Origin of the sequence: Microlunatus capsulatus (genome assembly GCF_017876495.1) — a bacterium.
Classification (GTDB): Bacteria; Actinomycetota; Actinomycetes; order Propionibacteriales; family Propionibacteriaceae; genus Microlunatus; species Microlunatus capsulatus.
Genome location: NZ_JAGIOB010000001.1, coordinates 4367381 through 4409943, shown reverse-complemented (window position 1 = coordinate 4409943; position 42563 = coordinate 4367381). Strand labels below are relative to the sequence as shown.

At 74.0% G+C, this 42563-nt stretch carries 48 protein-coding genes and 4 tRNA genes; 27 read left to right on the top strand and 25 right to left on the bottom strand.

Features of this window, described 5'->3' with window-relative positions; translation table 11 throughout:
- Positions 1 to 236, top strand: a 236-nt coding sequence (locus JOF54_RS20555) for a ferritin-like domain-containing protein (RefSeq protein WP_210059245.1), incomplete at its 5' end; no start/stop codon positions are given.
- A gap of 109 nt (positions 237 to 345) precedes the next feature.
- On the top strand, positions 346 to 1581 hold the full coding sequence (locus JOF54_RS20550; protein ID WP_210059244.1) for an Nramp family divalent metal transporter: 1236 nt from the start codon (positions 346 to 348) through the stop codon (positions 1579 to 1581).
- Positions 1582 to 1702: 121 nt separating this feature from the next.
- Here the strand turns inward: JOF54_RS20550 and JOF54_RS20545 are convergent, their stop codons facing one another.
- Together JOF54_RS20545 and JOF54_RS20540 are read right to left on the bottom strand one after the other, a co-directional pair.
- A complete protein-coding gene (locus JOF54_RS20545; RefSeq protein ID WP_210059243.1) occupies positions 1703 to 2101 on the bottom strand; it encodes a hypothetical protein in 399 nt (132 codons plus the stop codon).
- A 69-nt stretch (positions 2102 to 2170) separates the two neighbouring features.
- Positions 2171 to 3208: a LacI family DNA-binding transcriptional regulator gene (locus tag JOF54_RS20540; RefSeq protein ID WP_210059242.1), complete on the bottom strand. Its 1038-nt coding sequence runs from the start codon at positions 3206 to 3208 to the stop codon at positions 2171 to 2173.
- Between the two features lie 406 nt (positions 3209 to 3614).
- Between JOF54_RS20540 and JOF54_RS20535 the strand changes: the two genes are divergently transcribed.
- From JOF54_RS20535 to JOF54_RS20520, 4 genes are all read left to right on the top strand, one after another.
- Entirely contained in the window at positions 3615 to 4946 is a 1332-nt protein-coding gene (locus JOF54_RS20535; protein WP_210059241.1) for an ABC transporter substrate-binding protein, read from the top strand.
- A gap of 91 nt (positions 4947 to 5037) precedes the next feature.
- Entirely contained in the window at positions 5038 to 6030 is a 993-nt protein-coding gene (locus tag JOF54_RS20530; RefSeq protein WP_210059240.1) for a carbohydrate ABC transporter permease, read from the top strand.
- On the top strand, positions 6027 to 6917 hold the full coding sequence (locus JOF54_RS20525; RefSeq protein WP_210059239.1) for a carbohydrate ABC transporter permease: 891 nt from the start codon (positions 6027 to 6029) through the stop codon (positions 6915 to 6917). Before JOF54_RS20530 ends, JOF54_RS20525 begins: the two co-directional genes overlap by 4 nt.
- Before the next feature lie 212 nt (positions 6918 to 7129).
- Positions 7130 to 7630 carry a nuclear transport factor 2 family protein gene (locus JOF54_RS20520; RefSeq protein WP_210059238.1) on the top strand — a complete coding sequence of 167 codons (501 nt, stop codon included), beginning with the start codon at positions 7130 to 7132 and terminating at the stop codon, positions 7628 to 7630.
- 63 nt (positions 7631 to 7693) lie between these two features.
- Here the strand turns inward: JOF54_RS20520 and JOF54_RS20515 are convergent, their stop codons facing one another.
- Together JOF54_RS20515 and JOF54_RS20510 are read right to left on the bottom strand one after the other, a co-directional pair.
- Positions 7694 to 8326 (bottom strand): hypothetical protein, encoded by a 633-nt coding sequence (locus JOF54_RS20515; RefSeq protein ID WP_307804444.1) that lies wholly within the window; start codon positions 8324 to 8326, stop codon positions 7694 to 7696.
- Between the two features lie 57 nt (positions 8327 to 8383).
- Entirely contained in the window at positions 8384 to 9337 is a 954-nt protein-coding gene (locus tag JOF54_RS20510) for a ketopantoate reductase family protein (RefSeq protein ID WP_210059237.1), read from the bottom strand.
- 90 nt (positions 9338 to 9427) lie between these two features.
- On the opposite strand from JOF54_RS20510, the gene JOF54_RS20505 reads away from it, so the two are divergent.
- The 4 genes from JOF54_RS20505 (at position 9428) to JOF54_RS20490 (ending at position 11997) form a co-directional block, all read left to right on the top strand.
- On the top strand, positions 9428 to 9988 hold the full coding sequence (locus JOF54_RS20505; protein WP_210059236.1) for a TetR/AcrR family transcriptional regulator: 561 nt from the start codon (positions 9428 to 9430) through the stop codon (positions 9986 to 9988).
- Between the two features lie 146 nt (positions 9989 to 10134).
- Positions 10135 to 10392, top strand: a complete 258-nt coding sequence (locus JOF54_RS20500; protein ID WP_210059235.1) for a helix-turn-helix transcriptional regulator — start codon at positions 10135 to 10137, stop codon at positions 10390 to 10392.
- Positions 10392 to 10913 (top strand): hypothetical protein, encoded by a 522-nt coding sequence (locus JOF54_RS20495; RefSeq protein WP_210059234.1) that lies wholly within the window; start codon positions 10392 to 10394, stop codon positions 10911 to 10913. The genes JOF54_RS20500 and JOF54_RS20495 overlap by 1 nt, the downstream gene beginning before the upstream one ends.
- 94 nt (positions 10914 to 11007) lie before the next feature.
- Positions 11008 to 11997, top strand: a complete 990-nt coding sequence (locus JOF54_RS20490; RefSeq protein ID WP_210059233.1) for a phosphotransferase — start codon at positions 11008 to 11010, stop codon at positions 11995 to 11997.
- Positions 11998 to 12010: 13 nt separating this feature from the next.
- On the opposite strand, the gene JOF54_RS20485 is transcribed toward JOF54_RS20490, so the two are convergent.
- Positions 12011 to 12883, bottom strand: coding sequence for an AraC family transcriptional regulator (locus JOF54_RS20485; protein ID WP_210059232.1), 873 nt, complete (start codon positions 12881 to 12883; stop codon positions 12011 to 12013).
- A 36-nt stretch (positions 12884 to 12919) separates the two neighbouring features.
- Between JOF54_RS20485 and JOF54_RS20480 the strand changes: the two genes are divergently transcribed.
- Positions 12920 to 13486, top strand: a complete 567-nt coding sequence (locus JOF54_RS20480) for a TIGR03086 family metal-binding protein (RefSeq protein ID WP_210059231.1) — start codon at positions 12920 to 12922, stop codon at positions 13484 to 13486.
- Between the two features lie 19 nt (positions 13487 to 13505).
- Here the strand turns inward: JOF54_RS20480 and JOF54_RS20475 are convergent, their stop codons facing one another.
- The 3 genes from JOF54_RS20475 to JOF54_RS20465 all read right to left on the bottom strand — a co-directional run bounded on the left by JOF54_RS20475 (position 13506) and on the right by JOF54_RS20465 (position 15445).
- Entirely contained in the window at positions 13506 to 13856 is a 351-nt protein-coding gene (locus tag JOF54_RS20475; protein ID WP_210059230.1) for a VOC family protein, read from the bottom strand.
- A 58-nt stretch (positions 13857 to 13914) separates the two neighbouring features.
- Positions 13915 to 15060, bottom strand: a complete 1146-nt coding sequence (locus JOF54_RS20470) for an AAA family ATPase (protein WP_210059229.1) — start codon at positions 15058 to 15060, stop codon at positions 13915 to 13917.
- 91 nt (positions 15061 to 15151) lie between these two features.
- Complete coding sequence (locus tag JOF54_RS20465) at positions 15152 to 15445, bottom strand: hypothetical protein (RefSeq protein ID WP_210059228.1); 294 nt, start codon at positions 15443 to 15445, stop codon at positions 15152 to 15154.
- A gap of 173 nt (positions 15446 to 15618) precedes the next feature.
- Between JOF54_RS20465 and JOF54_RS20460 the strand changes: the two genes are divergently transcribed.
- Positions 15619 to 15966, top strand: coding sequence for a hypothetical protein (locus JOF54_RS20460; protein WP_210059227.1), 348 nt, complete (start codon positions 15619 to 15621; stop codon positions 15964 to 15966).
- 43 nt (positions 15967 to 16009) lie between these two features.
- The gene (locus JOF54_RS20455; RefSeq protein ID WP_210059226.1) at positions 16010 to 16792 is read left to right on the top strand and encodes an MOSC domain-containing protein; all 783 of its coding nucleotides are present in this window, start codon (positions 16010 to 16012) and stop codon (positions 16790 to 16792) included.
- Between the two features lie 151 nt (positions 16793 to 16943).
- Here JOF54_RS20455 and JOF54_RS20450 read toward each other — a convergent pair.
- Together JOF54_RS20450 and JOF54_RS20445 are read right to left on the bottom strand one after the other, a co-directional pair.
- Positions 16944 to 17015 (bottom strand) — tRNA-Val (locus JOF54_RS20450).
- 67 nt (positions 17016 to 17082) lie between these two features.
- Complete coding sequence (locus JOF54_RS20445) at positions 17083 to 17943, bottom strand: aminotransferase class IV (protein ID WP_210059225.1); 861 nt, start codon at positions 17941 to 17943, stop codon at positions 17083 to 17085.
- Between the two features lie 109 nt (positions 17944 to 18052).
- Here JOF54_RS20445 and JOF54_RS20440 point away from each other — a divergent pair.
- The 4 genes from JOF54_RS20440 to JOF54_RS21330 all read left to right on the top strand — a co-directional run bounded on the left by JOF54_RS20440 (position 18053) and on the right by JOF54_RS21330 (position 18713).
- A tRNA-Gly gene (locus JOF54_RS20440) sits at positions 18053 to 18124 on the top strand.
- Between the two features lie 41 nt (positions 18125 to 18165).
- Positions 18166 to 18236, top strand: a tRNA-Cys gene (locus JOF54_RS20435).
- A 5-nt stretch (positions 18237 to 18241) separates the two neighbouring features.
- Positions 18242 to 18316, top strand: a tRNA-Val gene (locus tag JOF54_RS20430).
- 10 nt (positions 18317 to 18326) lie between these two features.
- The gene (locus tag JOF54_RS21330) at positions 18327 to 18713 is read left to right on the top strand and encodes a ferritin-like domain-containing protein (protein ID WP_245358237.1); all 387 of its coding nucleotides are present in this window, start codon (positions 18327 to 18329) and stop codon (positions 18711 to 18713) included.
- Positions 18714 to 18766: 53 nt separating this feature from the next.
- Here JOF54_RS21330 and JOF54_RS20420 read toward each other — a convergent pair whose 3' ends face one another.
- Positions 18767 to 19228 (bottom strand): hypothetical protein, encoded by a 462-nt coding sequence (locus tag JOF54_RS20420; protein ID WP_210059766.1) that lies wholly within the window; start codon positions 19226 to 19228, stop codon positions 18767 to 18769.
- Positions 19229 to 19391: 163 nt separating this feature from the next.
- On the opposite strand from JOF54_RS20420, the gene JOF54_RS20415 reads away from it, so the two are divergent.
- Positions 19392 to 20063 (top strand): response regulator transcription factor, encoded by a 672-nt coding sequence (locus JOF54_RS20415; protein ID WP_307804441.1) that lies wholly within the window; start codon positions 19392 to 19394, stop codon positions 20061 to 20063.
- The gene (locus JOF54_RS20410; protein ID WP_307804440.1) at positions 20060 to 21439 is read left to right on the top strand and encodes a sensor histidine kinase; all 1380 of its coding nucleotides are present in this window, start codon (positions 20060 to 20062) and stop codon (positions 21437 to 21439) included. Before JOF54_RS20415 ends, JOF54_RS20410 begins: the two co-directional genes overlap by 4 nt.
- Before the next feature lie 123 nt (positions 21440 to 21562).
- On the opposite strand, the gene JOF54_RS20405 is transcribed toward JOF54_RS20410, so the two are convergent.
- Genes JOF54_RS20405 through JOF54_RS20385 form a run of 5 tightly spaced genes read right to left on the bottom strand, consistent with a single transcriptional unit; the run spans position 21563 to position 25424 of the window.
- Positions 21563 to 22165 (bottom strand): hypothetical protein, encoded by a 603-nt coding sequence (locus tag JOF54_RS20405; RefSeq protein WP_210059223.1) that lies wholly within the window; start codon positions 22163 to 22165, stop codon positions 21563 to 21565.
- A complete protein-coding gene (locus tag JOF54_RS20400) occupies positions 22162 to 22806 on the bottom strand; it encodes a molybdopterin-dependent oxidoreductase (protein WP_210059222.1) in 645 nt (214 codons plus the stop codon). The genes JOF54_RS20405 and JOF54_RS20400 overlap by 4 nt, the downstream gene beginning before the upstream one ends.
- Positions 22806 to 23384, bottom strand: coding sequence for a cytochrome b/b6 domain-containing protein (locus JOF54_RS20395; protein ID WP_210059221.1), 579 nt, complete (start codon positions 23382 to 23384; stop codon positions 22806 to 22808). The genes JOF54_RS20400 and JOF54_RS20395 overlap by 1 nt, the downstream gene beginning before the upstream one ends.
- 46 nt (positions 23385 to 23430) lie before the next feature.
- Positions 23431 to 24780: a DUF2064 domain-containing protein gene (locus JOF54_RS20390; protein ID WP_210059220.1), complete on the bottom strand. Its 1350-nt coding sequence runs from the start codon at positions 24778 to 24780 to the stop codon at positions 23431 to 23433.
- Positions 24777 to 25424: a glycosyltransferase family 2 protein gene (locus JOF54_RS20385; protein ID WP_210059219.1), complete on the bottom strand. Its 648-nt coding sequence runs from the start codon at positions 25422 to 25424 to the stop codon at positions 24777 to 24779. Before JOF54_RS20385 ends, JOF54_RS20390 begins: the two co-directional genes overlap by 4 nt.
- Before the next feature lie 122 nt (positions 25425 to 25546).
- Between JOF54_RS20385 and JOF54_RS20380 the strand changes: the two genes are divergently transcribed.
- The 3 genes from JOF54_RS20380 (at position 25547) to JOF54_RS20370 (ending at position 28871) form a co-directional block, all read left to right on the top strand.
- Entirely contained in the window at positions 25547 to 26248 is a 702-nt protein-coding gene (locus JOF54_RS20380) for a response regulator transcription factor (protein WP_210059218.1), read from the top strand.
- Positions 26248 to 27459, top strand: a complete 1212-nt coding sequence (locus tag JOF54_RS20375; protein WP_210059217.1) for a sensor histidine kinase — start codon at positions 26248 to 26250, stop codon at positions 27457 to 27459. Before JOF54_RS20380 ends, JOF54_RS20375 begins: the two co-directional genes overlap by 1 nt.
- Before the next feature lie 89 nt (positions 27460 to 27548).
- Entirely contained in the window at positions 27549 to 28871 is a 1323-nt protein-coding gene (locus JOF54_RS20370; RefSeq protein ID WP_210059216.1) for a hypothetical protein, read from the top strand.
- A gap of 22 nt (positions 28872 to 28893) precedes the next feature.
- Here JOF54_RS20370 and JOF54_RS20365 read toward each other — a convergent pair whose 3' ends face one another.
- Positions 28894 to 29955, bottom strand: coding sequence for an NAD-dependent epimerase/dehydratase family protein (locus JOF54_RS20365; RefSeq protein ID WP_210059215.1), 1062 nt, complete (start codon positions 29953 to 29955; stop codon positions 28894 to 28896).
- A 147-nt stretch (positions 29956 to 30102) separates the two neighbouring features.
- Between JOF54_RS20365 and JOF54_RS20360 the strand changes: the two genes are divergently transcribed.
- The 3 genes from JOF54_RS20360 to JOF54_RS20350 all read left to right on the top strand — a co-directional run bounded on the left by JOF54_RS20360 (position 30103) and on the right by JOF54_RS20350 (position 34107).
- The gene (locus tag JOF54_RS20360) at positions 30103 to 30933 is read left to right on the top strand and encodes an S-methyl-5'-thioadenosine phosphorylase (protein ID WP_210059214.1); all 831 of its coding nucleotides are present in this window, start codon (positions 30103 to 30105) and stop codon (positions 30931 to 30933) included.
- Positions 30934 to 31133: 200 nt separating this feature from the next.
- Positions 31134 to 32486 (top strand): DUF2254 domain-containing protein, encoded by a 1353-nt coding sequence (locus JOF54_RS20355; protein WP_210059213.1) that lies wholly within the window; start codon positions 31134 to 31136, stop codon positions 32484 to 32486.
- A gap of 730 nt (positions 32487 to 33216) precedes the next feature.
- Complete coding sequence (locus tag JOF54_RS20350; protein WP_210059212.1) at positions 33217 to 34107, top strand: aminoglycoside phosphotransferase family protein; 891 nt, start codon at positions 33217 to 33219, stop codon at positions 34105 to 34107.
- Between the two features lie 39 nt (positions 34108 to 34146).
- Here JOF54_RS20350 and JOF54_RS20345 read toward each other — a convergent pair whose 3' ends face one another.
- The 3 genes from JOF54_RS20345 to JOF54_RS20335 all read right to left on the bottom strand — a co-directional run bounded on the left by JOF54_RS20345 (position 34147) and on the right by JOF54_RS20335 (position 37236).
- Positions 34147 to 34986: an ABC transporter permease gene (locus JOF54_RS20345; protein ID WP_210059211.1), complete on the bottom strand. Its 840-nt coding sequence runs from the start codon at positions 34984 to 34986 to the stop codon at positions 34147 to 34149.
- Complete coding sequence (locus JOF54_RS20340) at positions 34983 to 35909, bottom strand: ABC transporter ATP-binding protein (protein WP_210059210.1); 927 nt, start codon at positions 35907 to 35909, stop codon at positions 34983 to 34985. The genes JOF54_RS20345 and JOF54_RS20340 overlap by 4 nt, the downstream gene beginning before the upstream one ends.
- 106 nt (positions 35910 to 36015) lie before the next feature.
- On the bottom strand, positions 36016 to 37236 hold the full coding sequence (locus JOF54_RS20335) for a multidrug effflux MFS transporter (protein ID WP_210059209.1): 1221 nt from the start codon (positions 37234 to 37236) through the stop codon (positions 36016 to 36018).
- 117 nt (positions 37237 to 37353) lie between these two features.
- Here JOF54_RS20335 and JOF54_RS20330 point away from each other — a divergent pair, with 117 nt between their 5' ends.
- Positions 37354 to 38283: an NAD-dependent epimerase/dehydratase family protein gene (locus JOF54_RS20330; RefSeq protein ID WP_210059208.1), complete on the top strand. Its 930-nt coding sequence runs from the start codon at positions 37354 to 37356 to the stop codon at positions 38281 to 38283.
- A 116-nt stretch (positions 38284 to 38399) separates the two neighbouring features.
- Here the strand turns inward: JOF54_RS20330 and JOF54_RS20325 are convergent, their stop codons facing one another.
- Positions 38400 to 38699: a DUF1707 SHOCT-like domain-containing protein gene (locus JOF54_RS20325; protein ID WP_210059207.1), complete on the bottom strand. Its 300-nt coding sequence runs from the start codon at positions 38697 to 38699 to the stop codon at positions 38400 to 38402.
- A 94-nt stretch (positions 38700 to 38793) separates the two neighbouring features.
- On the opposite strand from JOF54_RS20325, the gene JOF54_RS20320 reads away from it, so the two are divergent.
- On the top strand, positions 38794 to 39684 hold the full coding sequence (locus tag JOF54_RS20320; RefSeq protein WP_210059206.1) for a hypothetical protein: 891 nt from the start codon (positions 38794 to 38796) through the stop codon (positions 39682 to 39684).
- 31 nt (positions 39685 to 39715) lie between these two features.
- On the opposite strand, the gene JOF54_RS20315 is transcribed toward JOF54_RS20320, so the two are convergent.
- The 4 genes from JOF54_RS20315 to JOF54_RS20300 form a co-directional block, all read right to left on the bottom strand.
- A complete protein-coding gene (locus tag JOF54_RS20315; protein ID WP_210059205.1) occupies positions 39716 to 40075 on the bottom strand; it encodes a hypothetical protein in 360 nt (119 codons plus the stop codon).
- Between the two features lie 78 nt (positions 40076 to 40153).
- On the bottom strand, positions 40154 to 40606 hold the full coding sequence (locus tag JOF54_RS20310; RefSeq protein WP_210059204.1) for a hypothetical protein: 453 nt from the start codon (positions 40604 to 40606) through the stop codon (positions 40154 to 40156).
- A 107-nt stretch (positions 40607 to 40713) separates the two neighbouring features.
- Positions 40714 to 41769: a Gfo/Idh/MocA family oxidoreductase gene (locus JOF54_RS20305; RefSeq protein ID WP_210059203.1), complete on the bottom strand. Its 1056-nt coding sequence runs from the start codon at positions 41767 to 41769 to the stop codon at positions 40714 to 40716.
- Positions 41766 to 42542, bottom strand: a complete 777-nt coding sequence (locus JOF54_RS20300; protein WP_210059202.1) for an AraC family transcriptional regulator — start codon at positions 42540 to 42542, stop codon at positions 41766 to 41768. Before JOF54_RS20300 ends, JOF54_RS20305 begins: the two co-directional genes overlap by 4 nt.
- Positions 42543 to 42563 lie beyond the last annotated feature (21 nt).

Here is a 42563-nt window from a genome sequence, read left to right as displayed (position 1 = left end):
ACCTGGGGGTGTCGGCCTACCTGGGCGCCGCCCCGAGCCTGCTCAAGGAGAAGGGTCTGCTGACCGCGGCCGCGAGCATCTTCGGGGTCGAGGCCCGGCACGCGGCGATCCTCGGGGTGCTCGGCAAGAAGGAGGCCGAGGGCGGGGTCTACAAGGGCGCGTTCGAGAAGCCCGCGACCCGCGCCTCGGTGCTCAAGGCCGCGAGCCCGTTCCTGGTCAAGGCCCAGACCCTCTGAGCCCGGCCCGGGTCGACCTGACCCCGACCCGGGCCACCACGACCACGAGGCCCCGGCACCTGCGTGCCGGGGCCTCCGTCCGCCCGACGACGGCCAGGAGACCCTGACGATGACGCTGCTGACGAGGCCGCCGCGGCCCGACGCGGGCACCCTGCTCAACCGCACCAAACTCCTCGGACCCGCGTTCGTCGCCGCCGTCGCCTACGTCGACCCCGGCAACGTCGCCACCAACACCACCGCCGGAGCCACCTACCAGTACCTCCTCCTCTGGGTCCTCGTCGGCGCCACCCTGATGGCCGGACTCATCCAGTACCTCTCCGCCAAGGTCGGCTGGCTCACCGGCCAGTCCCTCCCCGCCCTCGTCGGCCAGCGCACCCGACGCCGCACCCGCCTCGCCTACTGGGCCCAGGCCGAGCTCGTCGCCGTCGCCACCGACATCGCCGAAGTCGTCGGCGGCGCCCTGGCCCTCCAGCTCCTCTTCGACCTGCCCCTGGTCGCCGGCGCCGTGGTCACCGTCAGCGTGTCCACCGCCCTGCTCTACGTCCAGCGCCACGGCCAACCCAGCTTCGAGAAGGTCATCACCGCCCTGCTGGCCGTCGTCACCGTCGGGTTCCTCGCCGGCCTCGTCGTCGACCCCCCCGACCCCGCTCAGGCTGCGGCCGGGCTGGTGCCGCGGCTCGCGGGGACCGACTCCGCCCTGCTCGCCGTCGGGATGCTCGGCGCCACCGTCATGCCGCACGCCGTCTACCTCCACTCCGCCCTCGTCCGCGACCGCCACGGCCGCGCCGACCCCGGCAACGCCCGCGGAGTCCTCGGCGCCGTCAAAGCCGACGTCATCCTCGCCATGGTCGTCGCCGGCAGCGTCAACATCGGCATGCTCCTCCTCTCCGGCAGCTCACTGTTCGGGCTCCAGCTGGACGGGCTCACCGAGGTCCACACCGCGATCAGCACCGGCCTCGGCCCGGTCGTCGCGATCCTGTTCGCGCTCGCCCTGCTCGCCTCCGGGCTGGCCTCCACCTCCGTCGGCGGCTACGCCGGCACCGTCATCATGGACGGGCTGCTGCACCGGCGGATCCCGCTGCTCTGGCGCCGGTTGGCCACCGCCATCCCCGCCCTGGTCCTCCTCGGTGCCGGTGCGGACCCCACCCGGCTGCTGATCCTGTCCCAGGTCGTCCTCTCCTTCGGGATCCCCTTCGCCCTCATCCCGCTCGTGAGGATCGCCCGCGACCCCAAGCTCATGGCCCTCGTCCCCACCCGCCCGGCCACCATCGCCATCACCTGGACCGTCGTCGCCGCCATCGTCGCCCTCAACGCCCTCCTCCTCGTCCTCCTCATCACCGGCTGAGGCGGCACCCAGGGGTCGCTTCTGGGCCGAGTTGTCAGAACTCAGTTGACCCAGGGGTCAACCAGCTTCTGACAACTCGGCAGAAGGCGAACCTCAGGAGCGGCCTCGGCAGGACGCTGGCTCAGCCGGCGAGGACGGTGGTCACGGGCAGGGCGGCGAAGACGGCCCGCGCGGTGTCCACCAGGGCCGCCAGCTGACCCTCGACCGCGTGGTGGACGAGGTCGACGTCGGCCTGGTCGCAGAGGATGACGGCGCAGCGGCTGCCCAGCTGGTCGACGGCGGCCCACCAGCCGTCGGGGGCCGTGGGGTTCCGGTCGTCCAGCAGGGGGCGGCCGTCCAGCACGAGCCGGAGCCGGTCGGAGTCGATGACCACCTCCCCCGCCGGGTCGAGCGGCGGCGGGTCGCCGAACAGGGCCCAGCCCCGCTCGAGCAGCTGCGGCAGCAGCACCGTCAGCTCGTCGGTGGTGGCCATCAGCGCGGGGACGGGGTTCGGACCGGGGATCAGCGTCTTGGCGTACACCCCGACCACGGTAGGCGCAGCCACCGGGCGCCGCGGTCCACCCCGGCCGGCTCCGCGAGCGCGCCCCCGCTACCGGGCCGGACCCGCGCCCGTGCGTCCCGGGGGTGGCGCGGTCGAGGACCGGACGACGAGCTCGGTGGCCAGCTCCACCTGGCGGCCGTGCGGCTCGCCGTCCTCGATCATCCCCAGCAACATCGACGCCGCCGTCCGACCCATCTCGGTCAGGGGCTGGCGCACCGTGGTGAGCGGGGGCGAGAACCACCGGGCCATCGGCAGGTCGTCGAAGCCGACGAGGCTCAGGTCGTCGGGGATGCGCCGACCGGTGAGCCGCGCCGCCTCGGCCACCCCGAAGGCCTGCTCGTCGCTGCCGGCGAAGATCGCCGTCGGCGGGTCGGGCAGCGCGAACAGCTCCTGGGCCGCCTGATGGCCGCCCCGGTGGTGGAACCGGCCGTGCCGGATCAGCTCCGGGTCCAGGCGGACGCCCGCCGAGGCCAGCGCCGCGCTGTACCCGGAGATGCGGGCGCGGGTGCACAGCATCGCGGCCGGCCCCCCGATGGCGGCGATCCGCCGGTGGCCCAGGCCGAGCAGGTGCTGCGTCGCCGCGAGCCCCCCGGCCCAGTTCGTCGCGCCGACCGTGCTGACCTCCGGGCTCGCCAGCTCCGCGGCCGGGTCGATGAGGACGTAGGGCACCCGGGCGCGGGCCAGCTCGCGCTGGTCCGCCGGGGTCAGCTGCGACGTGACGATGATGGCCCCCGACCGGTCGTTCGGGGCGAACCGGCCGGACCACCCCCGACCGTCCGGCGTGTCCGGAGCCGAGGTGACCACGACGTCGACCGGGCAGGAGACGACCCCCCGCATGATCTCGACCGAGTAGGGGCTGTCGAGGGCGGTGAAGACGAGCTCGATGAAGCGGCGGTGGGTGGCGTCGCGGTGCACCGGCGACCGACGGGGCGGGACGTACTCGTACTCGTCCAGGAGCTCCTGGACCCGCAACCGGGTCGCGGCCGCGACGTCGCGGCGGTCGTTCAGCACCTTGGACACGGTGGCCAGCGACACCCCGGCGGCGACGGCGACCGTCTCCAGCGTGGGCCGGCCATCCTTGGTCATCGTCCGCTCCTTCGCGGGTCGCGCCCCGGTCGAGGCAGGACGAGTGGCACCAGCGGTGCCAGCCGGTGGTCGAAACTTTTTGCTTCCCCTCGAACGCTCTGAGGGGAGGTGAGCCCAAGAGAACCTGCTCCTGTAGGACCTGTCAAGTGTGCGGACGCCGCTGTTGACGGAGACCGGGTCGACCTCTACTGTCCTCGCAGGACAGCGTTTCGCGTTTCGTTCGAAACTATCGAATCGCCGTCCGGCGGGCGCTCCAGCCCGCTCGACCCGGGTCCTCGTGGCGTCCGACGGGCCGGTCCCCCGGGACCGGGCCGGTCAGGTCGCGCAGCCCCGGCTCGAGCAGCCGTGCGCCCCCGCTCCCACTGGTCAGCGTCGACCCCCGCTCGCGGGGCTCAAGGAGGTTCGTATGTCCATCTTCGGCAACGGGAGGGCTGCGGGCGCCGCAGCAGCGGGGCTCGTCGCGGCTTCACTCCTGCTCAGCGCGTGCTCCGGCGGCGGTGACGCTCCGGAGGCCGGGTCCCCGGCCAGCAAGCTCGCCGCCCCGGACGAGAGCAAGCCCGTCACCATCAACGTCGACTCCTTCGGCGGCATCTTCGCGAACTTCGAGAAGGCCGGCCTGCTGGACGACTACAAGAAGCTGCACCCCAACGTCACCGTCAAGTACTCCGAGGTCCAGCAGGAGAGCGACTACTGGACCGCGCTCACCACCAAGCTGAACTCGGGCTCGGGCCTGGCGGACATCCAGGCCCTCGAGATCAGCCGGGCGGCCCTGGTCACCCAGCAGCAGCAGGACAAGTGGCTGGACATCCGCACCACCGCCGTGGGCGACACCAACAAGTACCCGCCGGCGAAGCAGGGCGCCATCACCACCGAGGACGGGGCCGTGCTCGGCTGGGGCACCGACGCCGGCCCGATGGCCATCTGCTACCGCAGCGACAAGCTGGAGGAGGCCGGCCTGCCGTCGACCTCCGACGAGCTGGCGAAGGTCATCACCGACTGGGACTCCTACGAGGAGACCGGCCGGAAGTACGTGGCCGCCACCCAGGAGCCGTGGATGGACTCCGCCGGGGGCTACTACCGGCTGCTGACCTCGGTCCAGCCCGAGCGCAACTACAACGCCGAGGGCGAGGCCACCTACACGACCAACGGCACCGCGCGCCCGTCGTTCGACCGTGCGGCCAAGGTCGGCGCCGAGGGTCTGACCGCGAAGCTCGAGCAGTTCTCCCAGCCGTGGAACACGGCGATGAACACCGGCGACTTCGCCACCATCGCCTGCCCCGCCTGGATGCTCGGCTACATCAAGCAGCAGGCCGGTGACCAGAACTCCGGCAACTGGGGGGTCCTGCCCCTGCCGCAGGGTCTGGGCGGGAACTGGGGCGGGTCCTACCTGTCCATCCCGAAGGACAGCCCCAACGCGGCCGCCGCCGCCCAGCTGGCCCAGTTCCTGACCAGCGCCGAGTCCGAGACCAAGGAGTTCCAGGCCGGTCTGGCGTTCCCGTCCAACAGCGAGTCGCTGGACCAGATCGCCGACGTCAAGGACCCGTACTTCAACGGCGCCCCGATCGGGCAGATCTTCAGCGACGGCTTCCGCGCCGCTCCCGACCAGCCGCTCGGCGTCGACGACGGCACGATCGACAACACGATCGGGAAGGCGCTGACCTCCGTGGAGAGCAACAACGTCCCGCCGGCCGAGGCCTGGGACACCGCCATGAAGACCCTCGAGGACCAGATCGGCTGACGACCAGCCGCTGACCGGTGCCCCCGACCCCGCCGGGTCGGGGGCACCGGTCAGGTCACCCACCCGACACCACAGGAACCGGAGTCACGACATGGCCGTCGACACCCCGACCCACGCCCGCACCGGGCCCGCGTCAGCGCCGGCCCGCCCGGCCCGTCGCAAGCCGGCCGGGGAGCGGTCCACCCCCTACGCCTTCATCGCACCCTTCTTCATCCTGTTCGGCGCCTTCGGGCTCTTCCCGCTGCTGTACACGGTGTGGCTCAGCTTCTACGAGTACCGCCTGGCCGGCGGCGAGCCCAAGTTCATCGGCCTGGACAACTACGTCTGGCTGTTCGGGAGCGAGTCGTTCTACAACTCGTTGTGGAAGACCTTCACCATCGGTCTCCTCTCCACCGTCCCGCAGCTGATCATGGCCCTCGGCCTGGCCCACCTGCTGAACTACAACATGCGGGTCCGCAACTTCTTCCGGATCTCGATGATCATGCCGTACGCGACGTCGCTGGTCGCGGCGACGCTGGTCTTCGCCTCGATCTTCTCCAACACCTCGGGCGGGCTGGCCAACGTCGTGCTGAACGCGCTCGGGATGGAGCCCATCGCCTGGACCGCCGGCAACTGGACGGCCCAGATCGCCATCGCGGTCATCGTCACCTGGCACTGGACGGGCTACAACGCGCTGATCTACCTCGCCGGCATGCAGTCCATCGGCAAGGAGCTCTACGAGTCCGCCGCCATCGACGGCGCCAGCCGCTTCTCCCAGTTCGTGCACGTCACGCTGCCGGGGCTGCGTCCGACCATCCTGTTCACCATCGTGCTGTCCACGATCGGGGCCACCCAGCTGTTCACGGAGCCCTTCCTGTTCGGCAACGGCGCCGGTGGCGGCGCGCTGGGCCAGTACCAGGTGGTGGCCATGTACATGTACGAGATGGCCTTCGACATCGGCCGCCTCGGCCGGGCGTCGGCGATCGCGGTGGTGGTGCTGGCGCTGGTCGTCCTGCTGGTGCTCCTCAACACCGGGCTGGCGCAGCTGCGCACCCGCGAGCGCCCCACCCCCAAGACCAGGACGACGACCGGAGACCTCCGATGACCACGATCGACGCCCCGCGCGAGGCAGCCGTCAGCGCCGCACCGGTCCCCGCGAAGCGCGGCCGGGGTCACGCCGGTGAGAAGGCCGGGGTCGGCACCTACATCGTGCTGACCCTGACGGCGGCGCTGTTCCTGTTCCCCTTCTACTTCTCCCTCGTGGCCGGCTCCCACCCGCCGGCCGACCTCTACGACGGGTCGCCGCCGCTGCTCCCCGGGCCGGGGCTGTTCAAGAACATGGGGCTGGCGCTGGCCCAGGCCGACCTCTTCCAGGCGCTGGGGCGCTCGCTCGTCGTCGCGCTGGTGGTCACCGCGGCCACCGTCTTCTTCTGCACGATGGCGGGCTTCGCCTTCGCGAAGCTGAAGTTCCGCGGACGGAACGCGCTGTTCGGGATCACCCTGGCGACGCTGACCATCCCCCCGACGCTCGGGATCGTCCCGCTGTACGTCGTGATGAGCAAGCTCGGGCTGGTCAACAACCTGGCGTCGGTGATCCTGCCGGCGGCGGTGACCGCGTTCGGGGTGTTCTTCATGCGCCAGTTCCTCACGCAGGCGCTGCCGGACGAGCTCGTGGAGGCGGCCGAGGTCGACGGGGCCAGCCTGACCCGCACGCTGTTCGAGATCGTGTTCCCGATCGCGCGCCCGGGCATGGCCGTGCTGGGGATCCTGTCGTTCATGGCCTCCTGGAATGACTTCCTCTGGCCGTTCATCGTCGTCCGCAACACCCCGACCATCCAGGTGGCGGTGGCGAGCATCCAGGCCGGCTACACCCCCGACATCTCGGTGATCCTCGCCGGGACCGTCATCGCGACCGTGCCGCTGATCATCGTGACCGCGGTCTTCGGCAAGCAGATCGTCAACGGCATCACCGCGGGAGCCGTCAAGGGCTGAGCAGCCCGCTCCCCGCCGCACGGGCCGTCACCAGCACCTGGTGGCGGCCCGTGCGCGTCGTCCCCCCGGGGCCGGCGGCCCTCGTGCCGCGACGTGCGCCCCGCCTCCCCAGATGACGGCGCACCTGCGGTACGACAGTGGACCGCACCACCGGGTGCGGCGCAGCACCCGCTGCCACCCCGACGACACGACCGCACACAGGAGACGAACCCATGGATGACCTCGCGAGCCGCGTCCGCCGACTCGAGGACCGGGCCGACATCAGCGAGGTGGTCATCCGCTACTGCCTCACCGTCGACCGCAAGGACTGGACCGCCTTCGGCCAGTGCTTCACCGACCGCGTGCTCACCGGCTACCAGGGCGGGAAGCCCACGGGCTCCACCAGCAGGGCCGAGCTCGTCGACGTCATCGCCGAGGCGCTGGACGGCTTCGACCTCACCCAGCACCTCAGCACCAACCACGTGATCACCTTCGACGCCGACGAGCCGGACCGCGCGGTCTGCACCTCGGCCATGTACGCCCAGCACCAGCTCGTCGGCTCCCCGAACGGGGAGGACTACCTGCTCCGCGCGATCTACACGAACCACCTGCGCCGCACCGACCGGGGCTGGCGCATCGAGGGAATCTGGACCGAGCGCCGCTGGGAGGACGGGAACCTCACCGCGGTCCAGGAGGCGATCCAGCGCACCCGGTCGCAGCGGGCCGCGAGCTGAGGTCAGGCCCGGTCCAGGGTCCGAGGTCGGCAGCGGCGGCCCCTGCCCGGCTGCCGTGGCGGGCTACAGCACCTCGAGCCACGGGTGCCCCGGGTGCGCCCGGTCGAGGGCCTCGCGCAGCCACCGCCGAGGACCGGGCTCCAGCAGGGGCGCGGCCGCGACGAAGTCCGCCTCGTCCTTCGGCCGGGGTGCGTTCGCCTTGTGCAGCAGCTGCACCTCCGGCCGGAGGTAGGGGACGCCGTCGAGGGTCCAGACGATCTCCTCGACCGGCAGGCTGGTGCGCTCGTCCCTCTTGAACACCCAGCGGTCCTCGACGACGTCCATCAGGATCACGTCGTACTCCCAGGGATCGCCCCCGCTGCGACGCGCCCAGACGTTCTCGCAGCTCGCCGCGAGGGAGTCCCGGTCGACGTCCCCCGGGAGCAGGACCCGCAGGTTCTCCTGGTCGGCGGACCAGAGGTCGAGGACGCCGGCCAGGTGCCGGCGCAGGAGGGGCAGCTCGTGGCGCGGGATGCTGGGGTCGACGTCGCCGTGCGGCCGGCTGACCCCGGTGAACGCCTGCAGCGCCCAGCCCCCGGCGACCCACCACCGACCCGGGTAGCCCGCGAACAGCCGCGCGGCGTCCTGGGGCGTCCGCGGGGTCCACGGCCCGTAGATCCGGACCAGCTCGTCGTGGGACAGCTCGCTGACCGGCACCCGCGCACGTTACCGCGTGGGCCGCTCGCGGGCCCGCCGAGGCGTCGGCGCGTGCCCTCAGCCGGCCGGCTGCGCGGCGAAGTAGGGCTCGGCCGCCTCGAGCCGCGGGACGGGCACCCCTAGCCGGCGCGCCTCGGCGAGCGTGTCGCGGCAGACCGCGCGGAGCTCCTCGGGGTTGGCGTGCGCCTCCATGACGGTGCGCATCGGGGGGAAGTGGCCGAAGAGCCAGGCCAGCGCCGGCGCGGTCAGCCAGGCCGGCGCCGTGTAGGGCAGCAGCTCCGAGCGGTGCCGCCGCAGGTCCACGCCGCGGGCCTCGGCGAGGGGCAGGAGCTCGCGGATGGCGAGGACCGCCTCGCGCACGTCCCGCCGTCGGCCCGCCAGCCCGGTCAGCGAGCCCAGCCGCAGGCTCTGGCTGTGCAGGCCCGCGTTCTGGAGGAAGTGGAGCGTCAGCCACCCCCGGACGTCGGTGGTCTCCCGGATCCTGAACCCGGCCCCGCGGAACACGGCCCGGACGGCACGCTCGCGCTCGGTCGGCGGTCCGCCGAGGGTGCCGAAGAAGAGGACGGGCAGCAGGGCGGCCCGCAGCACGCCGTCGTCCCCGAACCCGCCACCGGCGCCCGGGAAGCCCCACGCCACCTGACCGGCGGGCAGAGCCTCGACGGCGACCGACGGCTCGACCAGCAGGTTGTTGAAGACGAGCACGGTGGCGTCGCCCGCCCGCGGGCCCAGGAAGGAGAGGGCCTCGGCGACGCCGTAGTGCTGCACGCTCACCACGACGAGGTCGAAGCCGTGGTCGGGCTCCAGCGACTCCCGGTAGCGGACCGGCCACGTCTCGACGACGCGCTGCCCGCGCACCCGGCGCCGCGCGTCGAGCAGCTCGAGGTCGACCGTCGGCCCGTACACGGCCGCCCGACCGGGCCGCACGAAGAACTCGACCTCGTGGCCGGCCCGCTCCAGGGCCCACCCGTACGCCGTGGCGATCACGCCGCGGCCGAACATCAGGATCTTCACGTCCCCACCTCGCTGTCAGCCCTACAATCGGAGACTGTTTCCAGTTCGACGATATGGAGACGACTTCCGGTTGTCAAAGGAGGACCACGGATGACCACCCCCAAGCCGCTCCGTGCGGACGCGCAGCGCAACCGCGACGCCCTGCTCGCCACGGCGCGGGAGCTGTTCGCCGACGGCCGCTTCGACCTGAGGTTCGACGACTTCGCCCGGTTGGCCGGCGTGGGCACCGGCACGCTCTACCGCCACTTCCCCACCCGCGCGGCCCTCGCCGAGGCCGTCTACCGCGAGGAGCTCACGGCCCTGTGCGACCGCGGCCGCACGCTCCTGGCCACCCTCCCCGCGGTGGAGGCGCTGGCCGAGTTCCTCCGCGGCCTGGTCGACCACCTGCACCGCCACCAGGGCCTGGCCCGCACGCTCGCGACCCTGATGACGGCGCAGCCGGACACGCTCGCCGAGGGCGGCCGGGAGCTGGAGCAGGTGATCACCGACCTGCTGGGCGCCGGCGTCGAGGACGGGACCGTGCGCGACAACGTGAGTGCCGGCGCCGTCCTCGTGGTGGTCCAGGGGATCTGCGCCGCCTGCGGCCACCCGGCGTCGAGGGACGACGCCGAGGGCGCCGTCACCCTCGTGCTCGACGGCCTGCGCCCCTGAGGGCACGTGGTCATGATCATGGTCTCGGCGCGGCCGCGACCATGATCATCCCCTGCACCGACCAGCACTGGTCGACGCGGTCGTCCGGCCCGTCGGGTGTCTACGTTACTTGACACCCGTGTCTGGTCTACTGGACACTGGTGGTCATGGGACGACGGTCGGCGCAGGGTCGGAGCAACGCGGTCCGGGCGTGCCGGACCGCCCTGGGCCTGACCCAGGCCGAGCTGGCCGGGGCCGCCGGGGTGACGCGGCAGACCGTCGTGGCCGTCGAGGCCGGCGACTACGCGCCGTCGGTGTACCTGGCTCTCGCGCTGGCCGAGCGCCTGGGACGGAGCGTCGAAGAGCTGTTCGGGCAGGGAGCGGCCGCAAGGGTTGCGGCCGGCGCAGACGAGGAGGACATCTGATGGTGGACCACGGGCACGGAGCCGACGTCGCGGACGTGCGGGACGGGTGGTTCGTCCGCGCGGCCGGGCGGATCGGCGACCTCGGCAGCCCCTTCTACGACGAGGAGCACCAGCGCGACGTCTGGAACGAGGCCAGCGCCGTCGGCTTCCAGCTGCTGCTCTGGCTGCTCCCGGTCGCCGCGGTCGTCTCGATGTGGGTCGGCGGGGCGACCGCCCTCCCCTACGCCCTGGTCATGTTCTTCGCCTCGGGGCTGACGTCCTGGGTGGTGATCACCTTCGCCGCGGCGCGCGGGGTGGACATGGGAGCCGCCGAGGGCATCACGGTGCTGCGCTGGCGCCTGCTGGCCTACCTGGTGCTCGTCGCCGCCTTCTGCGCCGGCGTGGTGCGCGCGATGCCCGAGGGCTCCTCCGGCCGGGGCACGGCCTGGGGACTGCTCGCCGGCAGCGTCCTCGGGATCGCCGCCGTCGCCTGGAGCCACCGCCGCTCGCGTCGGCCCGAGAGGCCGTCCGCCTCCTCCTAGCGGACCGCTGGAGGGGCTCCGACGGGCGCCCCCGGCGCCAGGTCGCCCCCGGTCGCCTTGCCCTCCCCGTCCGGAGCGGCGCAGACTCCCCCTCGTGCCGTCGGAGCCGAGCAGTCCGGGCGACCAGCCCGCCGGGCCGTCCCACCCCCGCCCCGACCTCGGGGACCTGCCGGGTGAGGTCCTCGCCGACGTGGCCCGCGCGGTGGGGACCCGCGTCACCCCGCTCCTCCGTCTGCCCGGCGGGGCCAACGGAGGGACGGTACGGGTCCGGTTGGCCGGCGGGACCGAGGCCGCGCTGAAGACCGCGCCCCGGACGCACGCCGGCCAGCTGGACGAGACGCTGCGGGCCCGGCGGGTGGTCGAGCACATGCGGGGCCACGGCTACCCCACGCCGGCCTGGCTCGGGACGGGGGCGACGGCTGCACACGTGTGGCACCTGGTGGACCTCGTCGACGCGCCCCCCGCGACCGCGCTGACGCCGTCGCTCGTGGAGCAGCTGATGGCCGTCGTCGAGCTCCAGGCGGGCCAGGCCACCGAGCCCTACGACCACTGGTCCTACGCCTGGCGGGTCGCCACCGGTCGGAGCGCGTCGGGCACCGGGCCGGAGGTCGTCGAGACGCCCGAGCAGTCGCGGCTCCGCCGGTCGGTGTCCCGGCTGTCGGGGCACTCCCCCGTCGTGTCCGCTCTCGTCGAGCAGCTGCGGCTCCTGTGCGCCCACGTCCCGGCACCGCCGCCGGGGCCGGACATGGTCCACGCCGACCTCGCGACCCCCGGCAACGTCCTGGTCCGCGACGGGGCGGTCGTGGCGGTCGTCGACCTGGGGAACGCCGGGAGCGGCACGCGGGCGGTCGACCTCACCACCCTGCTCTGGTCCTGCTACGGCGACCCGGAGCTGGACGGGGTCCGGCGGCGCCTGTGGACGACGGTCCTCGCGCTGGTCGGCGGGGAGGCGGCGGCGGTGCTGCTGGCGTCGCACGTCCTCCTGATGCTCGAGCTGCCGCTCCGGCTCGGGCAGCCGGCGGCCGTCCCGGCCGTGGTGGAGCGCGCGCGCCGGGCGCTCGACGAGCTGCACGCGCTCCGCTGAGCGGTGCGGCCCGCTATCGGGACCGCTCCTCGGCGGCCCGACGGGCGGCCCGGTGCTCGCCGGCGAACCGGCCCGGGGTGGTGCCGGTGACCCGCGAGAAGTCCCGGACGAAGTGGGCCTGGTCCGCGTAGCCCAGCAGGGCCGCCGTCTCCGCCAGGGTGCTCCCGGTGTCCGCGCGCAGCCGCGCGGCGGCCTCGTGGAGGCGTCGTCGCTGGATCAGCCACTTCGGGGTGAGGCCGAGCCGACGGCTCACCAGCCGCTGCAGAGCCCGCTCGGACAGGCCGGTCTCGGCGGCCAGCTGCGCTGTCCGCACCAGGTCGGGCCGCTCCTCGACCAGGGCGACCAGCCGGTTGACGAGCTCACCCTCCGCGTCCAGCGGCAGGAGGGGACGCAGCACCTCCTCGAACGCCGCCAGCGCGCCCGCGTGCGACCGGACGTCGAGCGGAGCGTCCCGCATCGCCGCGCGGACCCGCTCGGTCAGCCCTGCCCCGGCCGGGCCGAGGACCTCGGTCACGTCGACGTGCCGGTCGGTGAAGCCGGCCATGGAGCCGCCCGCGACCAGCGCACCGGTCGCCGGGGTGCACAGGACGCCGACGGCCCACCCGTCCCCCTCGAGGACGGTCTCCGACAACCCGGTCGAGACGCCGTAGAACCGGGCGTAGCCGGCCGTGACCACGAGCAGCGACACGGGGTGCTGCAGCACGCGCTGCACTGACCGCTGGCCGGGGGGAAGCGACCAGACCGGCACCCAGAACCAGCGGACGAGCCCCGCCAGCGCCTCCGGGGCCGGGTAGCGGTGCATGACGTGCGAGTCGTCACCCGGTACGCGCAGGTGGGCACGCTCGACGTCCTCCTGCGCGGGTCGGCCGGTGCTGTCGGGTTTCATCAAGACCCAGGGTGCCGCACGGGGCAGGGTGGGCACGTGAACCCGACCGCCGTCGCCTACGACGCCGCCCTCCGCCCCCTGACCGCCGTCCTGCAGGCCGTCCCCCACGACGCCTGGGACCGCCCCTCGCCGTGCGCGGACTGGACCGCCCGCCAGGTGGTCGCCCACCTCGTCGACACCCAGCGCGACCTGCTCACCAGGCACGGCCACGACCTGGGTCCGGCACCCGACCTCGCTGACCCCGCCGTCGGTCTCCAGCAGCACGCGGAGCGGGTGCTCGCCCTCGTGTCGCGCCCGGACGTCAGCGACGTCGCCTACGACGGCTTCTTCGGCCCCACCACGGTCGGGGCGACCCTCGTCCAGTTCTACGTCTGGGACATGGTCGTCCACCGCTGGGACGTCGCCCGCGCCACCGGCGGGGACGAGGCGCTCAGCGCCGACGAGCTGGACCGCGTCGAGGCGGGCGCCGACAGCTTCGGCGACGCCCTCCACATGGACGGCATCTGCGGACCCGCGCTGCCGACGGCTCCGGGCGCGGACCGGCAGGTCCAGCTGCTGGCCCGGCTCGGGCGCGATGCCTCGGCCGCGGCCGTCCGGGGCTGACCCGCCGGGCTCGCCGGCCTCAGCGCTGCTCGACCAGGGTGACCTGGTTGCCGTCGGGGTCGGTGAGGGTGGCGACCCGGGCGACGACCGTGCCCTCGTCGGCGTCCACGACGAGCCCGCGGCCCCGCAGCCCGACGAGCGCTGCCGCCATGTCCGGCACGACCACCGTGACCAGGCCGCCGCCGGCGCGCCCGGCGTCCTCGACGACCTGCAGGACGCCGCCGTCCCACCGCCACTGGGCCAGGACCGGCATGGGCCGCTCGTCCGCGGGGCGTCCGAGCAGCGCCTCGTAGAACACCTCCGACCTCGCGAGGTCGGACGACGGGACGGCGGCGAGCACGGCGGACACGGGGAGCTGGGGATCAGTCACGCCAGGACCGACCGTCCGGGTGCCCCGAACTCACCGGGCCCCGGCCGACCGGTCGCGGTCAGCGGTTCCCCCAGGTCCAGGGCGGTGCGTCCAGGAGCCCCGCCCCCGCGACCCGCGTCTCGCCGTCCTGCTTCTCCAGCCGGAGGGTCGTGGTGCCGGCACCGGCGTCCAGCAGGTCGGCGAGCCGGGCGTCGTGGGTGACGACGACGACCTGGGTCCGGGCGGCCGCGCGGGTGATGAGCCGCGCCAGGGCGGGCAGCAGGTCGGGGTGCAGGCTGGTCTCCGGCTCGTTGCAGACGACCAGCTCGCCCGGACGGGGGCTCAGCAGGGCCGCCACCCACAGCAGGTAGCGCAGGGTCCCGTCGGACAGCTCAGCGGTCCGCAGCGGCCGCAGCAGCCCGGGCTGGTGGAGGGTGAGGTCGAAACGGCCGCCCTCGGAGACGACCTGGAGCCGGCTGCCGGGGAACGCGTCGTCGACGCAGGCGTCGAGCTCCTCGGCCACGCCGATCTCCGCGATGGTCTGCAGGGCGGCGGCCAGGTCGCTGCCGTCGTCGGCGAGGGCGAGGGTGCGGGTGCCGATCTGCACGGTACGGGCGGGGGCGGCGGCGTCGGTGCGGAAGGTGTCGTAGAACCGCCAGCTGCGGACCTGGTCGCGGACGGCCAGCACCTCGGGCGTCCGGGCCGGGTCGCCGGCCACGGCCAGCGCCGACTCGAAGCTCGCGAGGTCGGTGACCAGCGGCTCGAACCCCCCCGAGTCCCCCCGCACCTGCACGGCGGGGCCGTGGCGCTGGAGCAGGGTCGCGGCCGGGCGCAGCACGGGCCCGGCCCAGACCAGCTCCCGCTTGACCTCCGGGTCGAGCGTGAACGCCGACTGCCCCGGATCACCGCTCGGCAGCCCCAGGTCGGCGAGGTAGCCGAAGCCGTCGCTGGCGTACCCGACCCGAACGCTCACCGGACCCCGACGCCGGCCCCCGGCACCGCTCGTCGATCCCCCCGGCCCCGCCCACAGCACGGACGGCAGACCACCCTCCCGGGCCAGCGAGCTGACCACCCCGCCCCGGGCGCAGTCCGCGAGCAGCCGCAGCGAGCGGTACAACGACGACTTCCCCGCGCCGTTCGCGCCGGTCACCACGGTCAGCCGTCCCAGAGCCACGTGCAGCTCACGCAGGGATCGGTATCCGGCCACGGCGAGGGTCGAGATCACACCGCATCCTCGCAGCCACCTCCGACACCGGGGGTCGTCACCTCGGCGACGACGCCCGGGTCACCTGGCCCCCGTCACGACCCGGTGGCTCCTAGAGCCACCAGCGCAGGAGCGCGAGGGTGCCGCCGAGCATCAGGGCGACCAGGCAGAGGACGCCGACGGTCGCCAGGGTCCGCCCGGCCAGCTTCTCGAGGACGGTGGCCTCGGAGGGCACGTGGGGTCCGTCGCCGCAGTCGTCGTCGTAGGGGTTCGACCGGTCACCCCGCTGCACCGGCTCCTGCCCGTCGAGGGTGAGGAGGATGTCGTGGGCGAGGAGGGCGGCGTCCCCGAACTGGTGGCTGCACAGGTCGCGCACGCGGGCCACCCGGTCGTCCAGCTCGGTCATGGGCGCGAGTCTGGCAGCCGGGCGCCGTCCTGTCCGGTGGTTTGCGCCACGACCCGATCCCGACCACCAGGAGGGACGCGGCGGTGGGCCGTGGCCGGCGGACCCCGACGGGGACTACCGTCACGATCCGCGGGGGACCCCTCCCCCGCGCTGGCCCGACACGGAGGAACTCGATGATCAAGAGATGGGCTGTGGCGCTCACCGGAGCGCTGGTGCTCGGCACCGCGGCGACCGCGCTGACCGGCGGTCCGGCCGAGGCCGCCAGCACCCAGAACATCTGCAGCAGCAAGAACTCGACCACGGACGTGTACGTCTACTCCCAGAAGCTGGACGAGTACTTCTCGCTCGACTCCCGGGAGTGCGTCCGGCTGGGCAAGGGCGACGCGCTCATCTACATGCTCAGCTCCTACCGGGTCGGCTACGGCGGGGACTACTCCGGGTGCCGGCTGAACTCGGGCTTCACCCCCTGGACGAAGGCCGACCGGGTCTACTTCCGCACCTATCCCGGCGACAACTGCTGAGCGTGGAAGCCTTCCTCGACCGCCCGAGGGCCGGGGGCGGTCGATGAGGGTCGCCTCCACCGGCCTGACGCCGGTGAAGGGGACGCGCCACCAGGGGCTCGACGCGGTGGACCTGCGGGGCGAGGGTCCCGTCGGCGACCGGCTCTTCGCCCTGGTGGACCCCGGACGCCGCCAGGTCCTGCGGACGGTCGGGCACGCCTCGTTGCTGCAGGTCGCCGTGACCTGGGACGAGCCGGTCCTGAGCGCCACCGTCGCCGGAGAGGTGGCCAGCGGCGTCCCCGAACGGACCGGGGAGACCCTGGACGTCGACTACTGGGGACGACGCGTGCGGGTCGACGTCGTCGGCGGGCCGTGGGCCGCGCTCTTCTCCCGGCACCTCGGCCAGGCCGTCGTCCTCGCCCGGGCCCGGCCGGGCGACGTCGTGTACGGCGACCAGGTGTCCGTGGTCACCACCGCGTCGCTGACCGCCCTGCGCGGGACCGACCGCGAGACGTCGGACGCACGCTCGCTCGACCTCGCCGACAGCGCCCGCTTCCGCTCGACCTTCGTCCTCGACACCACGGGGAGCCCGCACGACCGGCCGGGCGCGGAGGACGACTGGGTCGGCCGGGAGCTGACGCTCGGCGAGGCCCGGGTCCGGTTGAGCGCCCCGGTCGTGCGCTGCGCCGTCGTCGAGCTGCACCCGGTCGACGGGCACCGCGACCTCCGGCTGCTCGACGCGCTCCCCCGCGACTCCCAGGGCCGGCCGGTGTTCGGCCTCCAGGGTCAGGTGGTGCGGCCGGGACGGGTGCACCGCGGGTCGGAGGCCCGCATCAGCGACGGGTGAGGGTGCACGCGTCCGTCAGCGGTCATCCTGGGACCTGCCGGATGTCGGCACCAGGATCTGAGGGTGTGGTCAGCGTGCGGCGAGGGGGCCGGCTGCGGCTCGAGAGCCGCCTGGTGGGGCCGTGACACGGCTCGGACCAGGAGTGCGAGGGTGGGCGATACTGGGTTCGAACCAGTGACCTCTTCGGTGTGAACGAAGCGCGCTACCACTGCGCCAATCGCCCCTCGGGCCCCTTGCGAGGCGTCGGCAACCTTAGCCCACGCGAGGCCCGGGTGCCGAATCGGCCCGCCTCAGGGCTCCAGGTCGGCGGCCGAGCGCTCCGCGAAGGTGCGCGCGACGGCGTCGGTCACGGGGTGGTCGCCGAACGTGGTGTCGTCCCAGCGGTGCACCGGCTGCACGTCGCGCAGCGAGGAGGTCAGGAAGACCTCGTCGGCGCCGAGCGCCTCCTCGAGGGTCAGGTCCCGCTCCTCGACGTCGGTCCACTCCAGCACCAGGTCGCGGGTGATGCCGGCCAGCGCGCCGGCCGCCAGCGGCGGGGTGACGACCCGGCCGTCGAGGACGACGAAGACGTTGGAGCCGGTCCCCTCGCAGAGGTGGCCGGCGGTGTTGAGCATCAGCCCCTCGCTGGCGCCGCGCTCGGTGGCGTGGGCCAGGACCCGGACGTTCTCGGCGTAGGACGTCGACTTCACCCCGGCCAGGGCCCCGTGCTCGTTGCGGGTCCAGGGCGCGGTGACGACGACCGTCGACGGAGCGGGCGCCTCGGCCGCGTCGAGGGCGACGACGAGGGTCTGCGGCCCGTAGGCGGCGCCGGAGCCGAGCGGCCCGCGGCCGGCGGTGTAGGTGATCCGGATCTTGCCCAGCTCGACCTGCTGGCCCTCCAGCAGCTGCGCCACGGCGTCGCGGATGACGCCGTGGTCGGCCGGCGGAAGACCGAGCGAGGCGGCGGAGCGGTCCAGCCGCTCGAGGTGGCGGCGGAGGGCGAACGGACCGGCGGCGGTGACCTTGAGGGCCTCGAACACCCCGTCCCCGACGACGAGCCCGTGGTCGGTCACCGCCACCACGGCCTGCTCCGGGTCGTCGTGCAGACGACCGCCCGCCCACACCCGGAGCGGGGTCGTGCGGAGGGGCTGGTCGGTGGTCGCGGACGCCATGGCCTCACCCTAGTGCGACCCGCCGGACGGCCCCGGTTTGGACTCCGGGACCTGCCTCGGCTAATGTTTCATCTCGCGCCGGGGACCAGGAAACGAAGCCCCGGAGCACGCGGACGTGGCGCAGTGGTAGCGCATCACCTTGCCAAGGTGAGGGTCGCGGGTTCGAATCCCGTCGTCCGCTCGGAGTACATCTCGCCAGTCCCCTGGGGGGAAGTTCCCCGCGGTGGAGTGGCCGAGAGGCGAGGCAACGGACTGCAAATCCGTGTACACGGGTTCAAATCCCGTCTCCACCTCGCACGGGCGATTGGCGCAGCGGTAGCGCGCTTCCCTGACACGGAAGAGGTCACTGGTTCGATCCCAGTGTCGCCCACCAGCACCACCCCTTGTCACAGGGCTCTCTGGAGTCCTCGGCAAGGGTTTTCCTGTTCTCGGGGGGGCGTGACCCCAACGCTCCCGCTGGCGTCGCGAGGCGGTGCAGCGAGGCTCTGGGAGAGCCCGTCAGGGTCGAGCGTGCAGCGTCATCCACCTTCGATGACCTGGGGGTGTCGGCCTACCTGGGCGCCGCCCCGAGCCTGCTCAAGGAGAAGGGTCTGCTGACCGCGGCCGCGAGCATCTTCGGGGTCGAGGCCCGGCACGCGGCCATCCTTGGGGTGCTCGGCAAGAAGGAGGCCGAGGGCGGGGTCTACAAGGGCGCGTTCGAGAAGCCCGCGACCCGCGCCTCGGTGCTCAAGGCCGCGAGCCCGTTCCTGGTCAAGGCCCAGACCCTCTGAGCCCGGCCCGGGTCGACTCTTGTCGACGCCGGACACGCCGCCGCAGCGATGTGCTACCGCCTCCGGTCGACCAGCCGGGTCGCCGTCAGCGTCGACCCGTCCTTGGCGGCGAACACACGGACGCGGTCGCCCACCTCGACGTCAACGAGAGTGGCCTTCTTCTGGGCGACCCGGATCTTCGTGCTGGACTCGATCGTGTAGGTGGCGACGAAGCCGTCGGCGCTGCGCACGCTCACCGAGCTGTCCTCGACGGTGGTGACCCTGCCTCGCTGGAACTGGACCTGCCGGTGCTGCTTCCCGGCCAGCGTCACCTCGCCGTGCAACGCCCTGGCGGTGAGCCCGCGGTGGTGTCGTCGGGCCTGGTCACCCTTCGCGCCCGCTGCGGCGCTGGGAGATGCTGCCGGCTCGGGAGCGGCGGTGCCGGTCGGGTCGGCGGACGCCACCCCTGCGCCGACCACGCCGGCGAGGGCGAGCGCTGAGACAGCGGAGGCGAGGAGGAGGATGGGCTTGTTCATGTTCTCTCTTCTCTCTAGCCGGCCAGGAGATCTGGGGGCAGGGCCAGTCTGGCCACCGACACGGTCAGAGCACCCGGGACCTGGACCGGCCTTCAGCAGGCCTTCAGGTCCCCCGGCGTCCGAACGAGCCTCGGGCCTTCCCGGAGGGACCGATGATGGGGACGTGCACGCGGCCCGGATCCTGGTGGTGGAGGACAGCGAGACCGTCCGGCTAGCTGTCCAGACCGTGCTCCGGGCGCAGGGGTTCACCGTCGAGTCCCGGCCTGACGGGAGCGACCTCGAGCAGAGCCTGGTCAGGTACGGCCCCGATCTGGTCGTGCTGGACATCATGCTGCCCGGCCGCGACGGGTTCGCTCTGCTGCCGGTCCTGCGGCAGCAGAGCCGGGCAGCGGTACTCGTGCTGACGGCCCGCGACGCGGTCGACGACCGCGTCGAGGCGTTGACCGGTGGCGCCGACGACTACCTCGTCAAGCCGTTCGCCATGACCGAGCTCGTGGCCCGGGTCCAGGCGGTGCTCCGACGTTCGCGCCCCGGCGTGGTCGCTGCGATCGGTGACCTCACCCTCGACCCCGAGGGCAGCACCGTGCAACGCGCCGGCCGGCTCGTCGACCTCACCGACACCGAGCGACGGCTCCTCAGCTACCTCGCCTCCCACCAGGACCGGGTGGTGTCCAAGCTGCAGATCCTGACCGCCGTCTGGGGCTACGACGGCTTCGACCCCAACCTCGTCGAAGTCCACATCTCCTCGCTCCGCCGCAAGCTCGAGGCTGCGGGCGAGCCGCGGCTGGTCCACACGGTCCGCAACCGCGGCTACCAGCTGGGGCCAGCCCGGTGAGCTCTGCCGGAACCGAGGAGCGGCCCGCCTCGCGCGGGCCAGAGACGGGGAGGTCGATCGCCACCACGTCACTCCGGCTGCGCGTCGTCGCCGGTGTGCTGGTGGTCCTCACCGTCGTGCTCGTGATCTTGTCCTTCTCGGTCAGGACGGTCTTCGCCGCCCAGTCCGACCGGAGCCTCGACGCCCTCCTCACCGGCCGCGCTCAGCTGGCCCGCCAGCTGGCTCGCTCCGGTGTCCGTCCCCAGCAGATCGTGAACCGCGTCACCGCCGACGGTGTCCTCGTGTCACTCGAGCTCCGCGACGGCACCTTGCTCGGCAGCCCGGTTCCCACCAGCACAGGTGTGCGGACGGTGAGCACCCGGCTGGCCGGTCCGGGCCGTGCCGACGGCGCGCAGCTGAGCCTGGGTGTCGGCACGTCCCTGAGGTCGGAGGGGCTCGACGACCTGAGCCGGATCCTGCTCGCCAGCGGGCTGCTGGCTCTGGGCCTGGGCACTGCCCTCGCCGTGGTCGCGGTCCGGCTCGCCCTGCACCCGCTGGAGGTGATGGCGTCGCTGGCCCAGACCATCGCGGCCGGCTCCCGCGGTGACCGGCTCCGGCCCCGCCGCACGACGACCGAGATCGGACGCACGGCCCTTGCCTTCGACGACATGCTCGACGAGCTGGAAGGCGCCGAGGCGAACGCCCGGGAGGCCGAGGACCGGGTTCGCCGCTTCCTGGCCGACGCCGCTCACGAGCTGCGCACCCCCCTCACCGGCCTGCAGGCTGCCGCCGAGACACTGCTCCAGCACCGCGACACCATGACCGACGAGGACCTCGACCGGCTGGAGATGCTGCTGGTCGGCGAAGCGCGCCGGGCGGGCCGGCTGGTCGACGACCTCCTGGCCATCGCCCGGCTCGACGCCGGTACGCCCGATCGGCGCGAGCCCGTCGAGCTGAGCCGGCTGGTCGCGGACGAGGCGGCGCGGGCCCAGCTCCTCGCCCCTGCCCTGACCATCACCATCTCGGGGGTCGGCACCACCGTCCTCGGCGACCCGGCCGCCCTCCAGGGTCTGCTGCGCAACCTCTTCGACAACGCGCGGCGAGCGGTGGAGGGCACCGGCTCGATCGCGGTCACGACCCTCACGACGACTACCTCGGTCGTCGTCGACGTCACAGACGACGGGCACGGGATACCAGCCGCAGCACGCGAGAGCATCTTCGACCGACTGGTCCGTCTCGATCACGCTCGGGCCGCCGACACCGGCGGGTCCGGGCTCGGGCTCGCCATCGCCCGCGCCACCGCCCGCACCCACGGTGGCGACCTCATCTGCCTCGAACCCCGCCCTGGAGGAACCGGGGCCCACTTCCGTCTCACGCTGCCCCTGCCTGCCGGCTGACCGTCTCCGGAGCGAGGACAGCTTGTGCGCCGTCAGCGCGTCGCCGACGGCGGCGTCGAGGTAGCGGGCCCGTCCTGACCAGCGCCGACCAGGACGTCCCCGGGTCGAGCGGGTCCAGCTCGGCTACGGCCTGCCGGGCAGCCGCTCCCGACGGTGCAGGGCGACGAGGACGGCCGCGCCCGATGCGGTGACCACGGCGACCACGAGCCACGTGATGGCGAGGGCAGACCCGTAGTGGCCGGGCAGGATGCTCGGGTTGAGCGGGCCGCGGCTCTGGGCCCAGATCTCCGGGAGGACGACCAGGGACAGGAGGCCGATCACCACGAGTCCGCCGTCGACGAGCGCGACAGCACCCCCGGGAAGCCGGCGCCCGGTCCGGTGCGCGCCGGCACGGACGAGCGAGACGGTGGGCACCAGGACCGCGTCGTGGAGCACGACGGCTCCGGCGAGCCAGACCAGGATCCCGAGCTGCTCGCCCCCCGGGACCGTGCGGAGCAGGACGAGGAGTCCGTACGCGCCCACGCCCACGCCCACCGCTCCCAGCACCAGCCGCGTCCGCCGCACAGCGGCGCTCAGCGGAGCTGGTTCCTCCGGATCCGGCGCGGCACGGGGTTGCGGGCCGGGCCCGGTGGTCGGGGAACGGCGGCGGAGGAGCAGCTCGAGGAGCCCGGCCAGCCCCAGAAGGGTCAGCCCGGTCGCGGTCACCAGTCCGCGGAGGACCCTCACGTCAGCACCTCGATCCGTTGCAGCCACTTGGTCTGGAGGACACCAGGACGGTTCGGGGCGATCATCCGCGCCGGGAAGCCGTGGTCGAGGTCGAGGGTCGAGCCGTTCAGGCCGAGGGCGACCAGGGTGTCCGGGTGCCGGGCGAACTCCGGTCCCATCTCGACGACCCGGTAGGCCCCTCGCGGCTGGATGCTGCTGATCTGGAGGTCCGCGCGGGGGTCGGCGTCGACCGCGTCCAGCAGGTCGCGGAGCGGTACCCCGGACCACAGGGCGCTGGCGCTCCACCCCTCGACGCAGGCGATCGGCAGCCTGACCTCGGTCTGCGGCAGAGCGAGCAGCTCGGGACGGGACCAGGACCTCGTCGTGCGTCCTGCCGTCACCAGCAGCCGCCAGCCGGGGTCGGTGGCGCCGGGGACCACCTCGGCGGAGACCGCGGTCTTGTTGACCGGCAGCCCTTGCGGACCAGACCCGTCCCGCGGACCGAAGACGTTGACCGCCCGCAGGGCCGGGACGGTCTGGCCCGCCGTCAGCAGGGTGACGGCCGCCGTGGCCGTGGCCACCGTGGCCAGGAAGGCCCGCCGCGGGAACACGTCCGCCGCGTCGGTGCCCCCGTTGCGGCGCCCACCCGCCGGGTCCGCCATCAGAGGTCGCCGTCCGGTGCACTCGAAGCCCGCTGCCCTCGCCAGAACTGCAGGATCTTCGGCAGCTGGACGCCGACGTGCAGGACGAGGGATCCGACGATGATCCAGGCCAGCGCGTAGTGCGCTGTCCGGAACACGAAGGGGAACGGATACCACTGGTAGGTGTTGAGGAGCCCTGTGGCCAGCTGCACCACTGAGGTGGCGACCAGGACCCCGATGGAGGCACGCTCCAGGGCTTGGCGCACGGTGCGGAACGGCGGGAAGGCGAACAGCAACGGGTAGACGGTCCAGAGCTTCGCCAGCAGCAACGGGATGCACGCGATGCCGGTCGCCACGTGCAGGCCCTGGCTCACCTGGTAGAGGCGGGCCGGCCACGTGGGGAACCGCATCCACGGCCGCGGGTCCTGCAGGAAGTGGCTGTACAGGCCGGTGAGGAAGCAGACGAGGAAGGCGCCGCCGAGGACGCGGCCGACGACCACCGTGGTCCGCGTCGTCCGGGCCGGCGTGCCGAGGCTCTGCTGGAAGCGACGGACCCGGCGCTCTGCCGCGGATCCGGCCCGGTCGATGAGGAAGCTCATGAGCTGAGTCTGGGCGTCGGTCCTGGCCCGCGGGAGATGTCGACGCTTACGGTCGGCCGACGTCCTCGTGGGCGGGATCTCCCGGGTCGGAGCGCTGCCCGGTGGAGCGGAGGGTGACGAAGGTCCGACCCTCGGCGGACCACTGCTCGCTCACCCAGAGGTCCAGGTGGGCGGCGAGCTCGGCGAGGGCGCTGGCGCCGATCCGGCTCCAGGCCATCTGGGTGGAGCTCGCGCCGCTGCTGCGCAGGACGACGTCGGCCTGCTGGTGGCCGTCCGCACGGTCGTCCACCTCGCAGATGATGAGTCCGCCGGGCGCGACGAGCTCGCGGCACCGGTTCAGCAACCGGCGGACATCGCCCCCGATGCCGATGTTCCCGTCGATCAGCAGGACCGTTCCCCATCGCCCCTCGGCCGGGAGCGGGTCCTCGACGCGGGAACGCAGGGCCGGCGCACCACGCCGCTGGCAGAGCTCGACCGCTGCGGCGGAGCTGTCGATCCCCAGCGCCGGCCGCCCGGTGTCGGTGACGGCTCGGACCAGCCGGCCCGGGCCGCAGCCGAGGTCGAGGACGGGGGCTTCGCAGCGGCTCACGATCAGCTGGTCGACGGCGTCGGCGGCACCGCTCCACCGGGCCACGTCGATCGCGAGCACGTCCCCGGTGCCGCCGTCCGACCGGAGCGGTCCGCCCAGGTAGGCGCGGTCGAAGAGCCGGTCGGCGGGCTGCTCGGGTCGTCGGTCGAGCAGCTGCCGGTGCAGCACGGAGAACCCGAGGTCGGGGTGGTGGTAGGCGACGGCCTCGGCGTCGGCGGGTTCGTCGACGTCCCGGAGCGGCGGCAGCAGCTTGACGTCGAGCCCCAGCTCGACCAGCCGGTTCAGCTGCGCGGCGCCGGTCCGGGGGGTGGACATCGGGATGCCGCTGAAGCAGAGGTCCGGGTCGACGCCGGCGAGACCGATCGCCCAGAAGCCGCCGTCGGGCGTCAGACCCAGCACGGCGTCGGCACCTTCCCAGCTGGTCCGGAGCAGAGAGGGGGTGACCTGCGGAGTGTCCATCCCGATCAGCAGGCGGCACCGGGGGCCGTCGACCCGGCCGGCGTCGGCAGCAGCCGCCCCACGGAAGGCGGCGGCCAGCCGGGTGCTGAGGTCGCCGTCCGGCTGGTCGACGACGACATGGCCACGGTCGCCCAACCGCTGCCGCCACCAGCGTCCCGGTCCGTCCCACGCGACGACCTGGTGAGGCACCTCCGCCGTCTCGACGGCCGACAGGCTGTCCTCCAGCGCGGCGGCGGCGAGCTGGGCCGCCTCCTCCGGGGAGAACGACGCCTGCAGCCTCGTCTTGACGCGGCCGGGCCGGGGCTCCTTGGCGAGCACGATCAGCGTCTCGGCACGTCCACGGGTCATCGCAGGGCGGCCGAGGAGTCGCGCACCGCTCGCCAGATCCCCAGCGGGGTCCCGGTCACCTTCGAGCGTCCGGTCCTGACCCGGTAGCTGACCGGGAGCTGTCCGATCCGGTAACCCGCGGCCGCAGCCTTGACGACCGTCTCCGCCGGGTACCCGGACCGCTGGTCGAGCACGTCCAGGTCGAGCAGGCCCTGACGCCGGCCGACCCGGACCGGCCCGCAGTCCTGGATGGTCACGCCGGTGCGCCGGGACAGCCGGCGCGCCAGCTCCCGGTTGGCGAAGCGCAGGTGCAGCGGGTAGGCAGCGCGGCCGACCGGGACGCGTCGACCGATCACCAGGTCGAGCTCGTCGTCCAGCACGGGAGCCACGAGAGCCGGCAGCTCATCGGGGTCGACGCTGCCGTCGCAGTCGAGCGTCACGACCACGTCGGCCCGGCTGTGCCCCAGCCCGGCGGCGCAGGCGGCCCCGTAGCCGCGGACCGGGGCCAGCACCACCTCGGCGCCGAGCCGCCGAGCGGTGGCGACGGAGTCGTCGCGAGACCCGTTGTCGACCACCAGCGCACGCATGCCGGCCGGGATCCGCCCCAGCACCCAGGGCAGGGCCTCGCTCTCGTCGAGACAGGGCAGGATGACGTCGACAGACACGTGGCGACGGTAGCCGCGCCTCCCCCTGCTCGCCAGATCCGAGTCTTGCGCATCGCTTACGGCACCCGCGGGTCCGTCCTCGGCCGGGGCCCGGGCCTCGAGGGCGCACCTAGAGTGCCGGTGTGAGCGCACGGGTGCTGGTGGTCGAGGACGACGCCACGATGGCGGAGGTCCTGGCGGCCTACGTCGTGAAGGCCGGCTACGAGGTGGCCCGCGCCGCGGACGGACCCACGGCCCTGGCGGGGTGGGAACGGTTCAGGCCCGACGTCGTGGTCCTCGACGTCATGCTCCCTCTGCTCTCGGGCCTGGAGGTCCTGCGCCGCCGCCGCCGGCTGGGCGACCACGCCGCCGTCATCATGCTCTCCGCCCGCGGCGAGGAGGAGGACCGGCTGGTCGGCCTCGAGACCGGTGCCGACGACTACGTGGTCAAACCCTTCAGCCCGCGGGAGGTGGTCCTGCGGATCGAGGCCCTGCTGCGCCGTGCGGAGCGGCTCTCGGGCGCCCGCCTGCTGACCGAGACGCTCGACGTCGCCGGCCTCCACCTGGATCTGCCGGCCCGCACCGCTCAGCGTGACGGCCGCCCTCTGGCGCTGACCAGCCGCGAGTTCGACCTCCTCACCTTCCTCGCGACCCATGCCGGCCAGGTCTTCACCAAGGACGACCTGATGCGCCGGGTCTGGGGGTGGGACTTCGGCGACACCTCCACCGTCACCGTGCACGTCCGACGGCTGCGGGAGAAGATCGAGGTCGACCCCTCCGACCCGAGGATCGTGGTGACCCTCGGCCGGAGCGGTTACCGGCTGCTCGCCGAGCAGGAGCGGTGATGGCCGACCTCGTGGTCGTCCTGGGCCTCGCGCTCGCCGCGTGCGCGGCCACCGGCCTCCTCGGGGCCCTGGCACTGCGCCTCCTCCGCCGGTCGTCCCTGCGCTACCAGCTGCTGACCGCGACCCTGCTGCCCGTCGTCGCCGTGGCCCTGGCGGTGGTGGTCGCCGTCGTCGGCATGTTCCTCTCCGGCCACGACTCCGGGGTGGTGCTCACCACCCTGGCCATCGCCGTCACCCTGGCTGCGCTGGGAGCGTGGCTGGTCACCCGGACGTTGCTGGCGGGCTTCCGGCGGATCAGCCTGGCCGTCGCCGACCTGTCCGCCTCCGTCGACCACCCCCCACCTGTCCTCGTGCGCGAGGAGCCCGATCCGCCGTCGGCTGCCCTCCACCGGCCCGCTCCGGCCGTCGCTGAGGTCCCGGCCGAGCTGGCGGCCGTGCTGACCGACGTGGACACCGCCCGCCGTCGCCTCGTCGAGGCCCGGGCGCGCGAGCGGGCGGCGGAGGAGGCACGACGCGAGCTCGTGAGCTTCATGTCCCACGACCTCCGCACGCCGCTGGCCGGCATGCGCGCCGTGCTCGAGGGCATCGAGGACGACATCGTCGCCGACGTGCCGGCCGCGCTCGCCCACCTGCGCACCACCGTCGCGCGGATGAGCCTGCTCGTCGACGACCTGTTCGCGCTCTCCCGCGTGCAGGGCTCGGCGTCCTCGGAGCGGCGGCGGGCCGTCGCGCTCGCCGAGGTGGTCGACGACGTCCTCCTCGAGACCTCGGCCCTCGCCGCTGCCGCGGGAGTGGACCTGCGGGGCGAGGTCCTGCCCGGCGACCGGCTCACCGTCCTCGGCAACCACACGGACCTGACCCGCGCCGTCACCAACCTCATCAGCAACGCCATCCGGCACACCGCGCCCGGACTGGCCGTGCTGGTGCGGACGGGCCGCACCTCCGCCGGAGCCGTCCGGGTGGAGGTGGTGGACCAGTGCGGAGGCATCCCTGAGCCGCACCTGGCCCGGGTCTTCGACACCGGCTGGCGGGGCAGCGCGGCCCGCGACGGCCAGGACGGCGGAGCGGGGCTCGGCCTCGCCATCGTCCGCGGCGTGGCGCAGTCGCACGACGGGAACATCGGGGTCCACAACACCCGGACCGGCTGCTCCTTCGCCCTGGAGCTCCCCCCGCCCGCGCCGAAACCTCCGCCCGGACCGACGCCCCGGTGACGACACCCGGGCCGGGAGCCGGGCGAGGACCGGCGACCGCCCGGCCCGACCCACCCGCGTCGACCCTGCGGCGGGGCGACCCGGTCGCGGTGGCCGCCGCGCTCGCGCTGGTCGTCCTGGCCGCCGTCGTCGGTCGCGCCCTGGCCGCCGACGGGACCCAGCTGTTCCTCGGTGACCCGCCCCTCCTCGGGTCCTGGGGGCCTCACGTCGGCTGGGGCACTCCGCTGGCCCTGGCCTGCCTCGTCGCCGGGCTCCGGCTGCAGCAGGTGGCGGCGGGGCTGCCGTGGCGTCGACTGCTGCTGACGGGTTGGCTGCTCAACCTGGCCTGGCTGGCCTCTCTGGCCCTGGTGGACGGCTTCCGGCGAGGCTGGGCGGACGTCCTGCTGGACCCGAACGAGTACCTCCACGACCTGCCCCGGATCACCGACCCCGGAGAGTTCCTCCGGACCTTCACCGACTTCATCGCCTTCAGCCCCACCGTCGACGGGACCCAGGTCTGGACGACCCACGTCGCCGCCCACCCTCCGCTCGCGACCCTGGTCTTCTGGGGCCTGGACCGTGGAGGCCTCGGTGGTGGCGCCTGGGCAGGAGCGCTCTGCATCCTGGTCTCCTCCGTCGCCGCCGTCGCCATGCCTTCGGCGCTCCGCGAGCTCGGTGCGCCTGACGCGGCTCGTCGACTGGTGCCCTTCGCCGCGCTCTTCCCCGGAGCGGTCTTCATGGCGGTCTCCGCCGACGGGCTGTTCGCCGGCGCGGCCGTCGCCGGCCTGGCCCTGGTCTGCCGGGGTGCGGGCCGACGTCACCCCCTCACCAGCCTCGCCGGCGGTCTGCTGCTGGGAGCCGCGGTCTTCCTGAACTACGGCCTGCTCCTCTTCGGCCTGGTGGTGATCGCCGCCGGCGCGATCGGGCTCGGCCGGCACGGCTGGCGGCGGGTCATCGCCCCCTGGGCGTCCGCCGTGGTCGGCCTGCTGACCGTGGTCGGCCTCCACCTGCTCGCCGGCTTCAGCTGGTGGACCGGCCTCGCCCAGCTGCGCATCCGCTACTACCAGGGCATCGCCGCCGTCCGGCCCTACTCCTACTTCATCTACGCCAACCTCGCCGCCTGGGTGGTCGCCTGCTCACCGCTGCTGGCCCTCGGCACCGTCCGCTCAGGCACCGCCCTCGTCGCTGGACGAGGCCGCCCGTGGTCGCAGGACCGGGTGGTGGCCCTGCTCGCCCTCGCCGGGGTGCTGGCCGCGGTGCTCGCCGACCTCTCTGGCTTGTCGAAGGCGGAGACCGAGCGGATCTGGCTGGCCTTCGGGGTCGTCGCCTGCTCCGGGCTCGCCCTGCTCCGCGGACGGGTCGCGAGCTGGGCGCTGCTCGGCAGCGCCGGCTGGGCGCTGCTGGTCAACCACCTGGTGCGGACGGGATGGTGACCGCGACCGGCTGAGGGCGTGCTCAGCCGCCGAGGCCGGTGCGCATCGGTGCCTCGGCGAAGCGGCGCATCCCGTCGTCGAACGTGACGGCGGGCCGGAAGCCGAGCTCGTCCACGGCCAGCGCGGGGTCGGCGACCACGTGCCGGACGTCTCCTGGGCGGCCGCCGCCGACGACCTGCGGCTCGGGGCCCCCCATCAGCTCGGCCAGCAGGGTGGCGACCTCCAGGATGGGCCGGGGCTGGCCGGAGGCGATGTTGTAGACCCGGTGCTCGGGCGGACCCTCGGTCGAGGTGAGCCGGGTCAGGGCGAGGACGTTGGCCGCGGCCACGTCGCTGACCTCGACGAAGTCGCGCACCTGGCCGCCGTCCTCGAACACCCGGGGCGCCCGACCGGCGGCGAGCGAGGACCTGAACAGGCTCGCCACCCCGGCGTAGGGGGTGTCCCGCGGCATGCGGGGTCCGTAGACGTTGTGGTAGCGCAACGAGACGGCCCGGCCGCCCACCTGAGTGGTCCAGGCGCTCACGAGGTGCTCCTGAGCGAGCTTCGTGGCGGCGTACGTGGTGCGGGGGTCCAGCACCGCGTCCTCGCTCACCCGACGCCAGCTCAGGCCACGACCGCACCACGGGCAGCCGGGGTCGTACCGACCGGCGGCCAGGTCCTCGGGCCGACGCGGCCGCGGCCGCACCACCCCGTGCTCCCCGCAGGTGTAGGAGCCGTCGCCGTAGACCACCATCGAGGAGGCCTGCACCAGACGCAGGACCCCGGCCCGGGCCATCGCCGAGAGCAGCCGGGAGGTGCCGAGCACGTTGTGGGAGACGTAGTCCGGGGCGTCGTGAGCGTCGACCCCGAGGCCCACCATGGCGGCCTGGTGGCAGACCACGTCAACCCCCTCGAGGAGCGGCGCCAGGCCGGCCTCGTCGCGGACGTCGACCAGCTGCAGAGCCGACGTCGCCCACGACGGCCGGTCGGTGTGCGCGGCCCCCAGCAGGACGTCGACGGCGACGACCTCGTGCCCGCCCGCCTGGAGCTGGTCCACCACCGTGGACCCGATGAACCCGGCAGCTCCGGTGACCAGTACGCGCATCCCCCCACTGCACCAGGCACCCGACGGCGAAGCAACCCGACCGGCACGGCGTCGGTGTGGGACGGCTGGAGCGGCACCCGGCGACCGGCTCACCCCGGCGACCGGTCGGTGACGGGTCGGCGGCGGTGACCGGCCTAGTCTTCCCGCATGGCGACTGACCACGATCGTGCCGACGTCGGGATCATCGGCGGGACCGGGCTCTACACCTTCTTGGACGACCCGCGCCCGGTCGAGGTCGACACGCCCTTCGGCCGGCCGAGTGCGCCGCTCGCGATCGGGGAGATCCGCGGCAGGACCGTCGCCTTCCTGCCGCGGCACGGGGTGCAGCACGAGTTCCCCCCGCACCGCATCAACTACCGCGCGAACCTCTGGGCGCTCCGGTCGGTGGGCGTGCGCCAGGTGCTCGCTCCCTGCGCCGTGGGATCCCTCCAGGCCGAGCTCGGCCCGGGGACCATCGTACTGCCCGACCAGCTCGTCGACCGCACCAGCGGCCGCCACCAGACCGTCTACGACGACGAGGGTCCTGTCGTCCACGTCTCCCTGGCCGATCCCTACTGCCCCCGAGGTCGGGCAGCCGTGCGGGCCGCAGCCGGGTCGGGCGAGCCGCTGGTCGACGGCGGAACCATGGTGGTCATCAACGGCCCGCGCTTCTCGACCCGGGCCGAGTCCACCTGGCACGCCGCCCAGGGCTGGTCCCTCGTCGGGATGACCGGCGCCCCGGAGGCCGCGATCGCCCGGGAGCTCGCCGTCTGCTACACCACCATCGCGCTGGTCACCGACCACGACGCCGGCGTGGACGACAGCCAAGCGGTGACCCAGGCCGAGGTCATGCGCCTCTTCGCCGCGAACCTCGACCGGCTCAAGACGTTGCTCACCGACACCGTCGCGAGCCTGGCGGACCTCGAGGCCGACGCCAGCGCCGAGTGCCGGTGCCGGCACGCGCTCGACGGCCTGACCCTCCCGTTCGAGCTCCCCTGACCGCTCTTCTCCCGCTCATCCCCCTCGGATCCGGCGCGCGGACACAGACGTCCTCCCCGGTGGCGGGATCAGCACCGCGTCAGCACACTCCGCCCCCGGTCCCGCCCGACGCCCGACGGCGACGGACCCGCGCACGGCCAGCCTCAACCCCAGTCAGCGAGCTCGACCCCGACCAGCGTGAACCGGAAGGCTTGTGCCCTGTGAACCTGTCGTTGAAGCGGGCTGCCCAGACGGTGCAGGACGGTGTCCGCACCCAGCTGTGGCCGCTGCCGGTCCTGGGCGTCGTCCTCGCGGTCGCGGCCGGGATCGTCGTGCCGTTGCTCGACGTCCGCCTGGACCGGCACCTGCCCGGGTTCGTGGACGCCCTGGTGTTCAACGGAGACCCCGGTGCTGCCCGGACGGTCCTCAACGCGGTGGCGAGCTCCCTGATCACCGTCACCTCGCTCACGTTCTCCCTGACCGTGGTGACCTTGCAGCTGGCGAGCAGCCAGTTCTCCCCCCGACTGCTCCGGACCTTCACCCAGGACCTGTTCGTCCAGGTCACCCTGGCGATCTTCCTGGCGACCTTCACGTTCGCCTTGACCGTGCTCCGCTCGGTCCGTTCCCCCTCTGAAGGTGGGGCCTTGTTCGTGCCCCGGCTCTCGGTCACGTTGGCGTTCCTCCTCGCCCTGGCCAGCGTGGTCGCCCTCGTGTTGTTCCTGGCTCACCTCACCCGCCAGATCCGGGTCGAGACGATGCTGCAGCGGGTCCACGACGACGCCACCGCCACCATGGCGACCAACCTGGTCGCCCACGACGACCCTCAAGCCGACCGGCTGGTCCCCCGTCCCCCCGCCGTCACCACCACCGTGTGGGCGTCCTCCTCGGGCTTCCTGACCAGCATCGACCAGGACGACCTCCTCGACGCCGCCGAAGAAGCCGACGCCGTCGTGGTCATCGACTGCCACCCCGGCCACTTCGTCGTCCAGGGCACCCCGTTGGGCTCCACCTGGCCCCGCCAGGGTGACCGGCTCGACCCCGACCGCCTCGACCAGCTGCAGGGCAAGATCGGGGCCACGGTGAACCTCGGGCCGGAGAGGACCGCCGCCCAGGACGTCGGGTACGGGCTCCGGCAAGTCAGCGACATCGTCAACAAGGCCCTCTCTCCCGGCATCAACGACCCCACGACCGCCATCCACGGTCTCAGCCAGACCTCCGCCCTGCTCGCCGAGCTCACCCGTCACCACCTCGGACCGCTCGTCCTCCACGACAGCGACGACCACCCCCGGGTCGTGCTGCACCGCCCCGGGTTCGCTGAGCTCCTCGAGCTCGCCGTCGCCCAGCCCCGCTCCTACGGCAAAGCCGACCCCCACGTCCTCGACCGCCTCTACCAGGCTCTCACCGACCTCGCGTGGCACGCCCGACCCGAACACCACCAACCCATCCTCGACCAGCTCCGCCGCCTCGACGACGCCACCGCCGACCAGGACTTCGACCACACCGAGACCGAGCGGCTCCAGAGCGCCAGCCAAAGCGTGCGCCAGATCCTGCAGCGCGACCGCGACTCGGCCTGAGCCGTCCGTGGTCGGTGGCGAGCCCCTCTCCCCCCGACTCTGAAGGGATCGTCTGGCAGCGGCCGGATGTCCTCCGCTCGTCAGCCTGTGCCTCGCCTCGAGCGCGGACCTGGTCATGGACGATGTCTGCCCGATGTCGGGTCCGCGGGGGCACTCCTCATCGCGTGCGCGCTCGCGAGTACTTTCAGGTTCGACGCAGCGTCGACAGCCCGCTCGCCCTGTAGGACCTGAGAGACGGATCGACGGGTCTTGCGACATGGCTCGACTGGATACAGGACGAATGGCAGCACGTCGGCTACCGAGGTTGGTGGTGACCGCCATCGACGGGACCCCGAGAGCGGTGCTCCCTGGGGCACAGTCGGCGCGCCCTCATCGGCCGGCCTGCCACGTACCCGGACCAGGTCGACCTGACCCCAACCGTGACCCCAACGCTCCGAAGTTGCCACTTGTTGCTGCAGCGAGCAGCAGGGGCGATATCGTCTCTGACCAGGGAAAATGCAACATCGGGGGACGCTCGGACCGGCACTGCTCATGCCTGACACGGAAGAGGTCACTGGTTCGATCCCAGTATCGCCCACCAGCACCACCCCCGGCCGGGGGTTCTCCGGAACCACCGACCGGGGGTTTTTCCGTCCCGGGCCGCCGTCGCGGTCCCCCCCTCCACCACCGGGTCCGGCGCGCACCCAGCCTCTCGGCGCGGAGTGTCAGTGCCGTCGGTGACCATGGCGGCATGACGGAGGACGACGTCGCCGCCGCGGCCCGCGACCTGGGTGTCACCCTGACGGCGTCGCCGCTGGCCGGCTCGATGTCAGCCTCCTGTGTCCACGCGGTCACCCGGGCGGACGGCACCCGGGCCGTCCTCAAGGTCACCGCTGCCTCCGAGGGCCGGGCACGTCAGGCCGCCGAGCGGGAGCTGTCGGTCTACCTCCACCTGCGCGGCCGGCTCGGGGTCCGCACGCCGGAGCTGCTCGGCCACCGCCTCTCCACCCACCGCGTGGCGGTCCTGCTCAGCGAGCACCCCGCACCGTGGCCCGCGACCCGCTGGAGCCACCAGCGGTGGCTCGGCCTGGCCGACGAGCTCGCCCGGCTCCACCAGACCCCGGTGCCGGCCGGCCCGGGCTGGCGGCGCCCGTCGTGGCTCGAGGCCACCCTGGTCTCACCCGACGTCAGCGCGGCCGTGGCGTTCTGGTCCTGGCCCGGCGAGCCCGCGCTGCTGGCCCCGGTCCTCGCCGATGTCGAGTCTCTCCGCGACGCGGTCGGCGCCGTCGCGGACTGCTTCCTGCACGGCGACTGCCACACCGACAACCTGCTGGTCGAGGGCGACCAGCTGGTCTGGACCGACTGGCAGGGGGCCGGCGTCGGCAACCCGGCGGTCGAGCTGGTCTTCTGCTCGGTCCGGGCCACGCCCGCCGGGGTCGCGCTCCCCCAGGAGGCGATGGTCCGGCGCTACGCCGCGGCGCGCGACCTGGACCCGGGCGTGGTGCGCCGGGCCTGCCTCGCCGCCGAGCTCGCGACGTTCCTCTTCACCTGGCCGGAGTACGCCAGCTTCAACACCCCGGCCGGGGTCACCCGGGTCCACGACCGCGTCGTCGCCCTCGCCCGGGCCTGGGGCGAGCGCTGAGGACGCGGAGCGGGCGAGCCGGGCGGCGGAGCGCGGCCCTCAGCTGCGCTCGCGCGCCGCCTCGCGGCGGTAGCCCCACACGGTCGCGGCCGCGCAGACCACGCCCCAGGCCAGGACGACCAGCAGGTGCAGGGCCGTGCCGCCGGTCGAGCCGCCGCCGTAGGCCTCGACGTCGGCAGCCGGGGCCATGGCGTCGCGGGCCAGCTGGCCGAAGTGGTAGGTCGGCAGCCAGGGCGCCGCGTCCTGCAGCACCTGCGGCAGCTGGCGCAGCGGGAAGAAGAACCCGGAGGCGAACGAGAGCGGCAGGAAGACCAGGTTGACGATCGTGGCCACGGCCCGCGGCCGCACCAGGTAGGCGATGGCCGCGCCCATCGGGGAGAAGACCACCGTGCCCAGCAGCAGCACCGCCCCGGTCCGGAGCAGGCCCGGCCCGTCGAAGTCGGCCTGGCCGGCCAGCTGCGCGAGGAGCGCCATCGCCCCCGCGATCGTGAGGGTGAAGAGGAGGTTCATCGCCAGCTTCCCGGCGAAGTACACCCACATCGGCATCGGGGTGGCCCGGAGCCGGCGCAGCCAGCCCTTCTGCCGCTCGGCGGCCAGCTCGGCGCCGAAGGAGAACAGCGCCTGGCTGACGACGCCGTAGCAGGCGAAGGACACGAAGATCATGGCCACGACGCTGGTGCCGCCGGGCAGCGTGTCGCCGGCGTTGGGCAGGCCGAACATCGCGAACAGGATCACCGGCAGGATCACGACCCCGACGAAGTACTCCGGCATCCGCCGGTACCGGGTGACCTCCGAGCCGATCTGGACGGCGAGCATGGCCGGCACGCCGCCGGTCCGGGTGGCGCCGGGGCTGAGCCGGCGCTCCTCGAGGGCGCTCACCGGGCCCGCTCCGCCGAGGTGAGGTGCACGAAGGCCTCCTCCAGGGTGGCCTCGGTGACGATCAGCCCCTCGACCAGGTGGCCGGCGGCGAACAGCGCCCGCAGGGGCGGCTCGGCGTCGGCGGCCTGCAGCCGGACCCGGCGCGCGCCCGGTCGGTCGGCCGTCGCGCCGTCGGCGGGCAGCTCCAGCACCCCGCGGACGCCGGGCAGGGCGGCCAGCACGGCGTCGTCGGCGTCAGTGACCAGCTCCAGCGTCCGGCCGGCCAGCAGGCCCTTGAGCTCGCGCGGCGTCCCGTCGGAGAAGATCCGGCCCGCGTTGATGATCACCACCCGCTCGGCGGCCAGGTCGGCCTCCTCCAGGTTGTGGGTGGAGAAGAGGATCGTCTTGCCCAGCGCCGCGAAGTCCGCCACCTGCTGCCAGAACAGCCGCCGGGCCCCGACGTCGAGGGAGGCGGTCGGCTCGTCGAGGTACAGCAGGTCGGGGTCGCCGACGATGGCGAGGGCGAACGAGAGCCGCTGCCGCTCCCCGCCGGAGAGCTGGGTCACGCGCCGCTTGCGGTGGCCCTGCAGGGTGGCGCGCTCGAGCACCTCCCCCGTCGGCAGCCGGTAGGGATGGTAGGCGGCGACCAGGTCGACGATCTCGGTGACGGTCAGGCTCTCCGGGGCGTCGGTGTCCTGGAGCATCGCGCCGACGCGGGACCGGACGGCCGCCGTGCTCGGGTCGGCGCCGAAGACGCGGACGGTGCCGGCGCTCGGGCTGCGCAGCCCCAGCAGCATCTCGAGGGTGGTCGTCTTGCCGGCGCCGTTGGGGCCGAGGACGGCGACGACCTCGCCCTGCCCCACCCGCAGGTCGACGGCGTCGACGGCCAGCACCTCGCCGAAGCGGCGGGTGAGGCCGCGGGCCTCGATCACGTCGGTCTGCACAGCCTGCACCTCGTCCTCCGTCGGCGCGGGGTCGGCCGGAGCCCGAGCCTACGCAGCCGGACCAGGCGGGAGCGGCGACGCGGGCAGCGGCCCGGCTCGCGGGGGCTCAGCCCGGCTCGGGGACGGCGCTCCCCCGGAGGAACCGCGGGACGACGACCTGGAGGACGGCCGCGAGCCCGAGGCCGCCGAGCATGACCGCGCCCATCGCGGTCGGCGACCCGCCGAGCAGGCCCGCCAGCGGCGAGCCGAGGCCGCCGAGCCCGAAGGACAGCCCGCCCTGCAGCGCCGCCGCGGTGCCCGGCGAGGCGCTGCCCAGGGCCTGGGTGCGGGTGGCCGAGCCGGTGATGACCAGCCCGTTGGCCCCGGTGACGACGGCCAGGAACGCCCAGACCAGACCCGACGGCGCCCCGGCGAGCGCGGAGAGCAGCACGCCGAGGGCGGCGGCGGTCCCGACGACCAGACCCAGGCTCAGCAGGCGGTCCTCCGAGACCCGGGTGACCAGGCGGCGGAACGCCAGCGTGCTGAGGATCATGCAGGTGGCGTTGGTGGCGAACACGACGCTGTAGGCCGACTCCGAGTAGCCGTACCCGCTCTGGAAGACGAACGAGCTGGTGGCGATGTAGGCGAAGAAGCCGATGGTGGCCAGGCAGGACGTGGCCAGGTAGAGCGACAGCCGCGGGATGGCGAGCAGCGTCCGCATCCGGGCGGCGTTGGCCCGCACGCCGACCCCGTGCGACCGGCGCTCCGGCGGCAGCGTCTCGGGGAAGGTGGCGGCCGCCCAGGCCCACAGCACGACCCCGACCACCGCGAGCACCCAGAAGGTCGAGCGCCAGCTGAAGAGGGTCAGCAGGACCCCGCCCACCAGCGGGGCGGCGACCGGGCCGACGGCGTTGACCGCCGCCAGCGAGCCGATCATCCGGGCGCGCTCGGTGCCGGTCAGCACGTCGGTCACCATCGCGCGGGCGGCGATCGAGCCGCAGGCGCCGGCGAGCCCCTGCAGCAGCCGGCCGACCAGCAGCACGGGCAGGCTCGGCGCCAGCGCGCAGAGCACCGACGTCACCGCGAAGACCGCCACCCCGACGAGCAGCACGCGGCGTCGGCCGACCGCGTCGCTGACCGGGCCGATCAGCAGCTGGCCCACCGCGAAGGCCACGAGGAAGGTGGTGAGCGACAGCTGCGCGGTGCCGGCGTCGGTGCCCAGCTCTGCGGCCAGGGCGGGCAGCCCGGGGATGTACATGTCGGTCGCGAGCGGGGAGATGCCGGCCAGCACCGCGAGCGGCAGCAGGGCGGGCAGCACGACGGGGGCCGGGCGGGGGTCGGGGCGCACCGGTCCAGCCTCGTCCACCCCACCGGGCACTCCTGCACCGGCCGCACCTCGGACCACCGGGCCGGGGGCCGCCGAACCCGTCGCGCTCCGCTGCGACGGGGGTGGCAGGGTGGGGCCGTGACCACCTCCAGCGCTGCCCCCGCCCCTGACGTCGTCGTGACCGGAGCGAACGGGCTGGTCGGCGCCCGGGTGTGCGAGGCCGTCCTCGAGCGCGGCGGGACCGTCCGCGCCGTCGTCCGCCGGGCCGGCACCGCCCCGGCCCGCGACGGGGTGGTCGAGCACGTCGGCGAGTTCGGCGATCCCGACTTCGCGCGCACGGTCGTCGCGGGGGCCGACGCCGTGGTCACCACCGTCCACCCGATGGGCTCGGACCGGGCGACGCAGGAGCGGGTGGCCGTCGAGGGCACGGTCGTGCTGGCCCGGGCGGCCCGCGACGCCGGCGTCGGACGGTTCGTGCACGTCTCCACCTGCGCCGTCTACGACCGCCGGCCCGGGATCGGGGACGTCGACGAGACCTCGCCGCTGGTCGCCGACGACGCGGACGACTACGCCGTCACCAAGCGGGACACCGACCTGGCGCTGTCCGAGGTCGCGGGCCTCACCGGCGTCCTGGTCCGCCCGCCGGCCATCCTGGGCGCCGGCCCCACCTCGGTGTGGAACACCTTGCGCCCGGCCGACATCCGCGACGACGCCGAGCAGCGCCGCACCCACCCGGACCGCTCGTTCGCGTGGGTGCACGTCGACGACCTCGCCGCCCTGACCGCCGACCTGGCCACCGGGCGGGTCGCCGCCGGCGACGACGCCGGCTCGGGGCCGCTCGCGGGCGGCTGGACCGCCGTCGACGTCGCGGGCGAGCCGGCCACGGCCCGCGACTACGTCGGGACGGTCACCGCGGCGCTGGGCCTCGAGGCCGTCTGGGACGAGACCCTCCCCGCCTGGACGGGTCAGATCCGCACCGACCGGGCCCGGGCCTGGGGCTGGACGCCCGCGGTCAGAATCGCCGAGGGGCTGGCCGAGCTGGACCGCGGGCTGCGCCCGGGTGCCTGATCGCGGGCTCCGCCTCGACGCCTGAACGCGGGCTCCGCCCCGACGCCTGATCGCGGGCTCCGCCCCGACGCCTGACCGCCGGACGACGCGCCGGCCGGGACGCTCCCGCCGCCGGGTCAGGGGTGGACGAGCATCAGCGCCACGAGCGCGGCGACCGTGAGGAAGGCGATGAGGAAGATCACCGCCAGGTGCCGGGCGTGGCCCGCGGGCTCGACCGCTCCCCCCGGCTCCGCCGCAAGGTCGGGGAGGTCCGCCGTCAGGCCGGACAGGTCGCCGAGGGTGACGGCGGTGAGGGCCGCGGTGCTGCGCCGGTCGAACTCCTCGGGGTCGAGCCGGCCGGCGACGTGGTGCCGCTCCAGTGCCCGCACGACGAGGTCGCGGTCGTCGTCCGACGCCCGCAGGGCTGGCTCCGCCATGGCGTGAGCGTAGTGGCGGCACCAGTTCCGCGTACCGCCCGCGGCACATCCGCGGGGCCGCTACGGTCGGGGCAGCCGACCGGACGGGGGAGCCGTGGCCACGAGCGAGCAGCTCATCATCGAACGCATCCTGCGCGACCGCGGGGGGATCTGGGACCAGATCATCCGCGAGCGCGACCTGCCCGGCCTGATCGTGCGGATGCTCGTCACCTCGGCCCTGAGCCTCGCGGCCTACGGCGCGGTGCTCGGCGCCTCCAGCGGGTGGCTGCAAGCGCTCGTCTCGACGGCCAAGCTGCCGCTGCTGTTCCTCGTCACGCTGGCGATCTGCCTGCCGACGCTCTACCTGTTCAACCTCGTCTTCGGGGCGCGGCTGTCAGTGCTGCAAGCGTGCGCGCTGATCATGGTGGCCGTCACGGTCACCGCCGTGCTGACCTTCGCCTTCGCGCCCATCAGTCTGTTCTTCCTGGTCACCGCGCGCAGCTACGCCTTCTTCAAGCTGCTGAACGTCGCGATCCTCGGGCTGACCGCGCTGGTGGGCCTGCGCTTCCTCACCTCGGGGATGCGCGCGCTCAACGAGCACGTCGTCGAGGAGTCCTCCGCCGCCCGCGTCGTCGTCGCCCCGGTGCCCCTGGTCCAGCGCGAGCTGGTGCCGGCCGCCGCCGGCGCGCCCGCCCCGGTGAACGGCGAGGCGGCCAACGGCGTCGCCGTCGCCGAGCCCGGTCCGGACCACCGGCCGGCGCCGCAGGGCGCCCACGCTCCCCTGCACCCCGGGGCCGGCAGCGGCGCCGAGGCTGGTGAGCGGCCCGCCAGCATGCTGCTGCTCTACATCTGGATCCTGCTGTTCGGGCTCGTCGGCACCCAGCTGGCCTGGACGCTGCGGCCGTTCTTCGGCAGCCCGGACGCGCCCTTCGAGCTGTTCCGCGACATCGGCGGCACGTTCTACGGCGACGTGCTGAGCACGCTGGGCTCGCTGCTCTTCGGCTGAGACGCGCCCCGGCCGAAGCCGGCCCGGGTCCTCAGCCGAGCTCCCGGTCGGCCCCGGGCGGTGCGGTCGTGGCCGCCAGCAGCCGTCGGGCCCGCCGGCCCAGGTCGCTGAGGTCGACGCGGCCGGCGTCGGCGGCGGCCGCGAGCCGGGAGGCGAGGTCCACCGCCTCGTCCACCAGCGGGGCGTCGGCGGCGGCGTCCTGCCCCATGTCGCGCAGGATCGTGCCCTCGGTACGGGAGGCGACGATCGGGTCGGGGATGCCCTCCACCCAGACGCGGGTGCGCCGGCCGTCGCCGCGCTCCTCCCCCACCAGCGGCTCCAGCGCGTAGATCCGGTCCGCCCGGGCGAACTTGCCGAAGCCCAACGAGATCATCCGCGAGTCCGAGGGCACGCCCTGATCCTGGCAGCCGGGGGCCCGGCTGTCAGCGGCGGGCCGGAACCGGTCCCGACCCGCTCCGGGGGCGGGCGGTCAGCCCGGGGCCGCGACGTGGGTGACGGGCAGCTTCGTCCGGTGCTCCAGCCGGCGGGGCAGGTCGGCCCGGAGCCACCGGGAGAGCCGGGACGGCAGCGTCGAGACGATGATCTCGTCGAAGCCCCGACCGGTCAGGGCGTGCTCCACGGCCCGGACGGGGTTGGCGTCGCCCACCGCGCCCTCGACGGCCGCACCGGTCGCCCGGAGCTGCTCCAGGGCGGCGGCCAGGCGCTCCTCGGCCAGCGCGCGGGCCTCGGCGGGTGAGCAGGGCAGCAGGGCGGGGACGCCGACCGCGACCGCGGCCGCGGCGCCCGGGACCATCTCCAGCACCGGCGTCGCGGGGACGACGACGAAGAACTCCGACGGCTCCGCGGCGGCCCGGCGGCGGATGAGGTCCACCAGCTCGTCCTCCCCGAGGGTCTGGTTGGCCACGACCAGGTACCGGCGCACGACGACCTCCTCGGCGGCGCTCTGCGGTGAGCGCTCCTGCTCGGCACCGTAGTCCTGCGGCGCCCGCTCGAGAAGGACCTCGGCGCCACGAGGGCGCGGCGACCTCCTCAGCCCGGCGTCGACCACCCCTCCGAGGAGGTGGTCACCGGGGCGTCGAGGTCGGCGGAGCGCTCGACGGCGAGCGCGACCTGCTGGTCGTGCAGCCCCTCGGCGAGCGGGTAGGGCTCCGGTCCCTCCCCGCGCACCCAGGCGGCCGTCCGCTCCAGCAGGGTGGCGACGGCGATCTCCTCGTCCATCCAGCGCTGCCCGACGTAGGGGTTGCGGTAGACCACCGCCCCGTCGAAGGTGATGTGCTCGGTGTCGAAGCCGAGGAGGTCGAGGTCGTGACCGCTCTGCCGGCGCTGCAGCGGGGTGCGGACGAGCGTCCGCGGCCCGGCCAGCCGGACCACCGCGTCGTCCTGCAGCTCGCCCGCCGAGCCGCGGACCAGCAGCCGGCGGGAGCGGAGCTGGTTGCGGGTCTGCTGCTCGGTGTAGTCGTAGAGCGCGGACCGCCCCGGCCCGAGGTCGAGGGTGGCCAGCGTCGTCGTCGTCGGGTGCTCCGCGGGGTCGTCGGTCCACCCGCCCCGGTCCAGCGGGCTGAGCAGCGGTGCTGTCGTCCGGCTGGCCCGGGCGGTGACGGGGCCCCGGCCGGCGCCGAGGTACCCCCGGACCAGGGAGACGGCGTGGTACTGCTGCGTCGAGGAGACCTGCACCTGCGTCGGCGTGCCGATGGCCCCGCCGGCGACCACGGCCGCCCGGGCGGCGTGGGCGGGCATCATCAGGTACTGCTCGGCCACCTGGACCAGCCCCGAGCCGCCGACGGCCGCCCACAGGTCCCGCATCGCCTCCAGGTCGGGCGCGGGCGGCGTCTCGGCCAGCACCGGCAGCCCCCGCTCCACCGCCTGCACCACCGCCGCGGGTGTCACCGACCAGGGCGTGGTGGTGAGCACGAAGTCCGGCCGGGCCGCGGCCACGCAGGCGTCGAGGGACCCGAAGGTGGGGACGCCGAGGGTCCTCGGGGTCCGGACGACCGCGCCGACGCAGGACACCGTCCCCAGGGCCCGGGCGACGTCGAGGAACATCTGCGCCCGGAAGCCGCTGCCGACGAGGGCGAAGGTGGTCACCCGGTCACGGTAGCGACGTCGCCCGCGCGGACGGCGCGCGGTGAGGCGCCCAGCACGTCGTGGCAGAGCTTGTTGAAGGCCTGCAGGTCGGGGACGCCGACCGACCGGGCGATGGTGGCCACGGGCAGGGTGGTCCGGCGCAGCAGGTGCTCGGCCCGGACGCCGCGGCGGTGCCGCACGTAGCCGACGACCGTGCGGCCGGTGGCGGCCCGGAACAGCCGGGTGAGGTGGGCCGGGGACACCCCGGCGAGCGCGGCCAGCTCGCCGACGGGCAGCGGGCCGGTGAGCGAGGACTCGACGGCGGCCAGCACCGGGGCGATCCGCGCGCGGGCCGGGTCCTCCACCGACGGCCGGACGAGGCCCGCCACCTGCCACAGCGCCGCCCAGACGGAGGCGGTCGCGGCCGCGGGCGCGAGGGGGAACGTCGTGACGGCGGTGGTGAGCAGGTCGGTGAGCAGCGGCACCGACGCGCCGGCGTGGGCGACCGGGGGCAGCCCGACGGGCTCCCCGCTCAGCCTCAGGTGGACGTAGAGGTGCTCGGAGACCCCGCGGTACCGGTAGACCGTCACCGTGCCCGGCGGCACCAGGCTGACCGACCCGGGCAGCAGCGCGTGCTCGACGCCGTCCAGCACCAGCGCCGCCCGGTAGCGGTACAGGTGGAACGCCCACAGGTCCGGCAGCAGGAAGCGGTCGCGGTGCGACCGCTGGCCGTGGACCCCCAGCCCGAGCGACACCACCTGCGGCTGCCCGCCCAGCGGTACCGGAACCGTCATGCCGGAAAACTACCAGCGGTG

What these genes read in the sequence shown, in the direction of transcription:
- JOF54_RS20300 (WP_210059202.1), bottom strand. Translation starts at nt 42,542, where the DNA reads ATGACGGTTCCGGTACCGCTGGGCGGGCAGCCGCAGGTGGTGTCGCTC.
- JOF54_RS20365 (WP_210059215.1), bottom strand. Translation starts at nt 29,955, where the DNA reads ATGCGCGTACTGGTCACCGGAGCTGCCGGGTTCATCGGGTCCACGGTG.
- JOF54_RS20525 (WP_210059239.1), top strand. Translation starts at nt 6,027, where the DNA reads ATGACCACGATCGACGCCCCGCGCGAGGCAGCCGTCAGCGCCGCACCG.
- JOF54_RS20540 (WP_210059242.1), bottom strand. Translation starts at nt 3,208, where the DNA reads ATGACCAAGGATGGCCGGCCCACGCTGGAGACGGTCGCCGTCGCCGCC.
- JOF54_RS20460 (WP_210059227.1), top strand. Translation starts at nt 15,619, where the DNA reads ATGATCAAGAGATGGGCTGTGGCGCTCACCGGAGCGCTGGTGCTCGGC.
- JOF54_RS20485 (WP_210059232.1), bottom strand. Translation starts at nt 12,883, where the DNA reads ATGAAACCCGACAGCACCGGCCGACCCGCGCAGGAGGACGTCGAGCGT.
- JOF54_RS20465 (WP_210059228.1), bottom strand. Translation starts at nt 15,445, where the DNA reads ATGACCGAGCTGGACGACCGGGTGGCCCGCGTGCGCGACCTGTGCAGC.
- JOF54_RS20375 (WP_210059217.1), top strand. Translation starts at nt 26,248, where the DNA reads ATGGCCGACCTCGTGGTCGTCCTGGGCCTCGCGCTCGCCGCGTGCGCG.
- JOF54_RS20390 (WP_210059220.1), bottom strand. Translation starts at nt 24,780, where the DNA reads ATGACCCGTGGACGTGCCGAGACGCTGATCGTGCTCGCCAAGGAGCCC.
- JOF54_RS20550 (WP_210059244.1), top strand. Translation starts at nt 346, where the DNA reads ATGACGCTGCTGACGAGGCCGCCGCGGCCCGACGCGGGCACCCTGCTC.
- JOF54_RS20455 (WP_210059226.1), top strand. Translation starts at nt 16,010, where the DNA reads ATGAGGGTCGCCTCCACCGGCCTGACGCCGGTGAAGGGGACGCGCCAC.
- JOF54_RS20445 (WP_210059225.1), bottom strand. Translation starts at nt 17,943, where the DNA reads ATGGCGTCCGCGACCACCGACCAGCCCCTCCGCACGACCCCGCTCCGG.
- JOF54_RS20520 (WP_210059238.1), top strand. Translation starts at nt 7,130, where the DNA reads ATGGATGACCTCGCGAGCCGCGTCCGCCGACTCGAGGACCGGGCCGAC.
- JOF54_RS20535 (WP_210059241.1), top strand. Translation starts at nt 3,615, where the DNA reads ATGTCCATCTTCGGCAACGGGAGGGCTGCGGGCGCCGCAGCAGCGGGG.
- JOF54_RS20395 (WP_210059221.1), bottom strand. Translation starts at nt 23,384, where the DNA reads ATGAGCTTCCTCATCGACCGGGCCGGATCCGCGGCAGAGCGCCGGGTC.
- JOF54_RS20495 (WP_210059234.1), top strand. Translation starts at nt 10,392, where the DNA reads ATGGTGGACCACGGGCACGGAGCCGACGTCGCGGACGTGCGGGACGGG.
- JOF54_RS20530 (WP_210059240.1), top strand. Translation starts at nt 5,038, where the DNA reads ATGGCCGTCGACACCCCGACCCACGCCCGCACCGGGCCCGCGTCAGCG.
- JOF54_RS20500 (WP_210059235.1), top strand. Translation starts at nt 10,135, where the DNA reads ATGGGACGACGGTCGGCGCAGGGTCGGAGCAACGCGGTCCGGGCGTGC.
- JOF54_RS20325 (WP_210059207.1), bottom strand. Translation starts at nt 38,699, where the DNA reads ATGGCGGAGCCAGCCCTGCGGGCGTCGGACGACGACCGCGACCTCGTC.
- JOF54_RS20505 (WP_210059236.1), top strand. Translation starts at nt 9,428, where the DNA reads ATGACCACCCCCAAGCCGCTCCGTGCGGACGCGCAGCGCAACCGCGAC.
- JOF54_RS20400 (WP_210059222.1), bottom strand. Translation starts at nt 22,806, where the DNA reads ATGGCGGACCCGGCGGGTGGGCGCCGCAACGGGGGCACCGACGCGGCG.
- JOF54_RS20360 (WP_210059214.1), top strand. Translation starts at nt 30,103, where the DNA reads ATGGCGACTGACCACGATCGTGCCGACGTCGGGATCATCGGCGGGACC.
- JOF54_RS20350 (WP_210059212.1), top strand. Translation starts at nt 33,217, where the DNA reads ATGACGGAGGACGACGTCGCCGCCGCGGCCCGCGACCTGGGTGTCACC.
- JOF54_RS20420 (WP_210059766.1), bottom strand. Translation starts at nt 19,228, where the DNA reads ATGAACAAGCCCATCCTCCTCCTCGCCTCCGCTGTCTCAGCGCTCGCC.